This is a genomic window from Mitsuaria sp. BK041, assembly GCF_014193085.1.
GTDB lineage: Bacteria > Pseudomonadota > Gammaproteobacteria > Burkholderiales > Burkholderiaceae_C > Roseateles.
Genome location: NZ_JACHYT010000001.1, coordinates 113439 through 169657 on the forward strand (window position 1 = coordinate 113439; position 56219 = coordinate 169657).

Here is a 56219-nt window from a genome sequence, read left to right on the forward strand (position 1 = left end):
TCGTCCCACGCCTCCTGATCGAACTGGTCCTCGTCGAGGCCGGGGCGGAGCCCACCTGGCGAGGTCGGTGGGTGCTGGGCGGGCGCAGGATGAGCGGCGGCAAGCGCATCTACGGCGAGGCGGGGCTGGTCATTCACGATGTTTCACTCCAGGAATCGACTCGAAAGTCGGAGCAGCCATCGTGGCCGAATCGTGTTGCTCGCGCCATGACTCGAACTGCTGCGCGTCTGATCCTCTCGAGTCTTGCGCCGGTCCGCTGACTGGCCGTCGAGCCTCAGCCCTCGCCCTCGTCCCCCGCGTCGGCGAGTGCCTGCGCCACGCGCGCCTTCATGCGCCGCAGCGCCTTGAGTTCCTGGTCCGGCGCCTGCAGCGCCGGCCACAGCAGCGAGACCAGGTCGCGCGCCGCGGCGTCCACCTGGATCTGCCGGCCCGCGATGATCACCTCCCATAGCATGTGCTCCATCGGCCCGAAGACCAGCGAGCGCAGCAGCCGCAGCGGAATGTCCTGCCGCACCTCACCCTGCGCCTGGCCGCGCGCCAGCAGGTCCATCAGCGGCGCCGTGTAGCGACGCTGCAGGTCCACGAAGGCCGCGCCGAAGTCCTGGCCCTCGCCGCGCGTCACCGGCGCCTCGCGCTTGCGGCCTTCCGACAGCACCAGCTCGCACAGCCCCGTGCCCTGGATCAGGAACAGCCGCAGGTGCGTGTGCACGACGAATTCCAGCTGGTCCCGGATCGGCCGGCCTCGCGGCAGCCCCGACTCGATCGCGTCGATGATCTCGTCGTACCAGTCGCCGATCACCCGCATGCACAGCTCGCGCTTGCCGCGGAAGTAGGTGAAGACCGTCGCCTCGGAGATCCCCAGCCGCTGCGCGATCTCCGTCGTCGTCGCGCGCTCGTAGCCGCGTTCGGCGAACACCACCCGGCTCTCGCGCAGGATGTCGCGCACCCGCTGCTCGGCCTTGGCGCCCACCGGCGAGCGGCGCCGCGCCGGCAGTGCGGCGGCCGAGGCCGGAGTGGCGCCGGCATCGGGGCGGAGGGGGGCGGAGGCGCTCATGAGGGGCGGATTCTCCCGATTTATTGAGCCCGCCTCAAGTGGGCGGTTTCCGCAGCCGGACATCTGGCAGCGCCTGGAGTTTCTCGCGTATGCTTCGCGCCTTGCGCCGGCCCGGCGATCCCGGGCGGCGGCGCCCCACCAGCGCTCGCTCCACAGAATTGAGCGCGGCTCATATGAGCGTTTCAGCGGCCATGCCGGCCGTTGAGCGCAGATGCCCGGAGACCCCTCACCATGCCCCAGCTGTCCACCAAGCTCAACGCCCGCTCGGCCGACTTCAAGGCCAACGCGGACGCGATGCGCGGTTTGATCGACGACCTCAACGCCCGCCTGGCCCGCATCGCCGAAGGCGGCGGCGAGGCCGCGCGGGCCAAGCACGTCGGGCGCGGCAAGCTGCTGCCGCGCGACCGCGTCGAGATGCTGCTGGATCCGGGCACGCCCTTCCTGGAACTGGCCCCGCTCGCGGGCCTGGACATGTATGACAACGCCGCGCCGGGCGGCGGCGTGATCGCGGGCATCGGCCGCGTCTCGGGCGTCGAGTGCGTGATCGTCTGCAACGACGCCACCGTCAAGGGCGGCACCTACTACCCGATCACCGTCAAGAAGCACCTGCGCGCGCAGGAGATCGCGGACCAGAACCGCCTCCCGTGCATCTACCTGGTCGACAGCGGCGGCGCCAACCTGCCCAACCAGGACGAGGTCTTCCCGGACCGCGACCACTTCGGTCGCATCTTCTTCAACCAGGCCAACCTCTCGGCCAAGGGCATCCCGCAGATCGCCGTGGTGATGGGCTCCTGCACCGCCGGCGGCGCCTACGTGCCGGCGATGAGCGACGAGACCGTCATCGTCAAGAACCAGGGCACGATCTTCCTGGGCGGCCCGCCGCTGGTGAAGGCCGCCACCGGCGAGGTCGTCAGCGCCGAGGACCTGGGCGGCGGCGACGTCCACACGCGCCTGTCCGGCGTGGCCGATCACCTGGCCGAGAACGACACCCACGCGCTGGCGATCGCGCGCCAGTCGGTGGCCCGCCTCAACTGGCGCAAGCGGGGCGAGCTGCTGACCCAGCCGCCGAAGCCGCCCGCCTACGACCCGGCCGAACTGCACGGCGTGATCCCGACCGACACCCGCAAGCCCTTCGACGTGCGCGAGGTCATCGCCCGCATCGTGGACGGCAGCGAGTTCGACGAATTCAAGGCCCGCTATGGCAACACGCTGGTCTGCGGCTTCGCCCACATCGAGGGCATGCCGGTGGGCATCGTGGCCAACAACGGCATCCTTTTCGCGGAGAGCGCCAACAAGGGCGCCCACTTCATCGAGCTGTGCTGCCAGCGCAAGATCCCGCTGGTGTTCCTGCAGAACATCACCGGCTTCATGGTCGGCCGCAAGTACGAGAACGAGGGCATCGCCCGCGCCGGCGCCAAGATGGTGACGGCCGTGGCCTGCGCGCAGGTGCCCAAGTTCACCGTGATCATCGGCGGCAGCTTCGGCGCCGGGAACTACGGCATGTGCGGCCGCGCCTATTCGCCACGCTTTCTCTGGATGTGGCCCAACGCCCGCATCTCGGTGATGGGCGGCGAGCAGGCCGCGTCGGTGCTGGCGACTGTCAAGCGCGACGGCATCGAGGCCAAGGGCGGCCAGTGGTCCGCCGACGAGGAAGAGGCCTTCAAGGCGCCGATCCGCCAGCAGTACGAGGACCAGGGCCATCCGTACTACGCCAGCGCCCGCCTGTGGGACGACGGCGTCATCGATCCCGCCGACACCCGCCGCGTGCTGGCGCTGGGCCTGTCGGCTGCGCTGAACGCCGAGATCCCCGAGACGAAGTTCGGCGTGTTCCGGATGTAAGGTCCGGGCTCCGACCGCTGCCCACGCTCCGACGATGACCGCCATCACCCTGCGACCGCTTGCCGCCACCGATTCGATCGAGGCGCTGACCGCGCTGCTGCACGCCTCCTATGCGTCGCTGGCGGCGCAGGGCTGGAACTTCACGGCGGTGAACCAGAGCGTGCAGACCACCCGCGAGCGGGTCGAGGCCGGCCAGGCCTTCGTGGCGCTGAGCGCTTCGGGCGAGCTCGTGGGCACGGTGACCATCGCGCCGCCGAAGCGGCCCGACGGGCGCTACCTCGGCGACCCGGTGCCGGACTGCTACACGCAGCCCGACACGGCGATCCTGGCGCAGCTGGCGGTGCATCCGTCCTGCCGCGGCCAGGGTATCGCCGAGCGCCTGATGGACAGTGCCGAAGCCTGGGCGCACGCGCAGGGCTATGCGCACGTCGCGCTCGATACGGCCGTGCCCGCCGAGGCCCTGCGCCGCCGCTACGAGCGCCGCGGCTACGCGCGGATCGGCGACGTGCAGTGGGCTGGCAAGACCTACCGCAGCGTGCTGATGCGCAAGGCGCTCGGCCCCACGGCGTCGACGGAGGCCCACCCATGAGCGTCAAGCACCGCACGATCATTGATGGCGCCGGCGCCGGCGCCGGCGCCGGCACCGGCACCGGCACCGGCACCGGCACGGGAAGGGGCACGTCGCGCCTCGCCGCGCTGGCCCTGGCGACCGTGCTCGGAGGCGGACTCGCCCTCGGCGTGCCGTCCACCGCGCGCGCGCAGGACGCGACCACCGGCGACCTGCCGCCCGCGGCCTCCGCGACCGGCTCGCCGCCCCGACTGGCCAACGACATCCGCGAAGCGGTGATCCGCGTGCCGGTCTCGGTCGAGAACCACCAGGGCCGCCGCATCGACGCCGAGCTGATCGTGACGACCTTCCGCCCGGCCGGTCCCGGGCCGTTCCCGCTGGCGGTGCTGAATCATGGCCGGCCGGTCTCCGAGCAGGACCGGGCGGCGATGAAGCGCCAGCGCCTGGAAGGCGCCGCGCGCTTCTTCGTGCGCAAGGGATTCGCCGTGGCCGTGCCCACGCGCATCGGCTACGGCGAGCTGGCGGGCGCCGGCGATCCCGAATCCAGCGTCCGCTGCGACGCGCCGCGCTATGAGGCCGCCGCCGCCGCCGCGGCTGCGCAGGTGGCCGCGGTGGTGCGCCACATGCAATCGGCCGCCGACATCGACGCCAGCCGCGTCGTGCTGGCCGGCCAATCGCTGGGCGGCTTCGCCACGATGGCCGCGACCGGCGAACGGCTGCCCGGTGTCGTCGCGGCGATCGACTTCGCCGGGGGCCACGGCGGCAATCCCGACACCCACACCGGCGAGCCCTGCCGGCCCGACGAGCTCGCCCGCCGCTTCGCCGACTTCGGCCGGCGCGCCGCGCAAGGCGGCCACCCGGTGCCGACGCTGTGGGTCTTCACCGAGAACGACCGCTTCATCGCACCTCGCTACCAGGAGCGCTGGTCCGCGGCCTACCGCGACGCCGGTGGGCTGGCGCAGACGCGGCTCATGCCCGCCTTCGGCGAGGACGGTCACCAGCTCTTCGCCAAAGGCAACGACGTCTGGCAACCGGTCGTCGACGAATTCCTCAAGCCGCTCGGCTTCCCCATCCCTGGCGCGCTGCGGGTGGCCGGCGTCGGCAGCAGCGCGGTGGAGGACACGGCCGCGTTGCCGGCCGACGGCCGCATCGTCAACGGTTATCGCAAGTTCCTGGCGGCCAGGGAGCCGCGCGCCTTCGCCACCAACGGCAGCCACTGGGGCCTGGCCGTCGGCGACGACGCCGCATCGCGCGCGCTCGCGCTGTGCGACCAGTTCACCGATGGCGAGGAGCGCTGCCGCCTCTACGCCATCAACCGGACCATCGTCTGGAGCGCCCCGTGAGCCCCGGCCCGTGCGTCACCGCCATCGCCATCGCCATCGTCCCTCCGCATCGATCATCGCCATGACCTCGACCGACCTGAACCCGACCACGCTGCGCGTCGAGCGCTCCGGCCCGCAAGGCGCCGTGGCGCGCGTCACGCTGAACCGCCCGGACGTGCGCAACGCCTTCAACGACACCGTCATCGGTGAGCTGACCGCGGTGTTCGAGGCCCTGGGCGCCGATCCGTCGCTGCGGGCGATCGTGCTCGCCGCCGAGGGCAAGGCCTTCTGCGCCGGCGCCGACCTGAACTGGATGAAGGCGATGGCCGGCTACAGCTGGGACGAGAACCACGCCGACGCCGGCCGCCTCGCCCACATGCTGTGGACGCTCTACCGCTGCCCTGTGCCGGTCATCGCGCGCGTGCAGGGCGACGTCTACGCCGGTGGCGTGGGCCTGGTGTCGGTCTGCGACATCGTCGTCGCCAGCGAGGCCGCCGGCTTCTGCCTGTCCGAAGCCAAGCTCGGCCTGCTGCCCGCCACCATCGGTCCCTACGTGGTGCGCGCGCTGGGCGAGCAGGCCTCGCGCCGCTACTTCGTGACGGCCGAGCGCTTCTCCGCCGCCGAGGCCCATCGCCTGGGCCTGGTGCATGAACTGGCCGCCGACGCCGAGGCGCTCGATGCGAAGGTCGACGCGCTGGTCGCGTCGCTGCTGGCCAACGGCCCGGCCGCGGTGCGCGCCTGCAAGCGCCTGGTGCAGGACGTGGCCCACGCGCCCATCACCGAGACGCTGCGCGACGACACCGCGCGCCGCATCGCCGACATCCGCGCCAGCGCCGAAGGGCGTGAGGGCGTGCAGAGTTTCCTGTCCAAGGGCAAGCCGTCATGGCTGGCCTGACGGACGCGTCGCGATCGCCCCGCTCGAGCGTCGCGCCGCTGTTTCCCAAGAGCTGAGTTCCGAATGTCTGAAGCAGTACGACAAGACTGGCAGCGCCGCAGCCTCGCGGCGGTCTGGCACCCGTGCACGCAGATGGCGCGCGCGCAGGACGTGCCGCCGCTGCCGATCGCCCGCGGCGAGGGCCCCTGGTTGATCGACCACGAGGGCCGCCGCTATTTCGACGCCAACAGCTCGTGGTGGGTCAACCTGTTCGGCCACGCCGACCGGGCCCTCAACGACGCGATCAAGCAGCAGCTCGATACGCTGCCGCACGTGATGCTGGCCGGCTGCACGCACGAGCCGGCCGTGCGCCTGGCCGAACGCCTGTCGGCGCGCACCGGCGGCGCGCTGGGCCATCTCTTTTTCGGCAGCGACGGCGCCTCGGCGGTCGAGATCGCGCTCAAGCAGAGCTTCCACAGCTGGCGCAACCGCGGCCGCACGGACAAGCGCGAGTTCGTCTGCCTGCGCAACGGTTATCACGGCGAGACCATTGGCGCGCTCGCGGTCACCGACGTCGCGATCTTCCGCGACGCCTACGACCCGCTGCTGATGCGCAGCCACATCGTGGCCTCGCCCGACCAGCGCCTGGGCAACGAGGCGCAGGCGCTCGGCGACATGCGCGCGCTGCTCGCCGAGCGGCATGAGCACATCGCCGCCGTCATCGTCGAGCCGCTGGTGCAGGGCGCCGCGGGCATGTCGATGTATGGGCCCAGCTACCTGAAGGCGCTGCGCGCGCTGTGCACCGAGTTCGAGGTGCACCTGATCGCGGACGAGATCGCGGTCGGCTGCGGCCGCACCGGCACCTTCTTCGCCTGGGAGCAGACGGCGCCGGAGACGAAGGCCGACTGGCCCGACTTCCTGCTGCTGTCCAAGGGCATCACCGGCGGCACGATGGCGCTGTCGCTGGTGCTGACCACCGACGAGGTCTACGAGGCCTTCTGGTCGCAGGACGTGACGCGCGGCTTCCTGCACTCGCACAGCTACACCGGCAACCCGCTGGCCTGCGCCGCGGCCAACGCGGTGCTGGACCGCTTCGACGCGGGCCAGCTCGAACGCAACCAGCAGCAGGCCGCGTGGCTGGCCGAGGCCTTCGCGCCGCTGGCGGCGGACCGGCGCATCACGCACCTGCGTCAGCGCGGCATGATCCTGGCCTTCGACATCAATCCGGCAACGACTGTGCCGGTCGAGCGCTTCGCCGAGAAGTTCCATCTCGCCGCGCGCCGGCACGAGTTGCTGATCCGCCCGATCGGCCAGACCGTGTACCTGATGCCGCCTTACCTGATCGACGAGCCCGCCGCGAAGTTCCTCGCGGCGGCCGTGGCCGCGACGCTGGAGGAGGTGGTCCATGCTGCTTGATCACCTGCAAGCCAAGCTGGACGCGATCCGCGCCCAGGACCTGACGCGCTTCACCCGCATCGCCGAGACCGGCACCGCGCCGCACCAGACGGTGCGAGGCGCCGACGGCGTCGCGCGCGAGCTGACGATGTTCTGCAGCAACGACTATCTGGGCCTCGCGGCGCATCCAGCGGTGACCGCGGCGCTGGCGGAAGGCGCGCAGGTGTATGGCGGTGGCTCCGGCGCGTCACCGCTGGTCAGCGGGCATTCGCGGGCGCACCACGAGGTCGAGGCGCTGCTGGGCCGCTGGTTCGAGCCGCACGTCCCCGAGGCCAAGGCGATCGGCTTCTGCACCGGCTACATGGCCAACCTCGCGGTCGTGACCGCGCTGGGCGATGCCGACGCGGAGATCTTCAGCGAGGCGCTGAACCATGCCTCGCTGATCGATGGCACGCGGCTGGCCAAGGCCAAGGTGTCGCGCTACGCGCATTGCGATGTCGAGGACCTGCGCGCGCAGCTCGGCGCCAGCAGCGCGGGCATCAAGCTGATCGTCACCGATGCGGTCTTCAGCATGGACGGCGACATCGCGCCGCTGCCCGCGCTGCTGCAGGCCGCCGAGGACTTCGACGCCTGGCTGATCGTCGACGACGCCCATGGGCTGGGCGTGCTCGGCGAGACCGGCGTCGGCACGCTGGAACACTTCCGGCTGCGCAGCGAGCGGCTGATCCTGGTGGGCACGCTGGGCAAGGCGGCGGGGCTGGCGGGCGCCTTCGTCGTCGCACACCGGACGGTCACCGACTACCTGCTGCAGGCCGCCCGCAACTACATCTTCTCGACGGCCTCGCCGCCGGCGGTGGAGCACGCGCTGCTCACCAGCCTCGACCTGATCCGCGGCGAGGTCGGCACGCAGCGCCGCGCCGCGCTGCGCGCCCTGCAGGCCCGGTTGCGTGCCGGCATCGGCGCGCTGCTCGATCGCCATCCGACGCTCACCTGGACGCTGGCCGACTCGCAGACGCCGATCCAGCCGCTGATCGTCGGCGGCAATGCCGAGGTGATGGCGCTGGCCGCCGCGCTGGAGCGCGAGGGCCTGCGCGTGCCGGGCATCCGGCCGCCGACCGTGCCCAAGGGCGAGGCGCGGCTGCGCATCACGCTGTGCGCGACCCACACCGAGGCTGACGTCGACCGGCTGCTCGCCGCACTGGAGGCCTGCGCATGACCCCGTCCACGAAAGCCCCGGCACCGAACCCGGCCACGACGCCGCATCCGCTGCATGGCTTCTTCATCACCGGCACCGACACCGAGATCGGCAAGACCTGCATCACCGCCGGCCTGACGCGCGCCTTTGACGACCTGGGCCGCTACGTCACGCCGATCAAGTCGCTGGCGGCCGGTCAGACGCAGGACGCCGACGGCGCCTGGGTCAACGAGGACGTCGCCTTGCTGCACGCCGCGCAGCGCCAGGGCATGACGATGGACGAGGTCGGCCCGCTGCAGTTCCGCGAGCCTTGCGCGCCGCACATCGCCGCGCGGCTCGAGGGCCGCGCGATCGACCGCCTGGCGCTGCTGACGGCGATCCGGCGCTCGGCGGCCAAGGGCGACTTCGCGTTGATCGAAGGCGTCGGCGGTTTCCGCGTGCCGCTCACCGACGACTGGGACACGGCCGACCTGGCCGTCGACCTGGCGATGCCGGTGGTGCTGGTCGTCGGCCTGCGGCTGGGCTGCATCAACCATGCGCTGCTGACGGCCGAAGCCATCCTTGCCCGCGGGCTGCGCCTGGCCGGCTGGGTCGCCAACACCGCCGACCCCCACCAGGCCCATGTGGCGGACAATCTGGCCGCCTTGCGCGCCGGCCTCGATGAGGCCCTGGGCGCGCCGTGCTGGGGCCATGTGCCCCGCCTTCCCGATCCCTCTCCCGCGGCCGTGGCCGCGCACCTGCAGCAAGCGCTGCTGCTGAACGCCTTGAAAGCATGACGATGAAGCAGACCGTCAACCAGATCCAGACGCTGACCCCGACCACCGACGAACTGCGTCGCAACGCCAAGCCCTGGACCGTCAACGAGATCGCCGCGCTGTTCGAGCTGCCGTTCAACGACCTGTTGTTCCGCGCGCAGCAGGTCCACCGCGAGCACTTCGACCCGAACGCGGTGCAGCTGTCCACGCTGCTGTCGATCAAGACCGGCGGCTGCGAGGAGGACTGCAAGTACTGCCCGCAATCCGCGCACTTCGACACCGGCCTGAAGGCCGAGAAGCTGATCCCGCTCGAGGAAGTGATGGAAGCCGCCCGCGCCGCCAAGGCCAATGGCGCGACCCGCTTCTGCATGGGCGCGGCCTGGCGCTCGCCCAAGGAGCGCCACCTGGAGGCCATCGGCGAGATGATCACCGAGGTCAAGGCGCTGGGCCTGGAGACCTGCCTGACGGCCGGCATGCTGGGCGACGGCCAGGCCGAGCAACTGCGCGAGGCGGGCCTGGACTACTACAACCACAATCTGGACACCTCGCCCGAGTTCTACGGCCAGATCATCACGACGCGCACCTACCAGGACCGCCTGGACACGCTGGAGCGCGTGCGCGGCGTGGGCCTGAAGGTGTGCTCGGGCGGCATCGTCGGCATGGGCGAGACGCGCCGCCAGCGCGCCGGCCTGATCGCGCAGCTGGCCAACCTGGATCCGTATCCGGAGTCGGTGCCCATCAACAACCTGGTGCAGGTCGAGGGCACGCCGCTGGCCGGCACGCAGGCGCTGGACCCCTTCGAGTTCATCCGCACCATCGCGGTGGCCCGCATCACGATGCCGCGCGCGATGGTGCGCCTGTCCGCCGGCCGCGAGGAGATGCCCGAGACCATGCAGTCGCTGTGCTTCCTGGCCGGCGCGAACAGCATGTTCTACGGCGACAAGCTGCTGACCACGAGCAACCCGCAGGCCGAGAAGGATCGCCAGCTGATCCAGCGCCTGGGCATGCACTGCGCCACCGAGGCCGAACTGAGCGCCGATGCCGATGCCGCTGATGACCGCGCCCCGGGCTGCGCACCGGCCGGCGAGGGCGTGGCGGCGGGCTGCGGCCATCGCCATTGATCGGGCCGGCCAGGGCCGCACCGATCTGAACCGACCCGACGGGCGCGACGGCACCGACCGCCGCGCCGCCCCGGACGAGCGCATCGCGCCGTCCGGGCGCACCCGGCGCCGAGCGGCCACAAGCCGCGACGCGCCGAGGACCTGAAGCATGAGGAGACACCCGTGTTCAAGAAGATCCTGATCGCCAACCGTGGCGAAATCGCCTGCCGCGTCGCGGCCACCGCGCGCCGACTGGGCGTGAAGACGGTCGCCGTCTATTCCGACGCGGACGCGCGTGCGCGCCACGTCGATGCCTGCGACGAGGCGGTGCGCATCGGCGGTCCCGCGCCGCGCGACAGCTACCTGCAGTGGCAGCGCATCCTCGATGCGGCCAAGGCCACCGGCGCCGAGGCCGTCCATCCGGGCTACGGCTTCCTGAGCGAGAACGAGGAGTTCGCGCAGGCCTGCGCGGACGCGGGCCTGGTGTTCATCGGCCCGCCGCCGGCGGCGATCCAGGCGATGGGCCTGAAGGCTGAATCGAAGCGCCTGATGGAGCAGGCCGGCGTGCCGCTGGTGCCGGGCTATCACGGCGCGGACCAGGACCCGGCGCTGCTGCGCCGCGAGGCGCAGCGCATCGGCTACCCGGTGCTGATCAAGGCCAGCGCCGGCGGTGGCGGCAAGGGCATGCGGGCGGTGCATGCGGACGAGGACTTCGAGGCCGCGCTCGCGTCCTGCAAGCGCGAGGCGATCAACAGCTTCGGCGACGACGCGGTGTTGATCGAGCGCTACGTCCAGCGGCCGCGCCACATCGAGATCCAGGTCTTCGGCGACAGCCATGGCGAGTGCGTCTACCTGTTCGAGCGCGACTGCTCGGTGCAGCGCCGCCATCAGAAGGTGCTGGAGGAGGCGCCCGCGCCCGGCATGACGGCCGAGCGCCGGGCCGAGATGGGCGCCGCCGCGGTCGCGGCCGCGAAGGCCGTGGGGTATCAGGGTGCGGGCACAGTCGAGTTCATCGCCGAGCAGGACGGCCGGTTCTACTTCATGGAGATGAACACCCGGCTGCAGGTCGAGCATCCGGTGACGGAGGCCATCACCGGGCAGGACCTGGTGGAGTGGCAGCTGCGCGTCGCGGCCGGCGAGCCGCTGCCGCTCAAGCAGCACGAGCTGCGCATGCACGGCCACGCGATCGAGGCCCGCATCTGCGCCGAGAACCCCGAAGGCGGTTTCCTGCCGGCGACCGGCACGCTGTCGGTGGCGCGCTGGCCGGCGCACGAGGCCTTCCGCCGCGCGGCGGTGCGCATCGATTCGGGCGTGGGCGAGGGCGACGCGATCAGCCCGTTCTACGATTCGATGATCGCCAAGCTGATCGTCTGGGGCGAGACGCGCGAGCAGGCGCTGGCGCTGCTGGACGCGTCGCTGCGGGACACGCACATCGTGGGCCTGCACACCAACGTCGCCTTCCTGCGGCGCTGCGCGGCGACGGCGTCCTTCGCGCATGCCGACCTGGACACCGCGCTGATCGAGCGCGAGAAGGACGCGCTGTTCGGCCAGCCCGGGCTGCCGCTGGCCGAGGCCGCCGCCGCGGTCGTCGCCCACACGCTGGCCGAGGAGTCGGCCACCGAGTCCGCCGACCCGTGGAGCCGCCGCGATGGCTGGCGCCTGTTCGGCGCGGCGCAGCGGCGCTTCGAGCTCGACGTCGATGGCGTGCATCACCAGGTGCTGCTGTCGCGGCACCATCACGGCGAGCTGTCGTTGACGCTGCCGGGCGGCGCGGCCGGGGAGGCGATCGCGCTGACGGTGCGCTCCGCCTCGCCGGAGCGGCATGAGCTTCATCTGAACGAGCGGCGCGTCGCGGTGTCGACCTACAAGGTCGGCGAGCAGGTGGCGGTGTTCGGCGCGCACGGCTCGGCGCTGGTGACCGAGGTCGACGTCATCGCCCATGCGGGCGAGGGGGGATCGGAAGGCGGTCGGCTGACCGCGCCGATGCCCGGCAAACTGGTCGCCTTCCTGGCGCAGGCAGGGGACACGGTCGCCAAGGGTCAGCCGCTGGCGGTGATGGAGGCGATGAAGATGGAACACACGATCACCGCGCCGCGTGATGGCGTCGTCGCGGAGTTGCTCTTCGCCGTCGGAGACCAGGTCGGCGATGGCGCGGAGCTGCTGCGGCTGCAGGCAGCCTGAAGACCCCTCACCCCCACCCTCTCCCCGCAAGGCGGGGAGAGGGAGTAAGCCCGGTGACGCGCGGTCTTGAGCTATTTCTCCCGGCAAGGGAGGGAGTAAACCCGGCGACGCGCGGTCTTCAACTCCCTCTCCCGCGGGGTGGGAGAGGGCAGGGGTGAGGGTGGGAGCGTTGCAAACCTCGGTCGGCGATGCCGCCGATCTTGTCGAATCCGATAGCTGAAGGAATCAGCCATGACCACATTGCCTGCACGAGTCACCCTGGTCGACGTCGGCCCGCGCGACGGCCTGCAGAACGAGAAGGACACCGTCGCCACCGCCGACAAGGCCCGGCTGGTGTCGCTGCTGCAGGACGCCGGCCTGAAGGAGATCGAGGTCACCAGCTTCGTTTCGCCGAAGTGGGTGCCGCAGATGGCCGACAACACCGCCGTGATGGCCGCCATCGAGCGCCGCCCCGGCGTGCGCCACAGCGTGCTGGTCCCCAACATGAAGGGCCTGGAGGGCGCGCTGCCGACCCGGCCCGATGAGATCGTGGTCTTCGCTGCCGCGTCCGAGGCCTTCTCGCAGAAGAACATCAACTGCTCGATCGCCGAGAGCATCGAACGATTCGCCCCGGTCGTGGCCGCGGCCCACGAGGCCGGCATCAAGGTGCGCGGCGCGCTGTCCTGCGCGGTCGGCTGCCCCTACCAGGGCGAGGTCTCGGCCGACGAGGTCGAGCGCGTCGTGAAGCTGATGAAGGACATCGGCGTCGACCACCTCGGCGTCGCCGACACGATCGGCGTGGGCACGCCGCGCAAGGTGCAGGCGGCGATGGAGCGGGCGCTGAAGCATTACCCGCTGGTCGAGGTCAGCGGTCATTTCCACGACACCTACGGCCAGGCGCTCACCAACATCTATGCCTGCCTGGAACTCGGCATCCACACCTTCGACGCCAGCGTGGCCGGCCTGGGCGGCTGCCCGTATGCGAAGGGCGCGACCGGCAACGTCGCGACCGAGGACGTGGTGTTCCTGCTGAACGGCCTGGGCATCGAGACCGGCATCGACCTGGACAAGCTGGTCGATGCGGGCGCCTTCATCTCGGGCGTGCTCGGCCGTCCGCCGGTGTCGCGCGTGGGCAAGGCGACCCTGGCCAAGCGCAAGGGCTGATCGCCGCGGCTCTGGCGCTCAACCGCGCACGCGCTCCACGAACCACCACAGGTGGCCGTCGAGGTCGAGCACGCCGTAGTTCTTGTCGGCCCAGTACTCGGGCCCGTAGTCCTCGACCTTGGGCTCGTGGACGATGGTGGCGCCCGCGCGGCGCGCTCGCTCGCAGTGCGCGTCCGCGTCGTCGACGTAGAGCATCAGGCTCTGCGTGTTGGCGCCGCCGACGCCCTTCGGGCTGCGCAGCGGGATGCCGAAGCGCTGCGAGTGCTGTCCTTCGCCGCCTTCGGCGACCATGATCAGCGCCTCGCCGAAGATCAGCTGGCTGTGGACGACCGAGCCGTCGTCGCCGTCGATGCGCAGCTGCAGCTCGAAGCCGAAGGCCTCGCACAGCCAGGGGATGGCCTTGGCGGCGCTCTCGTAGAACACGGCGCTGGACAGACGCGGCCAACCGGCGGGCGTGGGCTTCATGGCGACTCCCTGATCGAGGAAACATCCAGCATAGGCGTCGCCTCCTGGCGTCCGCAAGCCTGAGCGACGCCATCCCTCTCCGGGCGGTGTCGAACCACCCGTGCGGTGGACCAACCCATCCGGCTTTCCACCTCCTGAAGGCAGCCGGATGGATGTCTCCCTGCGAACGATCGAAGGTCCCTGGACCGCGGGTTATGTGCTGGACCGGACGCTGCTCGCCAGCGCCTACCTCGGCGAGGACCCGGCCGGGCGGCCGCGCATCACGACCACCCGCACCGAGGTCGGCGAGGCGCTGTTCCAGCTCAAGCACCGCGGCGACCTTTCGAAGGCCGAGCCGCTCGCCCGCGCGCTGCGCACCCGCGTGCTGCCGCGCCTCGGGCCGATCGGCTTCATCGTGCCGATGCCGCCGTCACGCGCCCGGCCCTGGCAGCCCGTGGCCCTGGTGGCGCGCGCGCTGGGGCAGCAACTGCGCGTGCCGGTGTTCGAGCGCCTGCTGCTCAAGGCGCCGCAGGCCAGCGCGGCGCGCGCTTGCGCCACCCGTGAAGAGACGCTGGGGTGGCTCGTCGCCACCTTCTCGCTGCACGACGAGATCCGCAACCCGGGACGATGGAATGCGCTGCTCATTGATGACCACATCGATACCGGCGTCACCCTCGAGGCCGCCAGCCGCGTCCTGCGCCGGTACCCGAAGGTCGCGCAGCTGTACGTCGCCGTGCTGACCTCCTAGTGGGCGGCCCGCTCGGCCGGGCCGCTAGTCCGGGCCGCTCAACTGGCGGCGAGGGTCTGGCCGACGCTGTCGCGGAACTTCGCCGCGCGCTCGGCGTCCGCATGCGCCTCGATGCGCTCGCAGCAGTGGTGGACCCACTCCTGGAAGCGGCTTTCGGTGTCGACCTGGCGGACCAGGTCGCGAAGCTCGCCCTCGCGGCCGGCCAGCATCCGCGTGACCAGGTCCAGCGCGAAGAACTTGGTGGCGACCAGGCGCTTGGCACGCGCCTGCGCTTCGCGCGCCAGGGCGGCCGCTTCGGCGACCTCGTCCGCGTCCACGGCCTGGATCGCGGACGCCGTCGACGTCGACGCCGACGCCGCAGCGGCCACCGCGGGCTTGAGGGCCCGCGGCAGCTCCACCAGGCCCTGGTCGACCAGCCGCGACAGGCCGTCGTCGCCCAGGCCCAGCCCGCGGGCCAGGCGCTGCAACTCCTGCGCGTCGCGCTTGCCGTCGACGGTGATGAGCAGCGCTCGCAACGCGGGCGCCAACTGGCGCTGGCCCGGCGCCAGCATCTGGCGCGCCAGCTCGGTCTTGCGGGGAGGAGTAACAGAAGTTTGCATGGCGGGCCGGATGTTGCGAAGGTCGCATGCAGGCTTGATGACAGTCCGGCGTAGGCCTCCCCAGCTTGTGGATTGCCGCACGCGCCGCCGCTGCCTACGATCCGGCTTTCCGGGCACCGTCCCGGGCGGGGAGGGACTTCACATGGACAAGCTGGTCATCGTTCATCGCGGCGCGCTGCGCGCCAAGTACGGCGCCACCGCGCTGGCGAAGGTCGACGCAGCGCTGAAGGCGCTGGCCACCGCGGACAAGCGGCGTGGCGTCGACACGCTGGTGGTGGCGGTCGACCTCGCCTCCGCGATGAAGCCTTACGGCGCCGCACCGGTGCCGGCCCGGCCCGACGCCAAGGCGCTGAAGACGGCCATCGACGCGCTGGCCCGCGCCCGCCAGCCCCACTACCTGATGCTGCTGGGCGGCCCCGACCTGCTGCCGATGGTGCCGCTGAAGAACCCGGCCCACGGCGGCGAGCTGGGCGACGAGGACCGCATCGTCCCCAGCGACCTGCCTTATGCCTGCGAGGCCGCTTACTCGACCGATCCGAACCGGTTCCTCGGGCCGACGCGGGTCGTCGGGCGGCTGCCCGACCTGCCCGGCGCGACGCGGCCCGACCTGCTGCTGCAGCTGATCCGCGCGGCGTCCCGCCACAAGGGCCTGCCGCGCGCGTCCTTCGTGGACAGCTTCGCGCTGTCGGCCGAGGTCTGGCAGGGCTCGACGCGGCTCAGCCTGACCAACACCTTCGGCCATGCGGACGGGCTGCGCCTGTCGCCGCCGGACGGGCCGAAGTGGAACAAGGCGGACCTGGCGCCGCGCATGCACTTCATCAACTGCCACGGCGCCGCGGACATGCCGGAGTACTACGGCCAGCGGGGCGAGGATTTCCCGGTCTCGATGCGCTCGGCGCTGCTGCGCGACCGGGTCACGGCGGGCACCGTCGTCGCCGCGGAATGCTGCTATGGCGCGCAGCTCTTCGATCCGGCGCTGGCCGACGGCGACTGGCCCATGGCTCTGCGCTACCTGACCGACGGCGCCTGCGCCTTCCTCGGCAGCACCACCATCGCCTACGGACCGAGCGACGGGAACGGCTCCGCCGACCTGCTGTGCCAGTACTTCCTGCAACGCGTGCTGGCCGGGGCCTCGCTGGGCCGGGCGCTGCTGGAGGCGCGTCAGAAATTCGCCGGCGAGCGCACCCACCTCGACCCGATGGACCTCAAGACGCTGGGGCAGTTCTACCTGCTGGGCGACCCGTCGCTGCAGCCGGTGGCCGGCGTGTCACATGCGCTGGCCCGCACCAAGGCCTTCCGCAAGGCCTTCGCCACCGTCGAGGACCGCGGCGTGCGCGGCCTGCGCCGTGAGCGCCTGGAGCGCGAGGGCCGCAACCTGGCGCGCTCGTTGCCGCGCCTGCTGCCCACCGAGGCGGCGCCGGCCCCGGCCGTGCTCGAGGCGGTGCGGCCCATGCTCAAGGAATCCGGCCTGGACGCCGAGCACTGCGCGCGGGTCAGCTACCGGATCTCCGGCGCCCCAGGCCATCGGGCGATCCATGTCTACAAGGGCTGGGTCGAACGCCGCCTGCTGGCGCTGATCGCGACCGAGCAGGACGGGCGGCTGCTCCATGTGAGGCGCATGCATGCCCGCTGATCGCGACGCCGCCCAGGACGGCACCGCCGAGTGCCTGCGCGGACGCCTGTGCCGCGAGCGCCTGGACCTCGGCAGCAAGAGCGAGCGCCTGGCGGTGCTGCTGGTCGTCGACGACGGCGACCGGGTCGTGCTGCGCCGCGCTGGCGCCAATCCGTTCCGCGATCCGGAACTGGAAGCGCTGGAGGGCCAGGTCTTGATCGTCGAAGGGGAACGGCGCAGCAGCTATTTCCTGGTGCGCCGCTATACCGTTTGCGGCGACGAGCCCCCTTCCGCGGGATGAGCGAACGGCTGGCGCCGCCGAAAGGGTGCCCAGGCCGGGAGCGAAATCTGCCGGAGACCCACCGAGCCTCGCGCATCGTCAAAACCGTGTGCCGCGGTCGGACACCCGTCAGGGCGACTTGCCGGAGGTTGCTCGGCAGACGTACAACCGGACTTCGTTCCGCGCCGATGCGCGTCCTGATCCTCACAACCCGACCAAAAGGAGCCCGCCCATGGCCAAGACCTCTCCCTCCGACCGCCTGCTGTCCGACCTGCACCAGGTGGTGACCGACGCCGAGTCGCTGCTGCGGGCCACCGCCGACCAGACCAGCGCCGGCGCGTCCGAGTTGCGCGCGCGCGTGCAGTCGACGCTGGATCGCGCCAAGTCCAGCCTGGGCGAGTTCCAGTCCGCCGCGGTCGAGCGCGCCAAGGCCGCCAGCAAGGCGACCGACGACTACGTGCACGACAACCCCTGGCAGTCGATCGGCGTGGCCGCCGGCGTGGGCCTGCTGCTGGGCCTGCTGATCAGCCGCCGTTGATCGGCGACGCCGCGGCACAGGGGGCGGCGCAAGGCGCCCCCGCCGCCGGCTGGGCCGCCGTCGCCGTCGCTGCTGCAGGCGCGGGGTCCAGTGCCCAGGACTTGGGCGCAGCCAGCCAGCGATCGAGTTCCTCCGCCGGCATCGGCTTGGCGAACAGCCAGCCCTGGCCTTCGTGACAGCCCAGCGCCAGCAGGTGCTGGCGCTGTTCCTCGGTCTCGATGCCCTCGGCGACGACCCGCATGCCGAGGCTGCAACCCAGGTTCACCACCATCTGCGCGATGGTCGCGCCGGCCGCCGAGCTCTGCGCCTCGCGCACGAAGGCGCGGTCGATCTTGAGCCGCTCGACGTCCAGCCGCCGCAGCTGGCTCAGCGACGAGAAGCCGGTGCCGAAGTCGTCGATCGCGACCGACGCGCCGGTGCCGCGGATCTCCGCCAGCACGCGCAGCACGGCCGAGACCTCCTCCATCGCCATCGATTCGGTGATCTCCAGCTCGAGCGCCGCGCCGGGCACGTCGGCATCGGCCAGCGCGCGCCGGACGGTGTCGATGAAGGCGGGATGGCGGAACTGCGCCAGCGAGATGTTCACCGCGATGCGGAAGTCGGCGTAGCCGGCGTCGCGTAGCTGGCGCACCTGGCGGCAGGCGGCGCGGAGCACGAATTCGCCGATCGGGACGATCAGGCCGGACTGCTCCGCCAGCGGGATGAACTGGTCGGGCGGGACGAATTTGCCGTCGGCGGTGCGCCAGCGCAGCAGCGCCTCCGCGCCGATGACGCGCAGCGAGGCGAGCTCCACCTGCGGCTGGTACACGACGAACAGCCGGCGCTCCTCGAAGCTGGCGCGCAGGCCCTTGAGCAGCTTGAAGCGCTCGCGGGCGTCGATGCCCATCTCCGGCGAAAAGTATTGCGATGCGCCGCGGTTGCCCGCCTTGGCGCGCTTGAGCGCGATCTGCGCGTCCAGCAGCAGTTCCGAGCCCAGCGTCCGGGACTGGGCCAGCCGCACCAGCCCGGTGGTGGCGGACAGCTGCAGGCGCTCGCCCGCGACGGTGAAGGGGTCGTCGAAGACGCCGCCGATGCGGTGGCCGTTGACCATGTCGTCGGGCCCGAGCAGCCCGAAGGCGTTCGACGAGATCCGCGCCATCGCGGTGTTGAAGCCCAGCCGCTGCGCCAGCCGCTGGGAGACCGCCTGCAGCACCTGGTCGCCGAAGCGGTGGCCGAAGGCGTCGTTGACGTCGGCGAAGTCGTCCAGGTCGATCAGCGCGAGCGTGATGCCCTCGGGCGACTTGAGGTTGTGCTCGAGCAGCTCGATGAAGCGGGTGCGGTTGGGCAGCTGCAGCAGCGGGTCGTTGTAGGCCTGGTCGGTCAGCTGCGTGTACAGCATGACGTTCTCGAAGCCGACGGCGATGTTGGAGCAGAACGCGCGCAGCAGCTGGCGGTCGAGCTCGTCGAGCTCGCGCTGCACCTCGACCAGCGCCGCCATGGCGCGGCCGCTGGGCAGGCCGAAGAACAGCACGGTGCAGCCGTCCTCGTGCAGGTTGTGGCCGACAGCCAGGCAGCGCGCCAGCAGGTCACGCACCTTGCCCGCCGGCACCGCGTGCAGCGGGCGGTTGATCAGCGAGCTGTACTGGCCGGCCGCCGCGATGACGCGGGCATCGCCGCTGGCGTCGTTGTGCGCCTGCACGCAGACCAGCCCTTCCGGCAGCGTGCCCAGCAGCGCGCACAGCTGCGTCACCACGCCCTCGGCGAAGCGGTGCAGCCCGTGCTGGCGGCCGAGCTCGGTGCTGGCCTCGACGATCATCTCCAGCCCCTGCCGGTTGGCTTCCAACGCGCGGATCTGGCGGTAGGAGCGGATCGCCGCCGTCAGCACGGTGTACAGCCGTGTGCGGGTCAGCTCCGACTTGGTCTTGTAGTCGTTGATGTCGTAGGCCTGGACCGTCTCGATCTCCGGCGCGTAGCCGGGCTGCCCGGTGCGCAGCACGATGCGCACGGCGCGCAGGCGCAGTTCCTCGCGGATGTGGCGCACCAGCTGCAGGCCGGCGTCGTCGGACTCCATCACGACGTCCAGCAGGACGACGGCGATGTCGGGCTCCTGGCGCAGCAGCGCGCGCGCCTCGGCCGCGGACTTCGCATGCAGGAAGGCCAGCGGCTGGCCCTCGACCTGCAGGCCCTGCATGGCCAGCTCGGTGGCCTTGTGGACGTCGGTGTCGTCGTCGACGATCAGCACCCGCCAGGGCTTGCGTGGCGGGAGGTCGTCGAGGACGGCGTGCTCGTGGTCGTCCAGGAACTGCAGCAGGTCGTCGTCCTCGACGACGTCGGAGTGCGTGTGCTGGCGATCAGGCATTGAATCAACCTTGAAAGGCCGGCCGCGCGGGGTCCGCGCAACCAAGCGTTACCGCACTGTAGCCCAAGGCCTGGAGCCGGTATGGACAAAGAACGCCCTCGTTTCCCCCGATTCAGTGATAGCTTCCGCACACCGGAGGGGCCGGACACAGAGGAGAGACGTTCGATGGAATCACGCGATCCGGGGCTGACGGAGCGGCTGCGGCGGATGGCCGAGCGGGCGCTTGAACTGGCCCGTGTGCGGCTGGAGCTGCTGGGCGTCGAGCTGCAGGCGGAGCTGCTGCGCCTGTTCGGCGCCTTGACCGCGCTGCTGCTGGCGCTGCTGCTGGGCGTGGCCGCGCTGCTGATGCTGGTGTTCGCCGCGCTGCTGTGGGTGCCCGATGCCTGGCGCGCGCCGCTGGGCGCCGGCCTGGGCGCGGCCTTCCTGCTGGGGGCGGTGGGCTGCTGGTATTGGGCGAAGCGCCAGTTGGCGGCGGGCCGGCCGTTCGCGGCCAGCGTGGCGGAGCTGGCGCGCGATCAGCGCGCGCTCGAGCCCGAGACGGAGCCGGGGGCGCGGCCATGATGTGGGGCGAGGCGCGCCAGCGGCTGAAGCTGCGGCTGCTCGAGCTGCAACTGCGCAGCGCGGAGCTGCGCCTGGGCCTGCTGCACGAGGCGCGGGCACTCGAGCGCCCGATGCAATGGGCCGAACGCGGCCATGCGCTCTACCGCCTGGCGGGCAGCCTGCCGCGCCTGTGGCGCACGGTGGCGGCGCTGGCCGCGGCGGGTGGCCTGGTGGGACTGACGCGCGCCTTCCGCCGGCGCGATCCCGATGCGGCGGACAGCCCGCCGGGCCGCATCGCGCGGCTGTGGGCGTGGCTGAGCCTGGGATGGAAGGTGTGGCAGTGGGTGAAGCCCGCGCCGGCGACCGAGGCTGCCGGCAGGGCGACACCGGGCTCCAACCCGACGTCCCCCTTGACGCCCGCCCGCTGAAGGCGCGTCAGCGCGGACCGCGCTTCGCGCCCGGCTTGCCTGCCGGCTTGGCGAAGGGCTTGCCGGCCGGGCGCGCGGCGGCGCCGGCCGGACGCTGCGGCGCGCGAGCCGAGCCGGTCTCCCGCGGCGGCAGGCCGGTGTGCTGCGTGAGCAGCTGGCCGGCGCGCGGCTTGTTCGGCGCGACCTTCTGCCCGGCGTTGGTCGAGTTCTTCCGGCGCGCCGACTCGTAGCCGCCGTCCGTGCCCGTGGGCTGGAAGGTCGGGATCAGGTGATGCTTGCCGTTGCCGATCAGGTCGGCGCGGCCCATGTCCTTGAGCGCCTCGCGCAGCAGCGGCCAGTTGCTCGGGTCGTGGTAGCGCAGGAAGGCCTTGTGCAGGCGCCGCCGGCGCTCGCCCTTGACGATGTCGACCGGTTCGCTGTCGCGTGTCACCTTCTTGAGCGGGTTCTTGCCCGAGTGGTACATCGCCGTGGCCGTGGCCATCGGGCTCGGATAGAAGGTCTGCACCTGGTCCGCGCGGAAGCCGTTGCGCTTGAGCCAGAGCGCCAGGTTCATCATGTCCTCGTCGGCCGTGCCCGGGTGCGCCGCGATGAAGTAGGGGATCAGGAACTGCTTCTTGCCGGCGGCGGCGCTGGCCTGCTCGAACAGCTGCTTGAAGCGGTCGTAGGTGCCGATGCCCGGCTTCATCATCTTGGACAGCGGACCGCCCTCGGTGTGCTCGGGCGCGATCTTCAGGTAGCCGCCGACGTGGTGCGTCACCAGCTCCTGGATGTACTCGGGCGATTCGATCGCCAGGTCGTAGCGCAGGCCCGAGCCGATCAGGATCTTCTTCACCCCGCGCAGCGCCCGGGCGCGGCGGTACAGCTTGATCAGCGGGCCGTGGTCGGTGTGCAGGTTGGGGCAGATGCCCGGATAGACGCAACTGGGCTTGCGGCAGGCGGCCTCGATCTCGGGGCTCTTGCAGCCGATGTGCCACATGTTGGCCGTCGGGCCGCCCAGGTCCGAGATGATCCCGGTGAAGCCCTTGACCTTGTCGCGGATGTCCTCGATCTCGCGAATGATCGAGTCCTCGCTGCGGCTCTGGATCACGCGGCCCTCGTGCTCGGTGATCGAGCAGAAGGTGCAGCCGCCGAAGCAGCCGCGCATGATGTTCACGCTGAAGCGGATCATTTCCCACGCCGGGATCTTGGTCCCGTGGTCGTGGCTGCCGTTTTCGTCGGCATAGACCGGATGCGGGCTGCGCGCGTAGGGCAGGTCGAAGACGTGGTCCATCTCGACCGTCGTCAGCGGGATCGGCGGTGGGTTCAGCCAGACGTCGCGGTCGACGCCGCCCGACGAGTGCCGCTGCACCAGCGCGCGGGCGTTGCCGGGGTTGGTCTCCAGGTGCAGCACGCGGTTGGCGTGGGCGTAGAGGACCGGATCGCTCTTGACCTGCTCGTAGGCGGGCAGGCGGATCACGGTGCGATCGCGCGGCGTCACGAGCGCTCGGCCGTCGCTGCCGTTCTTCGCCAGCGTCTGGCGGACGATCTTGATCGGCTTGATCTCCGGCATGCTGGCCGACGCCGGAGCTGCCGCACCCGCGGTGGCACCATCCGTGCCCGCGGCCTGTGCCTGCTGTTTCGAGCAATCCGTGCCCTGGTCGGCGGCCGCTTCCTCGGTCGTCATGTAGGGGCTGAGCAGCGCATCGATCCTGCCGGGCGCGTCGACCTCGGTGGAGTCGATCTCGAACCAGCCGTCCAGCGACGCGTCGTCGGGCTTGCGCATGAAGGCGGTGCCGCGCACGTCGGTGATCGATTCGATGGGCTTCTTCTGCGCGAGGCGGTGGGCGATCTCGATGATCGCGCGTTCGGCGTTGCCGTAGACCAGCAGGTCAGCCTTGGAATCCACCAGGATCGAACGCCGGACCTTGTCCTGCCAGTAGTCGTAATGCGCGATGCGGCGCAGCGAAGCCTCGATGCCGCCGATGATCACGGGGACGTCCTTGAACGCCTCCTTGCAGCGCTGGGTGTAGACCAGCGTCGCGCGGTCCGGCCGCTTGCCTGCGGCGCCGCCCGGCGTGTAGGCGTCGTCCGAGCGGATCTTCCGGTCGGCCGTGTAGTGGTTGATCATCGAATCCATGTTGCCGGCCGCCACGCCGAAGAACAGGTTCGGTTTGCCCAGGGCCCGGAACGGATCCGCCGAATTCCAGTCCGGCTGCGCGATGATCCCGACCCGGAATCCCTGCGCCTCCAGCGTGCGCCCGATCACCGCCATGCCGAAGCTGGGGTGGTCCACGTAGGCGTCGCCGCTGACGATGATGATGTCGCAGCTGTCCCAGCCCAGTTGCGTCATCTCCTCGCGCGACATCGGCAGGAAGGGCGCGGGGCCGAAGCGCTTGGCCCAGAACGGGCGGTAGGCGGTCAGCGCCTTCTGGCCGGTCTTCTTCAGATCGGACAGCGGACGGGTGGGGGGCGGGGCGATGGACACGGCGGCGGCTCGGGCATGGGCAACCGGCTATTGTCGCCGCACCCTGGGGTTTCCCTGAGGGGACCCTGCACAAATGCAGGGCTTTCCACCGGATTAACGGTTAATCGCGACGATGGACGCCGCGTTCGCCGACCTTCAGTGGTCGTCGCCGTCGTCGCCGCGGTCGTCTTCCGCCCGATTGGCCGAGCACACCGGCTGGCGCCCCAGCGCGCCGCGCTCGGCGGCGGTCAGCGGCGCGAAGCGGTTCGGCACCGCCACCGTCAACGAGGAGAGGTAATGCTCCAGCCGCGCCTGCCCGACCTCGATCAGGTCGAAGGCCTCCGGATCCAGCATCCAGTGGTGCAGCAGCCCGCCCACCAGCGCCATCAGGCCGATCGCCGCCTGCTGCGAGTCCACCTCCGCCGGCAGCTGGCCCAGCGCCTTGGCGCGCTCGAAGGCCTCGCGGTTGTGGCCGGTCCATTCGCGGTGCGCGGCGACCTTGCGCTTGCGCACCGTGGCCATTTCGCCGACGAACTCGACCCGCGTGTTGGCGATCTCGAAGGCCCGGCGTGTGCGAGCGTTGAACGCTGCGCAGTGCATGACGTTCATCAGGCGCAGCCGCAAGTCGTCCAATGGCCGGTCCGGACCGGGCGAGACCGAGGCTTCGAAGTCCTCCTCCAGCGGCATGGTGGCGCGTTCCATCATGGCGTTGAAGAGTTGGACCTTGTCCTCGAAGTGCCAGTAGACGGCGCCACGCGTCACGCCGGCGGCCTGCGCGATGTCATGCAGCGAGGTGCGCGAGACGCCGCGTTCATGGAACAGCTGCTCCGCGGCGTCCAGCAGGCGGGCGCGGGTTTCCTGGGCTTCTTGTTTGGTTCGGCGGGCCATGGGGCGCGATTGTAGAAGCACGTTCCAGAAACATACATGCATGAATGTATGTATATACTGCGCGACTTTGGGTCGAACCGTGACGGCGCCAGGCGTCGTGGCGGGGAGGGCCCGGGCTTGCCGGAAGCGGCCGCCGATCTCCCGCCTGGCGACGTCGCGCCGGGCCGCTCATCCGAAGAACTGATCTGTACTGCGAGAGGAATCCCATCGTGATGTCTACCCCTCTGACAAAAGCAACGCCGGGGTCGGAGCGCCCGAGCCTGAAGGCCGGCGCGCGCATGCTCTACCTGCTGCCGCTGGTGATCTCGATCGCGGCGGTGCTGACCGCCTGCGGCAAGGACGAGGCGGCGGCCGGCAAGGGCGGTCCGGGCGGCGGCGGCATGCCGCCGGCCAATGTCGGCGTGGTCACGGTGGGCCAGCAGGCGGTCGCGCTGCAGACCGAGCTGCCGGGCCGGGTCGAGGCGCTGCGCACCGCGCAGGTCCGGGCGCGCGTCAACGGCGTGGTGCTCAAGCGGCTCTTCACCGAAGGCTCGGAAGTCAAGGCCGGCCAGGCGCTGTTCCTGATCGACCCGGCGCCCTACCAGGCGCAGTTCGACAGCGCCAATGCCAACCTGGCCAAGGCGCAGGCCAACGAGGCGCAGGCGGCCGCGCAGGCCGCGCGCAACAAGCCGCTGGCCGACGCGAAGGCGATCAGCCAGCAGGAATACATCACCTCGGTGGCGACCGCCAAGGCCGCCGCGGCCGACGTGGCCGCCGCCAAGGCCGCCGTCGTGCAGGCCAAGCTGAGCCTGGACTACGCCCACGTGTACGCGCCGATCTCGGGCCGCATCGGCCGCGCGCTGGTGACCGAGGGCGCGCTGGTCGGCGCGTCCGACGCGACGCAGCTCGCGCTGATCCAGCAGGTCAGCAGCGTCTATGTCAACTTCACCCAGTCGGCCAACGAGGTGCAGGCGATGCGCCGCGCGCTGGCCGCGGGCCAGTTGCGCAGCGCGGGCGCGAATGCGGCGCAGGTCGAGGTCGTCGGCGACGACGGCACCGTCTACCCGCGCACCGGCAAGCTGCTGTTCACCGACCTGAGCGTCGATCCGACCTCCGGCCAGGTGACGCTGCGCGCCGAGGTGCCCAACCCCGACGGCCTGCTGCTGCCCGGCCAGTACGTGCGGGTGCGCGTCGCGCAGGCGGAGCTGCCCTCGGCGGTGCTGCTGCCGCAGCAGGCGGTGACGCGCGGCTCCACCGGCGACACGGTGCTGGTGGTCGGCCCCGACAACAAGCCCGCCCCGCGCAAGGTCAAGATCGGCAACGCGATCGGCAACCAGTGGGTGGTGCTGGATGGCCTCAAGCCCGGCGAGAAGGTCATCGCCGACGGCTTCCAGAAGATGTTCGTGCCGGGGGCGCCGGTGAATCCGGTGCCGTTCAACCCGGCCAGCGCGGCGTCCGGAGCGGCCTCCGGCGCGGCGCCCGCCGCCTCCGGCGCGGCGAGCCGCTGAGCGCCTGACGCTCAGGAAGGATCCAAGACATGGCACGTTTCTTCATTGATCGCCCCATCTTCGCGTGGGTGATCGCCCTGTTCATCCTGGTCTTCGGCGGGGTGGCGATCACCCAGCTGCCGGTGGCGCAGTACCCGACCGTGGCGCCGCCCTCGCTGGTGATCTCCGTGGCCTACCCCGGCGCGTCGGCCAAGACGCTGGACGAGGCGGTGGTCTCCGTCATCGAGCAGGAGCTCAACGGCGCGCCCGGCCTGGCCTACATGGAATCGATCAGCCAGGCCAACGGCACCGGCTCGATCACGGTGACCTTCGAATCGGGCACCAACATCGACCTGGCGCAGGTCGAGATCCAGAACCGCCTCTCGCGCGCCACGCCGCGCCTGCCGGCGGCGGTCACCCAGCAGGGCGTGCGCGTGGACAAGTCGCGCTCCAACTTCCTGCTGTTCGTGACCATGGCGTCCCAGGACGGCTCGATGGACCCGATCGCGCTGGGCGACTACGCCGCCCGCAACATCGTTCCCGAGATCCAGCGCATCCCCGGCGTCGGCCAGGCGCAGCTGTTCGGCTCCGAGCGCGCGATGCGCATCTGGCTGGACCCGGCCAAGATGCAGTCCTACAACCTCAGCCCGGCCGAGGTCAGCGCCGCCGTCTCCGCGCAGAACGCGCTGGTGCCGGCCGGCGTGCTGGGCGACCGCCCGAACACGAGCAGCCAGACGATGTCGGCCACCATCGTGGTCAAGGGCCAGCTCGAGGACAAGGCGCAGTTCGAGAAGATCGTCCTGCGCGCCAACACCGACGGCTCCAAGGTGCTGCTCAAGGACGTCGCCCGCATCGAGCTGGGCGGCCAGAGCTACGCCACCTACACCCGCCTGAACGGCCAGCCCTCCACCGGCATCGGCGTGCAGCTCTCGCCCACCGGCAACGCGCTGGGCACCGCCACCGCGATCAAGCAGCGGATGGAGGAGCTGAAGAAGTACTTCCCCGCGGGCGTCGTCTACACCGTCCCGTACGACTCCTCGAAGTTCGTGAAGATCTCGATCTCGCAGGTCGTCGAGACGCTGGTGGAAGCCATCATCCTGGTCTTCCTGGTGATGTACCTGTTCCTGCAGGACTGGCGCTACACGCTGATCCCGACGCTGGTGGTGCCGGTGGCGCTGCTGGGCACCTTCGGCGTGATGCTGGCGCTGGGCTTCTCGATCAACGTGCTGACGCTGTTCGGCATGGTGCTGGCGATCGGCATCCTGGTCGACGACGCGATCGTCGTCGTCGAGAACGTCGAACGCATCATGAGCGAGGAGGGTCTGAGCCCGCGCGAGGCGACCAAGAAGGCGATGGGCCAGATCTCCGGCGCCATCATCGGCATCACCACGGTGCTGATCGCGGTGTTCGTGCCGATGGCGTTCTTCGCCGGCTCGGTGGGCAACATCTACCGCCAGTTCTCGCTGGCGATGGTGGCCTCGATGGCGCTGTCGGCGCTGATGGCGCTGTCGCTGACGCCGGCGCTGTGCGCGACGCTGCTCAAGCCGGTCGAGGCGGGCCACCACCACGAGAAGCGCGGCTTCTTCGGCTGGTTCAACCGCGGCTTCTCGCGCACCGCCAAGGGCTACGAAGGCTGGGTGGCCAGGCTGCTCAAGCGCAGCGGCACGATGATGGTGGCCTTCGCCGCGGTCGTCGCGGTGGTGGGCTGGCTGTACCTCCGCATGCCCACCTCCTTCCTGCCGAACGAGGACCAGGGCTACCTGATCGTCAACGTGCAGCTGCCGCCGGGCGCGACCTCCAACCGGACCGAGGCCGCCGTCGCCGCCGTCGAGAACTTCCTGCACAAGCAGCCGGAAGTGGCCGACACCATCGGCGTGATCGGCTTCTCCTTCTCCGGCCAGGGCCAGAACGCCGCGCTGGTGTTCGTGCCGCTCAAGCCGTGGGAGGAGCGCAAGGGCAAGGACCACAGCGCGCAGGCGCTGGCCGGCCGCGTGATGGGCGCGATGATGGTGGGCGTGCGCGACGCGTTCATCTTCCCGCTCTCGCCGCCCCCGATCCCGGAACTGGGCACCGCCACCGGCTTCGCGCTGCGCCTGCAGGACCGCGGCGGCCTCGGCCACGAGGCCCTGCTCAATGCGCGCAACCAGCTGATGGGCATGGCGCAGAAGAGCAGGATCATCACCGGCATGCGGCCCGACGGCCTGGAGGACGCGCCGCAGCTGCAGGTCGACATCGACCGCGACAAGGCGCAGGCGCTGGGCGTCGGTTACGACACGATCGCGCGCACGCTGGGCATCCAGCTGGGCTCGACCTATGTCAACGACTTCCCCAGCACCGGCCGCATGCAGCGCGTGGTGGTGCAGGCCGACGCGCCCAAGCGCATGACGCCGGAGGACGTGCTGGCCATCAACGTGACCAACGCGCAGGGCGCCAACGTGCCGCTGTCGGCCTTCGCCTCCAGCCGCTGGATCACCGGCCAGATGCAGGCCACCCGCTACAACGGCTATCCGGCGATGCGCCTGGCCGGCGACGCGGCGGCCGGCGCCTCGACGGGCCAGGCGATGAAGGAACTCGAGTCGATGATCCGCCAGCTCCCGCCGGGCATCGGCTACGAGTGGACCGGCCTGTCGCGCGAGGAGCAGCTCTCCGGCTCGCAGGCCGGCATCCTGCTGGCGTTCTCGCTGCTGGCGGTGTTCCTGTGCCTGGCCGCGCTCTACGAGAGCTGGTCCATCCCGCTGTCGGTGATGCTGGTGGTGCCGCTGGGCCTGCTGGGCGCGCTGCTCGGCGCGACGCTGCGCGGCATGCCCAACGACGTGTACTTCAAGGTCGGCCTGATCACCATCATCGGCCTGTCGGCGAAGAACGCGATCCTGATCATCGAGTTCGCCAAGGACCTGCAGGCGCAGGGCAAGGGGCTGGTGGAGTCGGTGCTGGAGGCGGCGCACCTGCGCTTCCGCCCGATCATCATGACCTCGATGGCCTTCATCCTGGGCGTGACGCCGCTGTTCTTCGCCTCGGGCGCGGGCTCGGCGAGCCAGCGGGCGATCGGCACCGGCGTGCTCTCGGGCATGGTGACCGCGACGGTGCTGGCGGTGGTGTTCGTGCCGGTGTTCTTCCTGGTGGTGCGCCGCTTCTTCAAGGGCAGCGAGCGCCAGCAGAAGCTGTACTCGCATGAGCTCGACGGTCCCGACGCGACCCGGGCCGCCCACGCCGCGAAGAACGCGGACGGAGTCTGACGATGATGAAAAGAAAACTCTCAGTGATGGCCGCGGCCGCCGCCACGGTGGCGCTGCTGGCGGGCTGCGTGAACCTCGCGCCCGAGCACCAGCGCCCCGAGGCGCCGGTGGCGCCGCAGTGGCCCCAGGGCCCGGGCGCCGAGGCGGCCGACGCCAAGGCCGCCACCGAGCTGCAATGGCAGCAGTTCTTCCGCGACGAGCGGCTCAAGCAGCTGATCGACCTCGCGCTGAAGAACAACCGCGATCTGCGCGTGGCGCTGCTGAATGTCGACGTGGCGCGGGCGCAGGCCAACGTCACGGCGGCCAACCGCTGGCCGACGGTCAATCTCGGACTGTCGGCGCAGCGCGGTCCGCAGACCACGTCCAGCGGCGACAGCCAGATCGTCAGCGTCTACCAGGCGGGGCTGCAGGTCACCTCCTACGAGCTCGACCTGTTCAGCCGCGTCAAGAACCAGAGCGCCGCGGCCTTCGCCCAGTACCTGGCGACGGACGAGGCGGCGCGCTCGGCGCGGATCAGCCTGGTCGCGGGCGTGGCCCAGGCCTACCTGGCGGTGCAGGCCGACGAGGAACTGCTGGCGCTCACGCGCCAGACGCTGGCCACGCGCGAGGACAGCCTCAAGCTGATGCAGCTGAAGTTCGACAACGGCGCCGCGTCCAACCTGGACCTGAGCACCGCCAAGTCGTCCTATGAATCGGCGCGGGCCACCCTGGCCCAGGCCGAGCGCACGCGCCAGCAGGACCTGAACGCGCTGACGCTGCTGGTGGGGCAGACCCTGCCGGACGCGCTGCCGCAAGCGCGCCCGCTGAGCGACCAGACCATGGGCGCGCTGCTGGCGGGCGTGCCCTCGCAGGTGCTGGTGGGCCGGCCCGACGTGCGCCAGGCCGAGCAGCAGCTGGTGGCGGCCGAGGCCAACATCGGCGTCGCCCGCGCGGCCTACTTCCCGAGCATCACGCTGACCAGCAGCGTAGGCACGGCCAGCAGCGCGCTGAAGGACCTGTTCAGCCAGAGCGCGTGGAGCATCGCGGGCTCGGCGCTGATGCCGATCTTCGACGCGGGACGGGTGAAGAACAACGTCGCGGCGGCCAGGGCCAATCGCGAGATCGCGGTCGCCCAGTACGAGAAGACCGTGCAGACGGCCTTCAAGGAAGTGGCCGACGCGCTGGCGGGCCGCGCGACGCTGGACGAGCAGCTCCGCGCCCAGGACGCGCAGGCCGCGGCGGAGGCGACCCGCCTCGAGCTGGTGGACCTGAGCTACCGCAACGGCGCGGCGTCCAGCCTGGACCTGCTGGACGCGCAGCGCGCCAGCTTCGCGGCGCAGCAGGCGGCGCTGCAGGTGCGCCTGGCGCAGCTGCAGAACCAGGTGCAGCTCTACAAGGTGCTGGGCGGCGGCCTGGACCCCGCGCGCCAGCCGTCCTGAGGCCGGCGGCGGCCCCGCCCGCGCTCCGGCGCCGGACCGCATCGCGGCCGGCGCCGTTTTTCATCCGGCGCTCATTGCCCCAGCGTGTCGGTGCGGCGCCAGCTCGAGCCGCTGCCGCGACCCTGGGCCTGCGGGCGGCCGAGTTGCATGATCTCGATGGCGTGGCAGGCCGCTTCGGTGGCGTAGCTGAGGGCTTCGTTCTCCGTCGCCCAGACGGCGTCGAGCGAGGGGTGGACGACGTCCTCGGCGCCGGTCGCCGGGCCGGCTCCGAGCGCGGCCCCGCCGGACGCCGCTGCCTCGCGCGCCGGAGCGGCGTCCATCGCCGCGCGCCGTGCCGGCGGTGCTTCCAGCTCCTCACCGAACGCGTCGTTGGCGGCCGGTCCGCCGCCGAGGAATTCATGATCGGTCGCGTCATGGCGCCGTCGCCCGGTATCCAGCAGCTGGTAGCGGCCAAGGTAGGCGCCGCCGGGCGTGGGCGTCGATTCGACCCGGTACGAGACGCCGCGGTACTGTCCGTCGCGTTGCATGGGGGTTCTCCCTGTGCCTTCGATGAAGCGTTCGCGGCAATTCACACGCCCGGCGCGCATGCGGACCCCGACGCCCCAGGCCCGGCGGGCGCGCTCGGCGCACATGCCCGGCGCACATGCAGGGGCGTAGCCCGCCGCGCCGGGACGGCGATGTCCTCGGCCGCATCCGGCGGACGGCGCCAACGCCATGACGGACGGCGTCCGGTGACGCGGCGCAGTTGTGACAACATCGGCGGCTTCAGTCCCGACCTTCGATGCCGATCTTGGATGCCCTGCTCGCCCGCCTGACCTCGACCGTGCCGGTCGCCCGGAACCTCGACCAGCTCACCCGCCCGCTGCTGGAGATGCTGGGCTCGATCACCGGGCTCGAATCGACCTACCTGACGACCATCGACCTGCGCGCCGGCGAGCAGCACGTGCTGATCGCGCGCAACACCGGCGCGATGACCATCCCCGAGGGGCTGACAGTGGCCTGGTCCGACACCCTGTGCAAGCGCGCGCTGGACGCCGGCCGCATGGCCACCAGCGACGTGGCGGACTGCTGGGGCGACTCCGACGCGGCGCGCCAGCTGGGCATCCAGACCTATGTCAGCGCGCCGGTGCGCGACGACGGCGGCGAGCTGATAGGCACGCTGTGCGCGGCCAGCGCGCAGCGCCGGCCGATCGCGCCGGAGGCGGAGTCGCTGCTGCGGCTGTTCTCCTCGCTCGTGGGGCAATTCCTGCAGCGCGAGCGGCTGGTGGCGGACCTGCGCGCCGCCAACGAGCAGCTGGCGACCTATGCGCTGACCGACGCGCTGACCGGCCTGCCGAACCGCCGCGCGCTGTTCGACGAGCTGCAGCGCCAGCTGCAGCGGGCCGCGCGCGACGGCATCTGCGTGCTGCTGGGCTGCATCGACCTGGACGGCTTCAAGACCGTCAATGACCAGCTCGGCCACCACCGCGGCGACCTGTTCCTGCGCGAGATGGCCCAGCGCCTGTCGCTGGAGCTGCGCGGCTCGGACATGCTGGCGCGGGTCGGTGGCGACGAGTTCGTGGTCGTCGGGCCCGGCGTCGCGCTGGGCGGGGCCTCGTCCGCGCAGGCGCCGCTGCTCGATCGCGGCGAGCCGGCCCAGGCGGCGCGCACGCTGGAGCAGCGCGCGTCGCTCGCCAGCGTCGGTCGTTTCGACCTGGAAGGCCACGCGCTGCAGTACGCCGGCGCGAGCGTGGGCGTCGTCGCGCTGGACCCGACCGGGCTCAGCGTCGAGCAGGCCTTGCACCTGGCCGACGAGCGGATGTACGACGTGAAGCGCGCACGCCGCCGCAGCGTGATCGTGCCCGCGGTCATCGCGCAGGCGGCGGACTGATCCGCCGCTGCGACCTGGCGTCGTGATGGCTTGAGCTCGAGGCTCGCTCAGCGCGGCTTGGCGATCAGCAGCTTCTCGACGAGCAGGTCGACGTCCACCGGCTTGGCGAGATGGTCGTCGAAGCCGGCCGCGATCGCGGCATCGCGGTCCTGGAGCGTGGCCAGGCCGGTCAGCGCGACCGCATACAGCGGCGGGCCGCCGGCCGCGTCGCGGTCGCGCTCATGCGCCCGCAGCCGACGGATCAGCGAATAACCGTCCGCCCCCGGCATGGCCACGTCGCTGACCAGCGCATGGGGCGCGGCGTCCGGCGCCGCGGCCGTGACCGCGGCCCAGGCCTGGTCGACCGAGCCGGCCGCGCAGACCTGTGCGCCGGCCAACTCGAGCAGATGCCGCAGCGCGTCCAGCGCATGCGGGTCGTCGTCGACCAGCAGCACGCGCAGGCCGTGCAGGTCGGCGGTGACGCCTTCGCGCGGCGGCGCGTCGGGCGTGTCCGAGACCAGTTCCGCCGCCGGGAAACGCACCGTCAGCCGCGTGCCGCGGCCTTCGCCCTCGCTGTGCGCGGTCACCGTGCCGCCGTGCGCCAGCACCAGGTGGCGCACGATGGACAGCCCCAGGCCCAGCCCGCCGTACTCGCGGGTGCGGGTGATGTCGGCCTGGGTGAAGCGGTCGAACAGCCGCGGCAGCAGCTCGACGGCGACGCCGATGCCGGTGTCCACGACCGCCAGCTCGACCGTGGGACCGATGCGGCTGAGCGTCACGCCGATGCGGCCGCCGCGCGGCGTGAACTTCAGCGCGTTGCCGACCAAGTTGGAGACGATCTGCTGCATCCGGCGCTGGTCGCCCTGGATGCGGTGCGGCTGCTGCAGGCCGGTCCCGCTCAGCGTCAGGCCGCGCGCCTCGGCGGTGGGCTGCAGGCCGTCGACGACCGCGCGCACGCAGGCCGACAGGTCCAGCGGCCGCATCTCCAGCGTCAGGTGGCCCGAGGCGATGCGGGACACGTCCAGCAGGTCGTCGATCAGCTGCGCCTGCGCCTGGCAGTGCTTGAGGATGGTGCTGATCGCGCGGGTGGCGGTCGCCTCGGCGAGCACGCCGCGCTCCTGCGACTGCTTCAGCACCGAGGCCCAGCCGGCGATCACGTTGAGCGGCGCCCGCAGCTCGTGCGACACCATGCCCAGGAAGTCGTCCTTGGCGGTGTTGGCGCGCTCCGCGTCGTCGCGGGCATGCTGGGCCGAGCCCAGCGCGCACTTGAGCTCGTGGATGTCCTGGAAGGCGATCACCGCGCCGTCGATGCGCTCATCCGCGGTGCGGTAGGCCCGCACGTTGATCAGCCACCAGCGGCCCTCGTTGTCCTGATGCTCGTGCTCCACCGGCGCCAGGCCCTGCACGGCGGCCTGTACCAACTGCTCCAGCTGGCCGACCGCGAAGCGCGAGGTCACCAGCGCGACCGGCTGGCCGATCGCCTGGCCGATGGCCGCGGGCTCGAAGCCGAAGAGCTGCGCCACCTGCGGCGACGCGTGGCGCAGGCGCAGCTGGCGGTCCAGCAGCACCACCGGCAGCGGGATGCCCTCGACCAGGTTGCTGAGGTCGTCGTTGACCTGGTCCAGCTCGTCGTTGCGCGACTTGAGCTCCTCGTTCAGCGAGATCAGCTCCTGGTTGGCCGACTCGAGTTCCTGCTTCGCGCTCTGCAGTTCCTCGTTGGCGCTCTGCAGCTCCTCGTTGGTGCTGAGCATCTCCTCGTTGGCGGTGCGCAGCTCCTCGTTGGCCGACTCGAACTCGATGACCAGCGTGCGCAGCTGGGCCTGCGTGGCCTCCAGTTCATCGGACAGCGTCGTGACGGTGCGCTCGAGCTCGTCGACGCGCGCCCGTGCGCCGCCCGGCGAGAACGGCGGCGCCGACAGCGCCGAGGCCACGCCGGCGACCGGCTCGTCCGCCTCGGGCGCCAGCGTGACGAGGAAGTGCTGCAGGGCCTCCCCCGTCTCCAGCGGCAGCACTTCCAGCGCATAACGACGGTCGCGGAACGCTACCCGCTCGCGCCGCACCGGTTGCGCGGTGCGCTTGGCCTCGATCAGCGCCGTGCGCACCGGGACGTTGAGCTCGGCGTCGAGCAGCCGGGGCAGCGCCAGCGTTGCTTCGCCGCTGGCCGGCGCGATGAAGGCGGCCACGTCGCCGCGGAACTGCACGACGTCGCCGCTCTCGTTCACGACGAAGCCGGGCGGGGCGTAGCGCGCCAGCGCCACGCGGTCGGCCGCCCCGCTGACCAGGTCCGGCGGCGGCGCCTGCGGCACGCGCGGCGCATCGCTGTCGCTGACCCAGGGGCGCAGCGCGTCGATCGGGAACAGCGGCCGCTGGCGGCGCGAGTTCGGCAGCTTGCGGTACAGGTGCGGCGCGCCGGCATGCTCGAAGCCATCGGCGACCGAGGCCGCCTCGGCCCGGCCCAGCAGCATGAAGCCGTCGTTGCGGCAGGCGTAGTGCAGCACCTCGAAGACATGCTGCTGCGCTTCCTTGCGCAGGTAGATCAGCATGTTGCGGCAGCTGATCAGGCCCATGCCGGAGAAGGGCGCATGCGCCAGCAGGTTGTGCCGCGCGAAGACGCACATCTCGCGCAGGTCCTTGGCCACGAGGTAGCCGCCGGCGCTGGGGAGGAAGGCCGCGTCGCGGAAGGCCTGCGGCACGTTCTCCAGCGCCGCCGCGCCGTAGCGGCCGGCGCGCGCCGTCTCGATCGAGGCCTCGTTGATGTCGGTGCCGAAGATCTGCACGCGGCGCGCGATGCCCTCGGCGTTCATCGCCTCCTTGAGCAGCATGGCGATGGTGTACACCTCCTCGCCGGTCGAGCAGGCGGGCACCCAGATGCGGATCGGGTCATGCCGCAGCGCCAGCAGCTTGGGCAGCACGACCTGGCGCAGCACGTTGACGAACTCGGCATCGCGGAAGAAGGCCGTCACGCCGATCAGCACGTCGTCGCGCAGCGCGGCGGCTTCGTAGGGATCGCTGCGCAGCAGCTGCAGGTAGGCGGCGACGTCGCGGTCCTTCTGCAGCAGCACGCGGCGCAGGAAGCGCCGGCGCAGGTTGACGTCCTTCACGTAGCCCAGGTTGACGCCGGCCTTCTGCTGCACGATCGACAGCGCCGTCTCCAGCGCATCGGCGTCCTGCGTGCCGGAGGCGGAGCCGGGGAGCCCGCCTTCCTGGTGCGGCTGCCCGAAGCGCCGCACCAGCGCGCCGGCGATGTCCGCCGGCGGCAGCACCTCGTCGACGAGGCCGGTGTTGATCGCCGCGACCGGCATGCCGTCATGGGCCGCGGTGCCCGGCGCCTGCGCGATCGCGAAGCCGCCGCTGGCCTTCAGGTCGACGATGCCGGCCGCGCCGTCCTGGCCCGTGCCGGACAGGATGACCACCGCGCCGTCCTGGTCCGGGTCCTGCGCCAGCGTGGCGAGGAAGCCGTCGATCGGCAGGTGCAGGCCCGGCTGGCGGCGGGTGAGGCGGAAGTGGCCGTCCAGCGCGATCACGCCGGCGTTCTCGGGCAGCACGTAGACGCGGCCGTGCTCGACCTTGGCCAGGTGCTCGAGCCGCTCCACCGGCAGGACGGTGCGCTCCTGCAGGACCTCGGCGAGATGGGATTCCTCGTTGGGATCGAGGTGCGTGATGACCAGCACCGCGAAGCCCGGTTCGTGCGGTAGCGCACCGAGGATGGCGCCGAGCGCGTCGATGCTGCCTGCCGAGCCGCCCAGCACCACCACCCGCAAGGGACGCCGCTCCTCTGTATCCACCCGAGACCCCGTTGTCTTGAAAGGTGCGGCGGAGTCTACCCCTCGCGCCCCGCGCCCGCGGGCGCTCAGCGCAGATAGGACTTCAGCAGCGCCGCGACCGCGTCGGTCTCGGCCGCGCGCCGCTCGGCGCTCAGGCCCGGCGCGCCGAGGTGCTCGCGCACATGGCCTTCCAGCACCTCGGCCATCAGCCCGTTGACCGCGCCGCGGATGGCGGCGATCTGCTGCAGCACGGCCATGCAGTCCGCGTCCTGGTCGACGGCGCGCTCCAGCGCCGCCGCCTGCCCCTGGATGCGGCGGATGCGCGTGAGCAGCTTCTTCCGGCCGGTGGTCGTGTGTGCCATGGCGCGGCATTCTAGCGACGCCGCACAGCCGGCTCATATACTGGGGGGGAGTATGACAACGCCGGCCGGGACCGGCTTTTCCCATGCCTTCCACGACCTCCATCGCCGCCTGGCAGCACACGCATGTCTTTGACGAGGGCAACCCGCTCGCCGCCCGCAACACGCGCTGGGCCGTGCTGCTCACCGTCGCGATGATGGTCGCGGAGATCGCCAGCGGTTATGTCTTCAACTCGATGGCGCTGCTGGCCGACGGCTGGCACATGAGCTCGCACGCGGTGGCGCTGGGCGTTTCGGTGCTGGCCTATGGCGCGGCGCGGCGCTGGGCGAAGGACGGCCGCTTCGCGTTCGGGACCTGGAAGATCGAGGTGCTGGGCGGCTACAGCAGCGCGCTGCTGCTGATCGGCGTCGCGGGGCTGATGCTGTGGCAGTCGGTCGAGCGGCTGCTCGCGCCGACGCCGATCCATTACGACGAGGCCATCGCGGTGGCGGCGCTCGGGTTGCTCGTGAACCTCGCCTGCGCCTGGCTGCTGCGCGGCGAGCACCATCATCACGGCCACGGCCACGGCCACGGCCACGCGGCGTCCCACGATCACGGTCATGACGACCTGAACCTCCGCGCCGCCTATCTGCATGTGCTGGCCGACGCGGCGACCTCGGTGCTGGCCATCGTGGCCCTGCTGGGCGGGCGGTTCTGGGGCGCCGACTGGCTGGATCCGGCGATGGGCATCGCCGGCGCGGCGCTGGTGGCGGTCTGGGCGCGCGGGCTGCTGCGCGACACCGGCCGCGTGCTGCTGGACGCCGAGATGGACGCGCCGGTCGTCAACGAGGTCCGCGAGGTCATCGCCGCCGCCCCCTGGCCGGCGGCGATCGCCGACCTGCATGTGTGGCGCGTGGGCCGGGCCCAGTACGCCTGCATCGTGTCGCTGGTCACCGACCATCCCGAGGCGCGGCCGGACGAGGTCCGCCGGCTGCTGTCGGTGCATGAGGAACTTGTTCACGTGACCGTCGAGATCAACCGGCCCGTGAGCGCGACTGTCTGATCCGCGCCGCGGCGCCGGGTCGACCGGCACCGGCACGCCGCCACAATCGCGGCCCATGAAAACCAACTACCTCCTCGCCGCCATCCTGGTCAGCAGCCTGATCGGCGCCTTCGTGGCCAATCGCTCGGTGAAGACCGCCTGCGCCGTCGTGTCCGGCGGCATCGCGCTGTATGCACTGCTGCGACAGGTGATCTGAGCCACCGGGATGATCAGATCGATCAGCTCGAAATGATCGATCTGATCCTGTGCCGGCCTGTCGTCGCGCGTGTCGCCTCCCCCGTGACCGCTCGACCGTCCCCCACCGCCTTTCGTCCCGCTCCCGCTCGCATCCCTCCATGTCCACCCTATGGTGGGATGGCACTTGCACCGGCCCCCGCCGATAGTGGGGGTTCGACAGGAGAGGACCATGCGACAACGATTCGCGCCCCCGACCGGCGACGCCGGTCACCCCCTCGGTTCGGTCATGCAGCACATCCTGCGCCAGACCGAACTGCTGCTGCAGCGGCGCATCCCGTTCAGCCCGTCCGGCTGGCCCATCGAGGACACGCCCGCGCTGGAAGGCCTGGAGGTCAGCGAGTCCAGCTGGGACGAGTGGACCGAGGCGCTCGAGCTCCAGCGTCGCCCCTGACCGCCCTCCGCGTTCCCTTCCCCCCTTCATGACCGCCCGCACGCGCCTCGCGCGCCGAGGGCGTTGATCGCCCGCACGACGCCGCTTCCGCGCGAACTTGAGCGGAGGGAACGGGGTCGACGCCGCCCAGTTCCTGGCCTCGGTGACGCAGTTCACCGAGCTCGCGGCGACCGCTGAGTTCCTCGCGCTCATCCGCGCATGCCGCCCGACGGCCGCGGCGAAGAATCCGTTCACCCCAACGAACGAGAGCGCTTCGCCATGCACGTCAAGTCCTCCGCTTCTCCGTCGCCGGCCGTCCGGGCCGGCGCGCCGGCGCCTTCGGGACCGGCCAAGGGCGCCAAGTCGGGCGCAGCCGATTTCTCCAAGGCGCTGAATGAGGCCAAGGCGGCCGCCCCCGGTCCGGCCGCGACCGCGCCCGTCGCATCGCCTTTCGCGTCGGCCGTCGCGAGCGCGGCCAACGCTGCAGCCACCACCGCGGCGCCCGCTTCGTCAACGGCTGCTTCGCCGACGCCCGCCTCGCCGGTGCCGAGCACCTTGTCGCTGGACACGGCCGCGCTGGCCGCTCGGCCTTGAGCCCCGGGAGTCCGCCTTGAGCAGCGTGCCCTTCCTGTCCGGCCTGGCCAGCCTCGCCACCTCGTCCGACGGCCCCTCCGCCGAGGCCAGCCGCGCCACCTCGTCCGGCGCGTCGTCGGGCCCGTCCCGCGGCGGTCCGGGCCTGACGCTGGGACCGGTGCTCGGCGTCACCGCCACCATCAGCGCCCAGGGCCTGCAGGCGCTGGCCGACCACACGCTGGACGCGGTCGAGACCGCCGCCGACACGGTGACCGACACCGTCGGCGATGTCGCCGGCACCGTGGGCCAGGTGCTGGGCAACGTGGTCGCTTACGGCGTGATGGCCGCGCTGGGCGGCGGCGCCGTGCTCGACGAGCTGGTGTGAGGCCCGCCGCCATGCGCCCGTCCCTCATCCGGCCGCTCGCCGCCGTCGTCATGGTCCACGCCGCGGCGATGGCGCTCGGCGGCTGCGCCGTGCTGAGCCCGGTCCCCGCCTGGGAACTGGTGAAGGGCGCCAGCGCGGCCACCTCGACCGCGCTGGCGACTGCCGCGCCGGCCCGGGCGAGCAACACCGTGCATCACGGCGATGCGCCGGTGCGCGCGGTGTGCATCGAATTCAACCGCAACGCGCCGCTCGAGGACCTGGTCCCGGCGCTGCAGGTGGAGCTCAAGGGGCAGGGCGTCGACAGCCGCGTCTACGAGCCCGGCACCGGCCTGCAGCAGTGCGGCGTCTGGCTGCGCTACGTCGCCACCATCGAATGGGGCGTGCCGCCGATGGCCAGCGGCTACCGCGCCAACCTGAGCGCCGCGTCGCTGAGCCTGCATCGGTCGGACGGCACGCTGCTGTCCACCAGCAGCTACGTCGCGGACGAGAACTTCGGCCTGGCCCGATGGGCCGGGACACGCAACAAGATCGCGCCGGTCGTGAAGGCGCTGGTCACCGGCTTCCAGAGCTGAGGGAGAGGGATGTGATCTCGAGCAAGCAATCTCGCCACCGCATGCGCGCGGCCCGCCGCGCCGCCGCGCTGGCGACCGCCGCCGGCGCGCTCGCCGCGCTGGGCGGCTGCGCCGGTGCGCCGCCCACGGTGCCCGGGCCGATGCTGGTCGCGCCGCCGCAGGCGCCGATGTACATCGAGCGGCCCAGCAACGGCGCGATCTACCAGCCCGGCATGTCGCCCACCTCGCTGTTCTCGGGCGAGAAGCGGCCCAGCGCGATCGGCGACACGCTGAAGGTGGACATCCAGGAGACGCTCAAGGCCACGCAGAAGCAGACCACCGACACCAGCCGCGACAACCGGCTCGCGGTGCGCGGGCCGGGCGGCCAGAGCAAGGTCGGCGCGGTGGAGCGGCTGCTCAACATCGACGCGACCGCCTCGGGCAGCGATGCCTTCAAGGGCTCGGGCACGACCGAGACCGACAACAGCTTCGTCACGCAGGTGGCGGTGAGCGTGATCAACGTGCTGCCCAACGGCAACCTGCTGGTGGCGGGCGAGCGCAACGTGGGCCTGAACAAGGGCGTCAACACGCTGCGCTTCTCCGGCATCGTCAATCCGCGCGACATCCGCCCGGGCAACGTGGTGGCTTCCCGCGACGTGGTGAACGCCAGCCTGGAGAGCGTCGCGCAGGGCGATGTGTCCGAGGCCTCGTCGCGCAGCTGGCTGCAGCGCGTCCTGGCGCGGAGCCTGTCCATCTGGTGACCGGCGCGCGGTCAACCGGCAAACCGGGCCGACCTCACCGGCCTTATCGACCGATCGGCGGGGACGGTCCGCTTCTATAACCCACGGTTCGCCGTCAGGCCTTCGCAGACCTTCCGCATGCAGCGCGGAGGGCGGAGCCTGGCCCGGTGGATCCCATCCAGCATGAGCATGAACACGAAGGCGACGCAGGTGCCGCACAACGGCGAGACGGACAACCCCGACGACTGGCTGGCCGACGGCCAGGTGCGGACCTATCGACGCGGCCAGAAGATCATCGAGGCCGGCAGCCCGCTGGCCGAATGGATCGCGATCAGCGGCGGTGCCGCCTTCCTCGCGGCCAAGGTCGCGGCCGACACCCGCGTGGCGGTGGCGGCGCTGTGGCTGGGCGACGTCATCGGGGCGGATTCGCCGCTGGGCCAGCTGGCGGCGCGCTACGACGTGACGGCGCTGGTCGACGTCACCACCATCCACATCCCGCTGCCGCGGATGAAGGACACCCACGCCCCGCAACGCGACGCGGCCACCGGCGAGCTGTACGCGGCGACCGCGTCGCGGCTGCAGGACCAGATCACGATGCGACTGGCCGGCAACGGCTTCCAGCGCCTGATCAGCGTGCTGGCCACGCTGGCGGCGGCGCTCAGCAGCTCGCAGCGCGGCGGCGCGGCCAGCAACAGCCTGGCGCTGCCGGTGTCGCAGGCCTGCATCGGGCAGCTGTCGGGCCTGTCGCGCCGGCAGACCTGGATCTACCTGGGCCAGCTCGCCGAACGCGGCTGGAGTCGGACCTCGCGCACGAAGGTGACGCTCGAGGGCCTGAATGCCTGGCTCAGCCTGATGAGCGAGGTGGAATCGCGCGGGCTGGACTGCATCGGCACCGTCGACCAGTGCGACATGACGCTGTCGCGCCTGGCCAGCGCGCGCACGGCGTTGAAGTAGCGCGGCGGGAGGCCGGCGGGAGCGGCCGGCGGGAGGGACGCTCGGCAGCCGTCGGCTCAGGCCGCGCCGAAGCGGATTTCCGCCGCCGGCTTCGCGCTCATGGCGGGACCAAAGCTGTTGAGGTGGCGCAGGATCAGCGTGTGGTGCTCGATGATCTGCGGCGCGGTCAGCGCGCCATTGGCGATCGTCGTGTGGCCGTCCTCGACCAGCGTGACGTCGTAGCCCGCGCTGAGCGCGCGGCGCGTCGAGGTGTCGACGCAGAAGTCGCTCTGCGCGCCGCACACGACCAGGTGGGTCACGCCCAGGCCCTTCAGGACTGCGTCCAGCTCGGTCCGGTGGAACGAGTCGGGCGAGGTCTTGCGCACCCGGGGATCCTGCGGCCGCGCCTGCAGCCGGTCGTCGAGCTGCCAGCCCTCGCTGCCATGGCGCAGCGGTTCCCAGCCGTCCTCCTCATGCTGGACGAAGACGATCGGCGTGCCGGTGTCGCGCGCCTGCGCGATCAGGTCGTTGATTCGGCCGATCACCGCGTCCACGTCGTGGCAGGCGTACTCGCCCACGCACAGTGCGCGTTGCAGGTCGATGATGAGCAGGGCAGTGGTCATGACGGTCGCCGGGCAGGGGAGAAGCCGGCGAGCATACGCCGCTCCCGCCGCCTCAGAACTTGTAGGTCAGCACCACCCGCAGCGCGCGGTTGTCGCCGCGGGCGGTATTGGGCTTGTCGAGGTTGAGGTTGTCGCCGCCCAGGCGATTCGTCGGCTGGCCCGCGGGCGGGGCGATGCCGACCCAGTCGTCGAAGCCGGCGTAGTTGTCGGCGCCGAAGACGTTCAGCACATCGAGCCGCAGCGCCACCTGGTGCAGGCCGTACTTGAAGGCCTTGCCGAGGCTGATGTCGACCTGGCGGTAGCTCGGCGCATCGCCGCGCATCAGGACGCACTGCGCGGTGCCGGCAAGGCAGTTGGTCAGCCGACGCGGGAAGCCGCTCGCGTAGGTGCCCTTGGCCGAGAAGCTCAGGCCCCAGGGCAGCAGCTTGTCGGTCATGAACGCGCCGACCAGCCGGTGCCTGTCGACCAGCGTGCTGGGATTCCAGCCGCGCCCCGCGCGTCCGTAGGTCCAGTCGAAGGTGTCGTTGCTCCACTGCAGGTTGGTGGTCCTGGCATCGCTGTAGGTGTAGGCCAGCGTCGCCGTCCAGCCCGAGGCCGCGCTGTAGGGCCGGTCCACCTTCACGAAGACCGAGTCGGTGCGCGTGCGGCCGATCGAGTCGCCCAGCACCAGTTGGCCGAAGCCATCGGGGCCGCCCCACAGCGGATCGAGCGCCGACTGCTGCGCGAAGCCGCCGTTGGCGTCGCGGTTGCCGCTGAACCAGACGAACTGGTGCTTCGCCTCGATGCGGCTCAGCGCGATCTCGCCGTTCCAGGTCGGCGACAGCGCCTGCCGCACGCCGATGCTGAACTGGTCCGCGTAGGGCATCTTCAGGTCGTTGCGGATCAACCAGATCTCGCCGCCCGGGGCCTGGTTCTTCTGCAGTTCGTCGAGCGCGTGGTTGGCCATCGTGCGGTCGTAGCTGCGCCCGTAGCCGCCGAAGACCACCGTGTTGCGGTCGCTGAAGACGTCGTAGGAGAAGCCCAGCCGCGGCGCGATCGCCTGCTTGAAGGCCTTGCGGGAGTTGCCGCTGCTGATGTAGCGCGACACCTCGATGCCGCCCTTGGCCAGCGACTGCGCGTAGGTCTGCCCCGCCGGCGGCGCGATGCCGAAGCGCGGCACGTCCGCCGCCAGCAGCGCCGCGACGCGGTCGGCCGGCGTCGCATAGGCGTTGTTCAGCATGTTGTCCTCGTAGTCCCAGCGGACGCCGAGGTTGAGTTCGAGCTGGCGCGTCACGCTCCAGTCGTCCTGCAGATAGAGGCCCCACTGCCGGTTGTTGAAGCGGGCCTGCGCCGGCGCGGTGGCGCGGCGGATGTTGCACTGGTCGCTGCTGCTGCCGTTGTTGGAAACGTTGGTGCCGGTGCAGTTGGTGCCGTCCCAATAGGGCAGGCCGGTGGCCGTGTCGATCAGCACGTCGACCGCGTCGACCGAATTCGCGGTGCCGCTGAGGTCGTAGCGCATCGCCTTGAGCTTCACGCCGCCCTTGATCACGTGGCCGTCGAAGCCGGTGTAGGTGAGTTCCTCCGACACGAAGACGCCGCGCTGCTGGCGCCGCTGCGCATCCGGCGATCCGCCATCCAGGATCACGTCCTGCGAGGTCGTCAGCACCTGCGGCGATGCGGTCGACACCTTGTAGCGCACCAGCGCCGCGTCCGCGGCCGACCTGGGATTCCAGAGGTAGTCCTCGTAGCCCAGGCGCGCCTCGCTGAGCCAGTCGCCGCGCGACCACTCGTGCTTCAGGTCGACCCGCGTCTCGTCATTGCGGCGCTCCTTGTCGTTGCCGGGCAGCGAGAGGTTGCGGTCCTCGGCGATGCGATCGGTCTCGCGGCGCAGGCGCGCGCTCAAGGTGAGCTTGTGCTCGTCGTTGATCTGCGCGTCGAGCTTGCCGAAGAGCAGGTCCTCGTGGAACGGGTCGACCTGGCTGCCGCGGCGCGCGCGCAGCGTGGGCACGATGCCGGCCTCGGGCAGCTTCTCGAAGTTCTGCCCGGCGATCTGGCGCGAGTCCTCGATGCGCTTGCCATCGTAGGCGAGGAAGAAATGCAGCTTGTCCTTGACGATGGGGCCGCCGATGCTGCCGCCGTACTCGTACTTCTGCGACGACGGGCGCGGCACGCCTTGCGATTCGCGTTCCTTCTCCAGCGCATTCATCGAGCGCCAGTTGGTGCCGGTGCGATCGGCGTAGACCTCGCCGTGGAATTCATTCGTGCCGGACTTCGTCACGGCGGTGATCGCGGCGCTGCTGACCTGGTCGAACTCGGCCTTGTAGTTCTGCGTCAGCACCTTGTATTCGGAGATCGCCGACTGCGGGAACGGATTGCCGCGGGTGTCGGACTGGCCGCTGACGCCGCCGCGCAGGATGTTGTTCTTCTGGCCCACGCCGTCGATGAAGACGTTGAGGTGGTCGAAGTCCTGCGCGCCCGACTGCACCCGGCTCAAGCCGCCCGCATCGGTCGAGAAGGCCACGCCCGGCGCGAGGTCCGCGGCGCTGAGGAAGTTGCGGGTGCTCTGCGGCAGCGCCTCGATCATGCGCTGCGAGACGACCGTCCCCAACTGCGAATCCTTCACGCCCTGGCGCGTCGCATTGCCTTGCACGGTGACGCGGCCCAGCTGCACCGCATCGGCCGCGCCGGGCGCCGCCGGCGCATCGCCCAGGTCCAGCGCCGCGCTCTCGCCGACGGACAGCGTGATGCGCTCGGAACGGAGCGTCGCGCCGTCCGGGCCGACCACGGTGATGGTGTAGTCGCCGGGCGCCAGGCCGATCAGCGCATAGCGGCCATCGGCCCGCGTGGCCGTGCGATAACGCGCGCCGGTGGCGGCATTGACCGCCAGGATCGTCAGTCCGCCGGACTGCGTGCCGGCCGGCGCGTTGACCAGCCCGCGGACCGTCGCGCGGCTGACCTGCGCCGACACCGGCGCATCGAGGCCCGCGCCCAGCGCGAGCGCGACGAGCCAGGCGGAGCCGTGGCGGGACAAGCGGGAAGGGCGGGTGGAGCGGCGCACGGTCATGGACCGGGCGTCAGGTGGAAGGGCCGGCCTTGGCGCGGCGCATCTGCTCGGCGAAGACCTGCTCCATCGACTTCTTCTCGGGCAGCACGTAGACGATGCCGCCGCGCTTGCCGAAGGTGGGCCACAGGGTCTGCTCGAAGAATTTCACCGGCATGTTGATGCAGCCGAAGCTGATGCGGTTGTCCTTGGGCGTCGGGGAGGCGAGCCGCTCGAGGCGGCGCTCGGCCGGGTTGGTCGGCCGCACGCGGTGCATGGACACGGCCGCGTCGTAGTCGACCCAGAGCACGTCTTCGTGCAGCGCGTTCTTGCCCGGTTGCGCGACGAAGCGCCCGGCCGGCGTGGTGCGCTCGGAGGGCTTGACCTCGGCGATGGGGCGCAGGCCGATGCCGGCGACGCTGTCGTCGCCCGCGGCATAACCGAGCAGCACCGGCGTGGTGGCCTGCAGCTTGCCGTCGGCGTTGAAGACGAGCACGCGCGCCTGGCGCTTGTCGAGGATCGCGAACGGACGACCGTTGTGATCCCAGCCCGCCATCACCCACTGGGCCAGCTGGCGGGCCTGCTTGGAAACCTTGGTCTTGCCGAAATCGGCCGTGCCGGTCCGCGGCACTGGCGCGGGGGCTTGGACGACGGGCTGGACCGGGGAAGAGGGGAGGTGCTTCGCGACGGCGACGGGCGCCGGGCGCAGCTGCTTCATCAGGAAGGTCGCCGCCGGCCAGGCCAGCAGCGCACCGGCCAGCCCGATCGCCAATCCCTGCGCCGCCCATCCGGCGCGTTCCTTCAGCGCTTCAGGAATCCGCCGCCGCGCCGGCTCGGCCGGCGGGGGATCGCTGAAGTAATAGCCGCTGGAGGCGCGCAGCATGGAGGGCTCTCAGGGAAAGGCGTCAGCGGGGCTGGACGGCGATGAGCGGGTCACGCTCAGTTGCGGTCGGCGCGCGGGGCCGGCTCGCCAGCGCTGGTCGGCTCGCTCGGCAGCGGCTGCTGCGACGACGGCGACTGCTGGTTCTGCCACTGGTCCGAGGACTGCGGCTGAGCCTGTTGGGACTGCGCTTCGGATTGGGTCTGCGACTGCGGGTCGGTCGACTGGGTCGACTGGGCCGCCTGGTCGGCCGGCGTCATGCTCTGGTCAGCGGGGGCCTGCTGCTCCGTCTGCGTGGCGGGGTACTGCTCCTGCGTCGTCTGCGTCTGGGTCGACTCGGTCGAGTTCTCCACCTGGGCGTAAGCCAGGCCCAGCACGCTGGCGAAGGCGGTCAGGGCAACGGCACCGGTCACGAGGGATTTGGTCGCGTTCATCTAGTCTCTCCTTTGGGCTTGAGGGGCCGATCGGTGAGATCGGTTAGGACCTACTGTGGACCGTGGACGGGGAGCGGAACGTGGGCAGAGGACGCGAGGTCTTGTAGGACAAACGGCAGGTTTCACCCCGATACATCCTCGTGTTCATCGGGGCAAGCGCGATTCCCACGCAATAAAAAACCGGACGACCTCGACGAGGTGGTCCGGTGAAGAAGGCGCTGATGGACGCCTTTGGAGACGGGGGAACGGTCCCAACAATAGGCAAAGACCCGGACCGTAAAAATGCGTGAGCGGAAATGCACCGTTGTGGCGCGCTCAACAATCGCCGCCCCGGGGATCGCCCCCGAACCGGGGGTGATGTGCGTCATTCGCCCGAATTAACGCCGCCTCTACGGGTAACCGCCGGCCGCCCCATAGTTACCGGCTGTCGGTTTCGTGCGATAGATGTCCGTTTGCTATGTGTGGTTGTCAATGAATGTCAATGACATGCGTCAAGATCGCGCCCGCCGCGAGCGTTCTGCCTCAACTCTTTCAGGCCGTAACCAACCCCTGCTGTGTTTGCAGGTCGTTGATGCCGAAAGGGACACGGGGACCCCGGAACGCGGGACGCGGCCGACCCATCCCGTTTGAGGGTTCGGAGAGGGTCGCCCATCAGCGGGCCGCGTCGCGGTCGCCATTCATTGTTTGAGGAGGACCCATGTCTACTGTGCTGACCGACCCGAGCGTCGGATCCGCTGGCTCGAGCTGGCTGGACAAGGAGCGCACCATCGCCGCTCCTGGCTTCAACCGCTGGCTCGTGCCGCCCAGCGCGCTGGCCATTCACCTGTGCATCGGGATGGCCTATGGCTTCTCGGTGTTCTGGCTGCCGCTGTCCAAGATGCTGCAGACCGCCGGAGCCGGCGCCGCCTGCGGCAAGGACGTGGGCTTCTTCGCCCAGCTGTTCACCACCGAGTGCGACTGGAGCGTCGCGACGCTCGGCTGGATGTACACGCTGTTCTTCGTGTTCCTGGGCTGCGCCGCCGCGATCTGGGGCGGCTGGCTGGAGCGCGCCGGTCCCCGCAAGGCGGGCCTGGTGTCAGCCGTGTGCTGGTGCGGCGGCATGCTGATCTCCGCGATCGGCATCCACACCCACCAGTTCTGGATGATGATCCTCGGCTCCGGCGTGATCGGAGGCATCGGGCTGGGCCTGGGCTACATCTCGCCGGTGTCGACGCTGATCAAGTGGTTCCCCGACCGCCGTGGCATGGCCACCGGCATGGCCATCATGGGCTTCGGCGGTGGCGCGATGATCGGTTCGCCGCTGGCGGTGGAGCTGATGAAACGCTTCGCCACGCCGACCGACCCGGGCGTGACGCAGACCTTCGTCGTGATGGCGCTGATCTATTTCGTCTTCATGGTCGCGGGCGCGCTGGGTTACCGCGTGCCGCCCACCGGCTGGAAGCCCGAGGGCTGGACCCCGCCGCCGGCGCAGGCCAACAACGCCATGATCACGCAGCGCCACGTGCACGTGAAGAAGGTGTGGGGCATCCCGCAGTTCTGGCTGGTGTGGATCGTGCTCTGCATGAATGTGTCGGCCGGCATCGGCGTGATCGGCATGGCCAGCCCGATGCTGCAGGAGATCTTCGGTGGCTCGCTGATCGGCGTGGACGCCAAGTTCGCCGACCTCGACAAGACGCAGCTGGCCGCGATCGCCGCGATCGCCGGCGGCTTCGCCGCACTGCTGAGCCTGTTCAACATCGGCGGCCGCTTCGTGTGGGCCTCGCTGTCGGACAAGCTGGGCCGCAAGATGACCTACACGGTGTTCTTCGTGCTGGGCGGCCTGCTGTACGCCAGCCTGCCGAGCAGCGCCGCCGCGGGTCACAAGCTGGCCTTCGTGGGCGCGGTCTGCATCATCCTGTCGATGTACGGCGGCGGCTTCGCGACGGTGCCGGCCTACCTGGGTGACCTCTTCGGCACGCAGATGGTGGGCGCGATCCACGGTCGCCTGCTGACCGCCTGGGCCACCGCCGGCATCCTCGGCCCAGTCGTGATCGGCTACATGCGCGAGTACCAGCTCGGCCTGGGCATCCCCCGCGAGCAGGTCTACAACCAGACCATGTATGTGCTGGTCGGCATGCTGGTGATCGGCCTGATCGCCAACCTGGCCATCCGCCCGGTCGCTGCGAAGCACTTCATGAGCGACGAGGAACTGGCCATCGAGAAGAAGCTGGCCCACGAGAAGGCTGCCGCCAGTGAAGTCGGCAGCGGCCCGGGCGCCGGCAAGGCGACGCCGGTGGGCCTGGTGGTCCTGGCCTGGCTGGCCGTTGGCATTCCACTGTCCTGGGGCATCTACAAGACCCTGCTGACGGTCGCGAAGTTCTTCAATTGACCCTCACCGTACGGCGCCCCAAAGCAGCGCCGATACTGTGACCATCGATGGCAGACCTCGGTCTGCCATTCTTCCTTGTTAGCGAGGGGCGGGCCGAGCGCCGGGCCGCCCCAAGCCGGCCCGCCACCCCTCGGGGGGTGGATAGAACGGGCCGCGGCCCGTTCTATCCGGGGGCACCCATGACAGCAGAGCAGAAGATCCATTTCTACAAGGGGCCTGCGGGCGGCTGGGGCGCGCTGCGCAGCGTCGCCAAGCACCTGCAGCAGCAGGGCGTGGCCGTCAAGGGCGCCAAGACGCTGCTGTCGGCCAACCAGCCCGACGGCTTCGACTGCCCGGGCTGCGCCTGGCCCGACCGGGATCACCGCTCGACCTTCGAGTTCTGCGAGAACGGCGCCAAGGCCATCGCCGCCGAGGCGACCTCGCACCGCGCCACCGCGCAGGTGCTGGGCGGCCACACCGTCAGCGAGCTGGCCGAGTGGTCCGACTTCGACCTCGAGAACCTGGGCCGCATCACCGAGCCGCTGGTCTACGACGCCGCCAGCGACCGCTACGTGCCGATCGCCTGGGACGACGCCTTCGAGCTGATCGCCGCGCGGCTGAACGCGCTGAAGGATCCCAACGAGGCGATGTTCTACACCTCGGGTCGCGCCAGCAACGAAGCCGCGTTCCTGTACCAGCTGTTCGTGCGCGAGTTCGGCACCAACAATTTCCCCGACTGCTCGAACATGTGCCACGAGCCGTCCGGCCAGGGCCTGAAGCCGACCATCGGCATCGGCAAGGGCACGGTGACGCTGCACGACTTCGAGCAGGCCGACGCGATCTTCATCTTCGGCCAGAACCCCGGCACGAATCACCCGCGCATGCTGGGCGAGCTGCGCGAGGCCTCCAAGCGCGGCTGCAAGATCGTCAGCTTCAATCCGCTGCGCGAGCGCGGCCTGGAGCGCTTCGCCGATCCGCAGGACAAGATGGAGATGGCGACGCTGGGCAGCACGCCGATCTCGACCCACTATTTCCAGCTGCGCATCGGCGGCGACATGGCCGTGATGAAGGCGCTGTGCAAGCGCGTCTTCGAGCTGGACGACGCGGCCGTGGCCGCCGGCGGCGAGCGCGTGCTGGACCTGGGCTTCATCGCCGAGCACACGCATGGCTTCGAGGCCTTCGAGGCCAGCATCCGCGCCGAATCCTGGGAAGCGCTCGAGGCCGAGTCCGGCCTGTCGCAGGAGCAGCTGTGCGCCGCCGGCGACCTCTACGCGCAGGCCAAGCGCGTGATCATCTGCTGGGGCATGGGCATCACGCAGCACCAGCATTCGGTGGCGACCATCCAGCACATCGCGGCGCTGCTGATGCTGCGCGGCAACCTGGGCCGTCCCGGCGCGGGCGCCTGCCCGGTGCGCGGTCATTCCAACGTGCAGGGCGACCGCACGATGGGCATCTACGAGAAGCCGCCCAAGGCGCTGCTGGACCGGCTGGGCCAGGTCTTCGGCTTCGAGCCGCCGCGCGAGAACGGCTATGGCACCGTCGAGGCCATCCAGGCGATGCTCGACGGCAAGGGCAAGGTCTTCATCGCGCTGGGCGGCAACTTCGCCGCCGCGACGCCGGACACGGTGGCGACCTGGAAGGCGCTGCGCTCGACCGAGCTGACGGTGCATGTCACCACCAAGTTCAACCGCAGCCACACCATCCACGGCAAGGAAGCGCTGGTGCTGCCTTGCCTGGGCCGCACCGAGATCGACATGCAGGCCACCGGCCCGCAGGGCGTGACCGTCGAGGACTCGATGAGCATGGTCCACATCTCCAGCGGCATGAACGCGCCGGCGTCCGAGCACCTGCTGTCCGAGCCGATGATCGTGGCGCGCCTGGCGGCAGCGACGCTCAAGGGCCGCTCCAAGACGCCGTGGATGTGGCTGGTGGAGGACTACTCGCGCATCCGCGACAAGATCGAAGAGGTCTTCGACGACTTCAAGGACTTCAACGAGAAGATCAAGCAGCCGGGCGGCTTCCGGCTGCGCAACACGGCGTCGGAGCGGGTCTGGAACACGCCCACCGGCAAGGCCAACTTCATCACCCATGTGCTGCCGACGGACACGCCGTTCCACCTGGCACAGGCGCGGGCGATCGAGCACAAGGCGGTGGTGTTCAACCTGGCGACGGTGCGCTCGCACGACCAGTACAACACGACGATCTACGGCATGGACGACCGCTACCGCGGCGTCTGGGGCCATCGCCGCGTGGTCTTCATCAACAGGGAAGACCTGCGGCAGATCGGCATGAAGGCCGGCCAGTGGGTCGACATCACCAGCGTCTACAGCGATGGCGACACGCGTCGCGCCGAGAAGTTCGTGCTGATTGAATACGACATCCCGCGCGGCTGCCTGGCCAGCTACTTCCCCGAGACCAACGCGCTGGTGCCGCTGAGCAGCATCTCGATCGGGGCCGGCACGCCGACGTCCAAGTCCATCCCGGTGGTGCTGACGCTGCGGCCGCAGGACGAGCCGGTGCCGCAGGCGCAGGCGCGTTCGGTGGCGGACGCGCGGGCCTGAGGATCGCCGCATGAGCCGCGCTGACGCGTCCGCCGCCGACGAGGTCCACGACCGGGAGGGCGTGGACGGCGATGGCGGCGATGACGGTGGTCCGGGCGACATGGCCGCGCAGGCGCGTTTCGCGCTGGAGACGCTCGCCGAGCTGGACGCCGGCAACGGCGTGTCGCTGCCGCGGCTGGCCAAGCGCACCGGGCTGCGGGTCAGCGTGCTGCTGCGCCTGTACACGCTGATGAGCGACGCGCGCGTCGGCGACGAGCAGGGGCCTGGCTGGGTGCGGCTGCATGTCGATGAGGACGGGCGCTGGATCGCGCGGCTCACGCCGGTGGGCCGCGGTGACGAGGCGCCCGCTGCCGGTGGCGGGGAGTCGACGGCATGAGCGGGACCTGCGCACTGCCGGGTGGCGCGGAGGGCCGCGGTGAGGGCGGCGTCGGCGATCACGACGACGACGCACCACTGCCCGCCGCGCTGGTCGCGGTGCATCCGACGCGGCTCGGCGCCACGCGCGCGGCCGAGGAGGAATTCGTCGCCGAGGAAGTGCCCGTCGCGCTCGAGTACAACGGCCTGTCGCATGCGGTGATGCTGGCGACGCCGCTCGACCTCGAGGACTTCGCGCTGGGCTTCTCGCTGACGGAGGGCCTGCTGGCCTCGCCGGCGGACCTGCTCGACGTGGAAGTTCGCACGCGTCCGAATGGCGTGGCCCTGCAGCTGCGCGTGACCGCGCGTTGCGAGGCGCTGCTCAAGGAGCGTCGGCGCAGCATGGCCGGGCGCACCGGCTGCGGCCTGTGCGGGACGGACAACCTCGACCAGGTCTTCCGGCCGCCGCAGCGGCCCGTGCCGCCGCTGCCGGACGCGCTGGCGGCGGATGAGGCGCTGGTGGCGGCGCTGTCGCGCGCGATGCGCGAGCTGGCGGCCGCGCAGCCCCTGCAGCAGCGCACCGGCGGCATCCACGCCGCCGCGTGGTGCGGCGTCGACGGCGCGGTGCGATGCGTGCGCGAGGATGTCGGGCGCCACAACGCGCTCGACAAGCTGATCGGCGCGATGGCGCGCGACGGCGTCGATGCCTCGCAAGGGTTCGCGGCGGTGACCAGCCGCGCGAGCTTCGAGATGGTCCAGAAGGCCGCGCTCGCCGGCATGCCGATGCTGGCGGCGGTCAGCGCGCCCACGCACCTGGCGATCCGCACCGCGCAGACCTGCGGGCTGCGGCTGGCGGGCTTCGTCCGCGACGGACGCGCGACGCTGTACGCCTGACGCGGTCTCGCGCCCTCGCGCCCTCGCGCCCTCGCGCCCTTGCGCGGCGTTGCCGCTTCAGAACTTGCAGGCCATGCCGAGTTGGGCCGCGATGTCGACCTGCGTCGAGCCGTCGCCCTTGCGGCCAAGCTTGGATGGCATGCGAAAGCGCCCGGCACATTCGGTGGCATCGAGGCCCAGGCCGCGGAGCAGCTGCTTCGGCCCTTCCATGCCGATGCTCAGCGCGTGATGCGCGCGCTTGGGCGGCGGGCCGATCGGGGCGCCCTCGCGGGGGAGTTCGATGACCTGGATCTGGAGAGCCTGGTGCAGCATCGTGCTGCTGCCGGTGGCGCCGGCGGAGGGGCGCCCGGGTTGCATGCGGGCGCGCAGGGCGGCGAGTGAAGCCTGCAGCGCGAGCGGCCGGCGGGTGGCATCGGCGGCCGTGTCGATGGCGGCTTCCGACGCGGGCGAGGTCGGGGCGAGGACGTCGGGCGCCGAGGCCGCCACATCCGGCAGGGAGGGCGCCGCCGCGACCAGCCCGCTCATGCCGAGCGCCGCCAGCGCGCCGGCTCGCCGCCAGGCGCGTTGCCAAGCCCGTTCCCGAGCGCTTCGCCAAACACGTCGTGTCGCGTGTCCCATGCCGTCCTCCGTCCTTCAAGCGCGTGCCGCCACAGTGCGCGGCGCCGCTGAAGCACTCCTGAAGCGGTGCTGAAGAGCGGCTGAAGGTGGGGTCGGGACTTCCCCGTGGACTGCGAGCGTACGCTGGCCCTCACCCCGCCCTCTCCCGCAAGCGGGAGAGGGAGAATTCCCGCGCCTCCGCGCCGCGGCGCTGTCCCGCAAGCGGGCGAGGAAGCAATCCGGCGCTGCGGCGCTAGTCGAGTGTCTGGCGGTAGCGCATCAGCGCGATCGTGCCGGCGACCAGCAGGAACACCAGCATCGGCCAGAGTTCCGGCAACAGCTGCATGAAGCCGTTGCCCTTGAGCATGATGCCCCGCACGATGCGCAGGAAGTGGGTCAGTGGCAGTGCCTCGCCGATCACCTGCGCCCAGCGCGGCATGCCGCGGAACGGGAACATGAAGCCCGACAGCAGCATCGACGGCAGGAAGAAGAAGAACGTCGCCTGCAGGGCCTGCAGCTGGTTCTTCGCCAGCGTCGAGAAGGTGAAGCCCACCGCCAGGTTGGCCAGCATGAACACGCCGATCATGGCCAGCAGCAGCGTGAAGCTGCCCGCCATCGGGATCTGGAACAGCAGCGCCGCGGCCAGGAGGATGACGCCCAGCTGCACGTAACCCAGCACGATGTAGGGCAGGATCTTGCCCACCATGACCTCCAGCGGTCGCACCGGCGTCGCGAGCAGGTTCTCCATCGTGCCGCGCTCGCGCTCGCGCGTCATCGCCAGGCCGGTGAGCATCACCATCGTCATCGTCAGGATGGTGCCGATCAGGCCCGGCACGATGTTGTAGCGCGACAGGCCCTCCGGGTTGTAGCGCCGATGGATGCGCCACTCGAAAGGCGGGCTGGCGGCGCCGCCCGTGGCGATCGACGTCGTCGGGGCGATGCCGCCTCCGGCGCCGCCGGGCGTCCCGGCCGCCGCCGCGCCGACCAGGTCGCGCCGCAGCGCCTGCGCGCCAAGCTGCGCCAGCGCCGCCAGCGCGTTGCTGGACGCGGACGGATCGGTCGCATCGACGCTCACCAGCACCGCCGGCCGCTCGCCGCGCAGGATGCGGCGGCTGAAGTCGGGCGGGATCACGATCAGGAACTGCACCTCGCCGTCCTCGACCATCGCGTCGCCGTCATGCTCCGAGGCCGGACGGGCCTGGATGCGGAAATAGCCGCTCTGTTCCATGGCCGCCACCAGGCTGCGCGCCATCGGCCCGCGATCCTGCGTCACCACGGCGGTGGGCAGTCCCTTCGGGTCGGTGTTGATCGCGTAGCCGAAAAGCAGCAGCTGCAGGATGGGCACGCCGACCGCCATCGCGAAGGTCGGCCGGTCGCGCAGCATCTGCTGGACCTCCTTGATGAAGATCGCCAGCACGCGCGCGAGGCTGAAGCGGCGATCGGTCATCGCGCGCCCGCCCGGTGCGTGGGCCTTGCCGGGGGGGACGGCGTCGCGGTCGCCGCCTCGAAGTTGTCCGGTGTCCGGCTGATCAGGCTGATGAACACGTCTTCGAGGTTGGCCTCCGCCCGCGCCCAGCGCAGCCCGTCGCCGGCGCGGTGCGGCGCGATTGCCCGGTCGAGCGCGACCGCGTCCTGTCCCGCGACGTGCAGGCTGCTGCCGAACGCGGCGACGCTCAACACGCCCTCGGCGCCGTTCAAGGCGGTGGAGACGGCGGTCAGTCGCTGCGGATCATCGGCGTGGAGCGCCCAGACGGTGAGGCCGGCCTGCGCGATGATCTCGCGCTGCGTGCCGCGCGCGAGCAGCCGGCCGTAGGCGATGTAGGCGAGCTCGTGGCAGCGCTCGGCCTCGTCCATGTAATGCGTCGAGACCAGCACCGTGATGCCGTCGGCGGCGAGCCGATGGATCTCGTCCCAGAAGTCGCGGCGCGCCTTCGGATCGACGCCGGCGGTCGGCTCGTCGAGCAGCAGCAGGCGAGGGTCATGCAGCAGGCAGGCGGCCAGCGCCAGCCGCTGTTTCCATCCGCCGGACAGGGCGCCGGCGAGCTGGTCCTGCCGCGTCTTCAGTCCGAGCCGTTCCAGCGCCTCGTCCACGCGGCGAGGCCGCGCGTCGAGTTCGAACAGCCGCGCGATGAAGTCCAGGTTCTGGCGGATGGAGAGGTCCTCGTAGAGCCCGAAGCGCTGCGTCATGTAGCCGACCTGGCGCTTGATCTCAGCCGCGCGCCGGCGCATGTCCAGGCCGAGGCAACGGCCCTCGCCCTCGTCGGGCGTGAGCAGTCCGCACAGCATCCGGATCGTGGTCGTCTTGCCGCTGCCGTTGGGGCCGAGGAAGCCGCAGATGCGCCCACGTCCGAGCTGCAGGTCGACATGGTCCACGACGGTCCGCTGGCCGTAGCGCTTGGTCAGGCCGCGGACGTCGATGGCCAGGTCGCTCGCGGACGCCCCGGCGCCGTCGCCGGGGAGCGTCGTCGGCGCGCTGCGCTCGGTCATGAGCGCCCGCCGGAAGCGGCCGATGCCATCGACGCGGCACCGGCAGTCGCAGACGCTGCACCCGCAGACGGGCGCACCTCCAGCGGCTGTCCCGGATGCAGGCGCGTCGCCTGTGCGGGATCGGGTCGCGCCTCGACCAGGAACACGAGTCGCGCCCGCTGGCTGTTGGAATAGATCACCGGCGGCGTGTACTCCGGTTGCGGCGAGATGTAGCTGATGCGCGCGGCGATCGGCGCGCCGCAACCGTCGCAGCTCAGCAGCACCGCCTGCCCCTGGCGCAGGGAGGCCAGCTCCGGTTCCGGCACGTAGAAGCGCGCCTTGCGCTGCGACGGCGGCAGCAGCGCCACGACCGGCTGGCCGGCGTTGACGTACTCCCCGACGCGATAGAAGGTGTCGTCGACCAGGCCGGCGGTTGGCGCGCGCTGCCGGGTCTGCGCTTCGCGCCACTGCTGCTGTTCGAGCGCGGCCGAGGCGGCTTCTGCATTGGCGCGCGCGGCGGCCTGCTGATCGCTGCGCGCGGGCAGTTCCGCCACGCGCAACGAGGACTCGAGCTCGCGCACGCGTTGGCGCGCCTGCGCCGCGGCGGCCCGGGCGTCGTCCAGCCGCGCCGCCGAGATGAAGCCCTGGCCGATCAGCTGCTGCTGCCGCGCCAGGTCGGTCTCCGCCAGCGCGGACTGCGCGCGCGCCTGTGCCAGTTGGGCCCGGCTCATCGCGATCTCGTCGGGACGGCGGCCCTTGGCGGCATCGGCCTGCTCCGCGCGGGCAGCGGCGAGTCGCGCATCGGCTTCGGCGCGGGCGGCGCGCATCGGGGTGAC

50 protein-coding genes (2 of these 50 cut by a window edge) are annotated in these 56219 nt (G+C 71.0%); 31 read left to right on the forward strand and 19 right to left on the reverse strand.

All coding sequences use genetic code 11. The features are described 5' to 3' along the window. On the reverse strand, nt 1-137 hold the 5' portion of the coding sequence (locus FHT38_RS25710; RefSeq protein ID WP_404932361.1) for a hypothetical protein. The gene continues 130 nt to the left of window position 1, outside the view; the window shows 137 of its 267 coding nt (coding positions 1-137); the start codon lies at nt 135-137; its stop codon lies off the left edge, out of view. Nucleotides 138-274: 137 nt separating this feature from the next. Next, complete coding sequence (locus FHT38_RS00485) at nt 275-1054, reverse strand: TetR/AcrR family transcriptional regulator (RefSeq protein ID WP_183488798.1); 780 nt, start codon at nt 1052-1054, stop codon at nt 275-277. 231 nt (nt 1055-1285) lie between these two features. On the opposite strand from FHT38_RS00485, the gene FHT38_RS00490 reads away from it, so the two are divergent. The 10 genes from FHT38_RS00490 (at nt 1286) to FHT38_RS00535 (ending at nt 13426) form a co-directional block, all read left to right on the forward strand. Then, nucleotides 1286-2893, forward strand: a complete 1608-nt coding sequence (locus FHT38_RS00490) for a carboxyl transferase domain-containing protein (RefSeq protein WP_183488800.1) — start codon at nt 1286-1288, stop codon at nt 2891-2893. 34 nt (nt 2894-2927) lie between these two features. Then, entirely contained in the window at nt 2928-3482 is a 555-nt protein-coding gene (locus tag FHT38_RS00495) for a GNAT family N-acetyltransferase (protein WP_183488803.1), read from the forward strand. Beyond that, entirely contained in the window at nt 3479-4804 is a 1326-nt protein-coding gene (locus FHT38_RS00500) for a S9 family peptidase (RefSeq protein WP_183488806.1), read from the forward strand. The genes FHT38_RS00495 and FHT38_RS00500 overlap by 4 nt, the downstream gene beginning before the upstream one ends. A 61-nt stretch (nt 4805-4865) precedes the next feature. Next, a complete protein-coding gene (locus tag FHT38_RS00505; RefSeq protein WP_091720020.1) occupies nt 4866-5678 on the forward strand; it encodes an enoyl-CoA hydratase/isomerase family protein in 813 nt (270 codons plus the stop codon). Between the two features lie 63 nt (nt 5679-5741). Further along, nucleotides 5742-7073: an adenosylmethionine--8-amino-7-oxononanoate transaminase gene (gene bioA, locus FHT38_RS00510; protein WP_183488809.1), complete on the forward strand. Its 1332-nt coding sequence runs from the start codon at nt 5742-5744 to the stop codon at nt 7071-7073. Continuing rightward, nucleotides 7063-8268 carry an 8-amino-7-oxononanoate synthase gene (gene bioF, locus FHT38_RS00515; RefSeq protein WP_183488812.1) on the forward strand — a complete coding sequence of 402 codons (1206 nt, stop codon included), beginning with the start codon at nt 7063-7065 and terminating at the stop codon, nt 8266-8268. Before bioA ends, bioF begins: the two co-directional genes overlap by 11 nt. Next, the gene (gene bioD, locus FHT38_RS00520; RefSeq protein WP_183488817.1) at nt 8265-9023 is read left to right on the forward strand and encodes a dethiobiotin synthase; all 759 of its coding nucleotides are present in this window, start codon (nt 8265-8267) and stop codon (nt 9021-9023) included. Before bioF ends, bioD begins: the two co-directional genes overlap by 4 nt. Further along, nucleotides 9020-10123: a biotin synthase BioB gene (gene bioB / locus FHT38_RS00525; RefSeq protein WP_183488820.1), complete on the forward strand. Its 1104-nt coding sequence runs from the start codon at nt 9020-9022 to the stop codon at nt 10121-10123. The genes bioD and bioB overlap by 4 nt, the downstream gene beginning before the upstream one ends. Nucleotides 10124-10285: 162 nt before the next feature. Further along, on the forward strand, nt 10286-12283 hold the full coding sequence (locus FHT38_RS00530; RefSeq protein ID WP_183488823.1) for an acetyl/propionyl/methylcrotonyl-CoA carboxylase subunit alpha: 1998 nt from the start codon (nt 10286-10288) through the stop codon (nt 12281-12283). Nucleotides 12284-12514: 231 nt separating this feature from the next. Next, nucleotides 12515-13426, forward strand: a complete 912-nt coding sequence (locus FHT38_RS00535) for a hydroxymethylglutaryl-CoA lyase (RefSeq protein WP_183488826.1) — start codon at nt 12515-12517, stop codon at nt 13424-13426. An 18-nt stretch (nt 13427-13444) separates the two neighbouring features. Here the strand turns inward: FHT38_RS00535 and FHT38_RS00540 are convergent, their stop codons facing one another. Continuing rightward, the gene (locus FHT38_RS00540) at nt 13445-13891 is read right to left on the reverse strand and encodes a VOC family protein (protein WP_183488829.1); all 447 of its coding nucleotides are present in this window, start codon (nt 13889-13891) and stop codon (nt 13445-13447) included. 148 nt (nt 13892-14039) lie between these two features. Here FHT38_RS00540 and FHT38_RS00545 point away from each other — a divergent pair, with 148 nt between their 5' ends. After that, entirely contained in the window at nt 14040-14618 is a 579-nt protein-coding gene (locus FHT38_RS00545) for a phosphoribosyltransferase (protein ID WP_183488832.1), read from the forward strand. A gap of 38 nt (nt 14619-14656) precedes the next feature. Here FHT38_RS00545 and FHT38_RS00550 read toward each other — a convergent pair whose 3' ends face one another. Further along, entirely contained in the window at nt 14657-15217 is a 561-nt protein-coding gene (locus FHT38_RS00550; RefSeq protein WP_183488835.1) for a hypothetical protein, read from the reverse strand. Nucleotides 15218-15359: 142 nt separating this feature from the next. Between FHT38_RS00550 and FHT38_RS00555 the strand changes: the two genes are divergently transcribed. The 3 genes from FHT38_RS00555 (at nt 15360) to FHT38_RS00565 (ending at nt 17647) form a co-directional block, all read left to right on the forward strand. Continuing rightward, the gene (locus tag FHT38_RS00555; RefSeq protein ID WP_091720047.1) at nt 15360-16850 is read left to right on the forward strand and encodes a C25 family cysteine peptidase; all 1491 of its coding nucleotides are present in this window, start codon (nt 15360-15362) and stop codon (nt 16848-16850) included. Next, nucleotides 16840-17130, forward strand: coding sequence for a hypothetical protein (locus FHT38_RS00560; RefSeq protein WP_183488838.1), 291 nt, complete (start codon nt 16840-16842; stop codon nt 17128-17130). The genes FHT38_RS00555 and FHT38_RS00560 overlap by 11 nt, the downstream gene beginning before the upstream one ends. Before the next feature lie 211 nt (nt 17131-17341). Beyond that, on the forward strand, nt 17342-17647 hold the full coding sequence (locus tag FHT38_RS00565) for a YqjD family protein (protein WP_091720058.1): 306 nt from the start codon (nt 17342-17344) through the stop codon (nt 17645-17647). Here FHT38_RS00565 and FHT38_RS00570 read toward each other — a convergent pair. Then, a complete protein-coding gene (locus FHT38_RS00570; protein WP_183488841.1) occupies nt 17634-19985 on the reverse strand; it encodes a bifunctional diguanylate cyclase/phosphodiesterase in 2352 nt (783 codons plus the stop codon). The genes FHT38_RS00565 and FHT38_RS00570 overlap by 14 nt on opposite strands. 165 nt (nt 19986-20150) lie before the next feature. Here FHT38_RS00570 and FHT38_RS00575 point away from each other — a divergent pair, with 165 nt between their 5' ends. Together FHT38_RS00575 and FHT38_RS00580 are read left to right on the forward strand one after the other, a co-directional pair. Continuing rightward, entirely contained in the window at nt 20151-20546 is a 396-nt protein-coding gene (locus FHT38_RS00575) for a phage holin family protein (protein ID WP_183488844.1), read from the forward strand. Further along, nucleotides 20543-20953, forward strand: coding sequence for a hypothetical protein (locus FHT38_RS00580; protein WP_183488847.1), 411 nt, complete (start codon nt 20543-20545; stop codon nt 20951-20953). Before FHT38_RS00575 ends, FHT38_RS00580 begins: the two co-directional genes overlap by 4 nt. A 7-nt stretch (nt 20954-20960) precedes the next feature. On the opposite strand, the gene FHT38_RS00585 is transcribed toward FHT38_RS00580, so the two are convergent. Next, nucleotides 20961-23417: a YgiQ family radical SAM protein gene (locus FHT38_RS00585; RefSeq protein ID WP_404935688.1), complete on the reverse strand. Its 2457-nt coding sequence runs from the start codon at nt 23415-23417 to the stop codon at nt 20961-20963. A 135-nt stretch (nt 23418-23552) separates the two neighbouring features. After that, on the reverse strand, nt 23553-24284 hold the full coding sequence (locus FHT38_RS00590; RefSeq protein ID WP_183488851.1) for a TetR family transcriptional regulator: 732 nt from the start codon (nt 24282-24284) through the stop codon (nt 23553-23555). Between the two features lie 278 nt (nt 24285-24562). On the opposite strand from FHT38_RS00590, the gene FHT38_RS00595 reads away from it, so the two are divergent. Genes FHT38_RS00595 through FHT38_RS00605 form a run of 3 tightly spaced genes read left to right on the forward strand, consistent with a single transcriptional unit; the run spans nt 24563 to nt 30404 of the window. After that, complete coding sequence (locus FHT38_RS00595; protein ID WP_254783359.1) at nt 24563-25771, forward strand: efflux RND transporter periplasmic adaptor subunit; 1209 nt, start codon at nt 24563-24565, stop codon at nt 25769-25771. Nucleotides 25772-25800: 29 nt separating this feature from the next. Next, nucleotides 25801-28986: an efflux RND transporter permease subunit gene (locus FHT38_RS00600; protein WP_183488854.1), complete on the forward strand. Its 3186-nt coding sequence runs from the start codon at nt 25801-25803 to the stop codon at nt 28984-28986. A gap of 26 nt (nt 28987-29012) precedes the next feature. Further along, nucleotides 29013-30404: an efflux transporter outer membrane subunit gene (locus FHT38_RS00605; RefSeq protein WP_255488565.1), complete on the forward strand. Its 1392-nt coding sequence runs from the start codon at nt 29013-29015 to the stop codon at nt 30402-30404. Between the two features lie 71 nt (nt 30405-30475). On the opposite strand, the gene FHT38_RS00610 is transcribed toward FHT38_RS00605, so the two are convergent. Beyond that, nucleotides 30476-30931: a hypothetical protein gene (locus tag FHT38_RS00610; protein WP_091720085.1), complete on the reverse strand. Its 456-nt coding sequence runs from the start codon at nt 30929-30931 to the stop codon at nt 30476-30478. A 263-nt stretch (nt 30932-31194) separates the two neighbouring features. On the opposite strand from FHT38_RS00610, the gene FHT38_RS00615 reads away from it, so the two are divergent. Next, the gene (locus FHT38_RS00615; RefSeq protein ID WP_183488860.1) at nt 31195-32274 is read left to right on the forward strand and encodes a sensor domain-containing diguanylate cyclase; all 1080 of its coding nucleotides are present in this window, start codon (nt 31195-31197) and stop codon (nt 32272-32274) included. Nucleotides 32275-32321: 47 nt separating this feature from the next. Here FHT38_RS00615 and FHT38_RS00620 read toward each other — a convergent pair whose 3' ends face one another. Together FHT38_RS00620 and FHT38_RS00625 are read right to left on the reverse strand one after the other, a co-directional pair. After that, nucleotides 32322-36008 (reverse strand): CheR family methyltransferase, encoded by a 3687-nt coding sequence (locus tag FHT38_RS00620; RefSeq protein ID WP_310737389.1) that lies wholly within the window; start codon nt 36006-36008, stop codon nt 32322-32324. 95 nt (nt 36009-36103) lie between these two features. Further along, on the reverse strand, nt 36104-36379 hold the full coding sequence (locus tag FHT38_RS00625; RefSeq protein ID WP_147241483.1) for a metal/formaldehyde-sensitive transcriptional repressor: 276 nt from the start codon (nt 36377-36379) through the stop codon (nt 36104-36106). Nucleotides 36380-36462: 83 nt separating this feature from the next. Between FHT38_RS00625 and dmeF the strand changes: the two genes are divergently transcribed. The 3 genes from dmeF to FHT38_RS00640 all read left to right on the forward strand — a co-directional run bounded on the left by dmeF (nt 36463) and on the right by FHT38_RS00640 (nt 38047). After that, nucleotides 36463-37419: a CDF family Co(II)/Ni(II) efflux transporter DmeF gene (gene dmeF, locus FHT38_RS00630; protein WP_183488866.1), complete on the forward strand. Its 957-nt coding sequence runs from the start codon at nt 36463-36465 to the stop codon at nt 37417-37419. Between the two features lie 55 nt (nt 37420-37474). Beyond that, nucleotides 37475-37615: a hypothetical protein gene (locus FHT38_RS00635; protein ID WP_158238683.1), complete on the forward strand. Its 141-nt coding sequence runs from the start codon at nt 37475-37477 to the stop codon at nt 37613-37615. Nucleotides 37616-37825: 210 nt separating this feature from the next. Then, nucleotides 37826-38047 (forward strand): hypothetical protein, encoded by a 222-nt coding sequence (locus FHT38_RS00640; RefSeq protein WP_141225181.1) that lies wholly within the window; start codon nt 37826-37828, stop codon nt 38045-38047. A 230-nt stretch (nt 38048-38277) separates the two neighbouring features. On the opposite strand, the gene FHT38_RS00645 is transcribed toward FHT38_RS00640, so the two are convergent. After that, on the reverse strand, nt 38278-38595 hold the full coding sequence (locus tag FHT38_RS00645; protein ID WP_183488869.1) for a hypothetical protein: 318 nt from the start codon (nt 38593-38595) through the stop codon (nt 38278-38280). Between the two features lie 41 nt (nt 38596-38636). On the opposite strand from FHT38_RS00645, the gene FHT38_RS00650 reads away from it, so the two are divergent. The 4 genes from FHT38_RS00650 to FHT38_RS00665 all read left to right on the forward strand — a co-directional run bounded on the left by FHT38_RS00650 (nt 38637) and on the right by FHT38_RS00665 (nt 41229). Next, complete coding sequence (locus FHT38_RS00650) at nt 38637-38984, forward strand: hypothetical protein (protein WP_183484479.1); 348 nt, start codon at nt 38637-38639, stop codon at nt 38982-38984. Nucleotides 38985-38995: 11 nt separating this feature from the next. Next, nucleotides 38996-39556, forward strand: a complete 561-nt coding sequence (locus FHT38_RS00655) for a cell division protein FtsI (protein WP_183488872.1) — start codon at nt 38996-38998, stop codon at nt 39554-39556. Between the two features lie 41 nt (nt 39557-39597). Next, on the forward strand, nt 39598-40296 hold the full coding sequence (locus tag FHT38_RS00660; protein WP_183488875.1) for a flagellar basal body L-ring protein FlgH: 699 nt from the start codon (nt 39598-39600) through the stop codon (nt 40294-40296). A gap of 162 nt (nt 40297-40458) precedes the next feature. After that, a complete protein-coding gene (locus FHT38_RS00665; protein WP_091720109.1) occupies nt 40459-41229 on the forward strand; it encodes a Crp/Fnr family transcriptional regulator in 771 nt (256 codons plus the stop codon). Between the two features lie 56 nt (nt 41230-41285). Here FHT38_RS00665 and FHT38_RS00670 read toward each other — a convergent pair whose 3' ends face one another. From FHT38_RS00670 to FHT38_RS00685, 4 genes are read right to left on the reverse strand one after another with little or no spacing between them, the layout of a single operon-like run. Then, entirely contained in the window at nt 41286-41831 is a 546-nt protein-coding gene (locus FHT38_RS00670) for a cysteine hydrolase family protein (protein ID WP_183488878.1), read from the reverse strand. 52 nt (nt 41832-41883) lie between these two features. Continuing rightward, nucleotides 41884-44874, reverse strand: coding sequence for a TonB-dependent receptor (locus tag FHT38_RS00675; protein ID WP_183488881.1), 2991 nt, complete (start codon nt 44872-44874; stop codon nt 41884-41886). A 10-nt stretch (nt 44875-44884) separates the two neighbouring features. Next, a complete protein-coding gene (locus FHT38_RS00680) occupies nt 44885-45733 on the reverse strand; it encodes a hypothetical protein (protein WP_183488884.1) in 849 nt (282 codons plus the stop codon). 56 nt (nt 45734-45789) lie between these two features. After that, nucleotides 45790-46164: a hypothetical protein gene (locus FHT38_RS00685; protein ID WP_147241657.1), complete on the reverse strand. Its 375-nt coding sequence runs from the start codon at nt 46162-46164 to the stop codon at nt 45790-45792. Nucleotides 46165-46861: 697 nt separating this feature from the next. Here FHT38_RS00685 and FHT38_RS00690 point away from each other — a divergent pair. The 4 genes from FHT38_RS00690 (at nt 46862) to fdhD (ending at nt 52320) form a co-directional block, all read left to right on the forward strand. Continuing rightward, the gene (locus FHT38_RS00690) at nt 46862-48532 is read left to right on the forward strand and encodes an OFA family MFS transporter (protein WP_183488887.1); all 1671 of its coding nucleotides are present in this window, start codon (nt 46862-46864) and stop codon (nt 48530-48532) included. 179 nt (nt 48533-48711) lie between these two features. Beyond that, the gene (locus FHT38_RS00695; RefSeq protein ID WP_183488890.1) at nt 48712-51072 is read left to right on the forward strand and encodes an FdhF/YdeP family oxidoreductase; all 2361 of its coding nucleotides are present in this window, start codon (nt 48712-48714) and stop codon (nt 51070-51072) included. A 10-nt stretch (nt 51073-51082) separates the two neighbouring features. Further along, entirely contained in the window at nt 51083-51448 is a 366-nt protein-coding gene (locus tag FHT38_RS00700) for a hypothetical protein (protein ID WP_255488566.1), read from the forward strand. Beyond that, a complete protein-coding gene (fdhD, locus tag FHT38_RS00705) occupies nt 51445-52320 on the forward strand; it encodes a formate dehydrogenase accessory sulfurtransferase FdhD (protein ID WP_183488893.1) in 876 nt (291 codons plus the stop codon). The genes FHT38_RS00700 and fdhD overlap by 4 nt, the downstream gene beginning before the upstream one ends. Nucleotides 52321-52377: 57 nt before the next feature. Here fdhD and FHT38_RS00710 read toward each other — a convergent pair whose 3' ends face one another. The 4 genes from FHT38_RS00710 to FHT38_RS00725 form a co-directional block, all read right to left on the reverse strand. After that, entirely contained in the window at nt 52378-52845 is a 468-nt protein-coding gene (locus FHT38_RS00710) for a hypothetical protein (protein WP_183488896.1), read from the reverse strand. Between the two features lie 325 nt (nt 52846-53170). Next, on the reverse strand, nt 53171-54364 hold the full coding sequence (locus FHT38_RS00715) for an ABC transporter permease (RefSeq protein ID WP_183488899.1): 1194 nt from the start codon (nt 54362-54364) through the stop codon (nt 53171-53173). Continuing rightward, a complete protein-coding gene (locus FHT38_RS00720; RefSeq protein WP_183488902.1) occupies nt 54361-55404 on the reverse strand; it encodes an ABC transporter ATP-binding protein in 1044 nt (347 codons plus the stop codon). Before FHT38_RS00720 ends, FHT38_RS00715 begins: the two co-directional genes overlap by 4 nt. Continuing rightward, on the reverse strand, nt 55401-56219 hold the 3' portion of the coding sequence (locus FHT38_RS00725; protein WP_183488905.1) for an HlyD family secretion protein. It continues 180 nt past the right edge of the window; the window shows 819 of its 999 coding nt (coding positions 181-999); its start codon lies beyond the right edge, outside the window; its stop codon occupies nt 55401-55403. The genes FHT38_RS00720 and FHT38_RS00725 overlap by 4 nt, the downstream gene beginning before the upstream one ends.

Bases quoted from the DNA above. Each gene is read 5' to 3' on its own strand.
- FHT38_RS00485 (WP_183488798.1), bottom strand. From the start codon at position 1,054: ATGAGCGCCTCCGCCCCCCTCCGCCCCGATGCCGGCGCCACTCCGGCC.
- FHT38_RS00490 (WP_183488800.1), top strand. From the start codon at position 1,286: ATGCCCCAGCTGTCCACCAAGCTCAACGCCCGCTCGGCCGACTTCAAG.
- FHT38_RS00495 (WP_183488803.1), top strand. From the start codon at position 2,928: ATGACCGCCATCACCCTGCGACCGCTTGCCGCCACCGATTCGATCGAG.
- FHT38_RS00500 (WP_183488806.1), top strand. From the start codon at position 3,479: ATGAGCGTCAAGCACCGCACGATCATTGATGGCGCCGGCGCCGGCGCC.
- FHT38_RS00505 (WP_091720020.1), top strand. From the start codon at position 4,866: ATGACCTCGACCGACCTGAACCCGACCACGCTGCGCGTCGAGCGCTCC.
- bioA (WP_183488809.1), top strand. From the start codon at position 5,742: ATGTCTGAAGCAGTACGACAAGACTGGCAGCGCCGCAGCCTCGCGGCG.
- bioF (WP_183488812.1), top strand. From the start codon at position 7,063: ATGCTGCTTGATCACCTGCAAGCCAAGCTGGACGCGATCCGCGCCCAG.
- bioD (WP_183488817.1), top strand. From the start codon at position 8,265: ATGACCCCGTCCACGAAAGCCCCGGCACCGAACCCGGCCACGACGCCG.
- bioB (WP_183488820.1), top strand. From the start codon at position 9,020: ATGACGATGAAGCAGACCGTCAACCAGATCCAGACGCTGACCCCGACC.
- FHT38_RS00535 (WP_183488826.1), top strand. From the start codon at position 12,515: ATGACCACATTGCCTGCACGAGTCACCCTGGTCGACGTCGGCCCGCGC.
- FHT38_RS00540 (WP_183488829.1), bottom strand. From the start codon at position 13,891: ATGAAGCCCACGCCCGCCGGTTGGCCGCGTCTGTCCAGCGCCGTGTTC.
- FHT38_RS00545 (WP_183488832.1), top strand. From the start codon at position 14,040: ATGGATGTCTCCCTGCGAACGATCGAAGGTCCCTGGACCGCGGGTTAT.
- FHT38_RS00550 (WP_183488835.1), bottom strand. From the start codon at position 15,217: ATGCAAACTTCTGTTACTCCTCCCCGCAAGACCGAGCTGGCGCGCCAG.
- FHT38_RS00555 (WP_091720047.1), top strand. From the start codon at position 15,360: ATGGACAAGCTGGTCATCGTTCATCGCGGCGCGCTGCGCGCCAAGTAC.
- FHT38_RS00560 (WP_183488838.1), top strand. From the start codon at position 16,840: ATGCCCGCTGATCGCGACGCCGCCCAGGACGGCACCGCCGAGTGCCTG.
- FHT38_RS00565 (WP_091720058.1), top strand. From the start codon at position 17,342: ATGGCCAAGACCTCTCCCTCCGACCGCCTGCTGTCCGACCTGCACCAG.
- FHT38_RS00570 (WP_183488841.1), bottom strand. From the start codon at position 19,985: ATGCCTGATCGCCAGCACACGCACTCCGACGTCGTCGAGGACGACGAC.
- FHT38_RS00575 (WP_183488844.1), top strand. From the start codon at position 20,151: ATGGAATCACGCGATCCGGGGCTGACGGAGCGGCTGCGGCGGATGGCC.
- FHT38_RS00580 (WP_183488847.1), top strand. From the start codon at position 20,543: ATGATGTGGGGCGAGGCGCGCCAGCGGCTGAAGCTGCGGCTGCTCGAG.
- FHT38_RS00590 (WP_183488851.1), bottom strand. From the start codon at position 24,284: ATGGCCCGCCGAACCAAACAAGAAGCCCAGGAAACCCGCGCCCGCCTG.
- FHT38_RS00595 (WP_254783359.1), top strand. From the start codon at position 24,563: ATGCTCTACCTGCTGCCGCTGGTGATCTCGATCGCGGCGGTGCTGACC.
- FHT38_RS00600 (WP_183488854.1), top strand. From the start codon at position 25,801: ATGGCACGTTTCTTCATTGATCGCCCCATCTTCGCGTGGGTGATCGCC.
- FHT38_RS00605 (WP_255488565.1), top strand. From the start codon at position 29,013: ATGGCCGCGGCCGCCGCCACGGTGGCGCTGCTGGCGGGCTGCGTGAAC.
- FHT38_RS00610 (WP_091720085.1), bottom strand. From the start codon at position 30,931: ATGCAACGCGACGGACAGTACCGCGGCGTCTCGTACCGGGTCGAATCG.
- FHT38_RS00625 (WP_147241483.1), bottom strand. From the start codon at position 36,379: ATGGCACACACGACCACCGGCCGGAAGAAGCTGCTCACGCGCATCCGC.
- dmeF (WP_183488866.1), top strand. From the start codon at position 36,463: ATGCCTTCCACGACCTCCATCGCCGCCTGGCAGCACACGCATGTCTTT.
- FHT38_RS00635 (WP_158238683.1), top strand. From the start codon at position 37,475: ATGAAAACCAACTACCTCCTCGCCGCCATCCTGGTCAGCAGCCTGATC.
- FHT38_RS00640 (WP_141225181.1), top strand. From the start codon at position 37,826: ATGCGACAACGATTCGCGCCCCCGACCGGCGACGCCGGTCACCCCCTC.
- FHT38_RS00655 (WP_183488872.1), top strand. From the start codon at position 38,996: ATGCGCCCGTCCCTCATCCGGCCGCTCGCCGCCGTCGTCATGGTCCAC.
- FHT38_RS00660 (WP_183488875.1), top strand. From the start codon at position 39,598: ATGCGCGCGGCCCGCCGCGCCGCCGCGCTGGCGACCGCCGCCGGCGCG.
- FHT38_RS00665 (WP_091720109.1), top strand. From the start codon at position 40,459: ATGAGCATGAACACGAAGGCGACGCAGGTGCCGCACAACGGCGAGACG.
- FHT38_RS00670 (WP_183488878.1), bottom strand. From the start codon at position 41,831: ATGACCACTGCCCTGCTCATCATCGACCTGCAACGCGCACTGTGCGTG.
- FHT38_RS00675 (WP_183488881.1), bottom strand. From the start codon at position 44,874: ATGACCGTGCGCCGCTCCACCCGCCCTTCCCGCTTGTCCCGCCACGGC.
- FHT38_RS00680 (WP_183488884.1), bottom strand. From the start codon at position 45,733: ATGCTGCGCGCCTCCAGCGGCTATTACTTCAGCGATCCCCCGCCGGCC.
- FHT38_RS00685 (WP_147241657.1), bottom strand. From the start codon at position 46,164: ATGAACGCGACCAAATCCCTCGTGACCGGTGCCGTTGCCCTGACCGCC.
- FHT38_RS00690 (WP_183488887.1), top strand. From the start codon at position 46,862: ATGTCTACTGTGCTGACCGACCCGAGCGTCGGATCCGCTGGCTCGAGC.
- FHT38_RS00695 (WP_183488890.1), top strand. From the start codon at position 48,712: ATGACAGCAGAGCAGAAGATCCATTTCTACAAGGGGCCTGCGGGCGGC.
- FHT38_RS00700 (WP_255488566.1), top strand. From the start codon at position 51,083: ATGAGCCGCGCTGACGCGTCCGCCGCCGACGAGGTCCACGACCGGGAG.
- fdhD (WP_183488893.1), top strand. From the start codon at position 51,445: ATGAGCGGGACCTGCGCACTGCCGGGTGGCGCGGAGGGCCGCGGTGAG.
- FHT38_RS00710 (WP_183488896.1), bottom strand. From the start codon at position 52,845: ATGAGCGGGCTGGTCGCGGCGGCGCCCTCCCTGCCGGATGTGGCGGCC.
- FHT38_RS00715 (WP_183488899.1), bottom strand. From the start codon at position 54,364: ATGACCGATCGCCGCTTCAGCCTCGCGCGCGTGCTGGCGATCTTCATC.
- FHT38_RS00720 (WP_183488902.1), bottom strand. From the start codon at position 55,404: ATGACCGAGCGCAGCGCGCCGACGACGCTCCCCGGCGACGGCGCCGGG.